The organism is Photobacterium alginatilyticum (genome assembly GCF_009910675.1).
GTDB lineage: Bacteria > Pseudomonadota > Gammaproteobacteria > Enterobacterales > Vibrionaceae > Photobacterium > Photobacterium alginatilyticum.
Genome location: NZ_RSEJ01000025.1, coordinates 56,796 through 105,845 on the forward strand (window position 1 = coordinate 56,796; position 49,050 = coordinate 105,845).

At 51.8% G+C, this 49,050-nt stretch carries 45 protein-coding genes, 1 rRNA gene and 1 riboswitch (1 of these 47 cut by a window edge); of the genes, 31 read left to right on the forward strand and 15 right to left on the reverse strand.

What is annotated here, in order from left to right:
* Together polA and spfP are read left to right on the forward strand one after the other, a co-directional pair.
* A protein-coding gene (gene polA, locus EIZ48_RS20845) for a DNA polymerase I (protein WP_160655753.1) crosses the window boundary here: on the forward strand, nt 1-1,575 show its 3' portion. Its footprint begins 1,197 nt before the window's first position; 1,575 of the gene's 2,772 nt are visible here — the last part of the coding sequence; its start codon lies beyond the left edge, outside the window; the stop codon is at nt 1,573-1,575.
* Between the two features lie 194 nt (nt 1,576-1,769).
* The gene (gene spfP / locus EIZ48_RS30715) at nt 1,770-1,817 is read left to right on the forward strand and encodes a small protein SpfP (protein ID WP_438616993.1); all 48 of its coding nucleotides are present in this window, start codon (nt 1,770-1,772) and stop codon (nt 1,815-1,817) included.
* Between the two features lie 705 nt (nt 1,818-2,522).
* Here the strand turns inward: spfP and yihA are convergent.
* A complete protein-coding gene (gene yihA, locus EIZ48_RS20850) occupies nt 2,523-3,188 on the reverse strand; it encodes a ribosome biogenesis GTP-binding protein YihA/YsxC (RefSeq protein WP_160655756.1) in 666 nt (221 codons plus the stop codon).
* A gap of 158 nt (nt 3,189-3,346) precedes the next feature.
* Here yihA and EIZ48_RS20855 point away from each other — a divergent pair, with 158 nt between their 5' ends.
* The 5 genes from EIZ48_RS20855 (at nt 3,347) to hemN (ending at nt 8,178) form a co-directional block, all read left to right on the forward strand.
* Nucleotides 3,347-3,964 carry a c-type cytochrome gene (locus EIZ48_RS20855; protein WP_160655759.1) on the forward strand — a complete coding sequence of 206 codons (618 nt, stop codon included), beginning with the start codon at nt 3,347-3,349 and terminating at the stop codon, nt 3,962-3,964.
* Between the two features lie 908 nt (nt 3,965-4,872).
* On the forward strand, nt 4,873-5,514 hold the full coding sequence (locus EIZ48_RS20860; protein ID WP_075762169.1) for a class I SAM-dependent methyltransferase: 642 nt from the start codon (nt 4,873-4,875) through the stop codon (nt 5,512-5,514).
* Nucleotides 5,514-6,080, forward strand: a complete 567-nt coding sequence (gene yihI, locus EIZ48_RS20865) for a Der GTPase-activating protein YihI (protein ID WP_160655762.1) — start codon at nt 5,514-5,516, stop codon at nt 6,078-6,080. The genes EIZ48_RS20860 and yihI overlap by 1 nt, the downstream gene beginning before the upstream one ends.
* 49 nt (nt 6,081-6,129) lie before the next feature.
* A complete protein-coding gene (locus tag EIZ48_RS20870) occupies nt 6,130-6,600 on the forward strand; it encodes a DUF2489 domain-containing protein (protein ID WP_192928670.1) in 471 nt (156 codons plus the stop codon).
* 204 nt (nt 6,601-6,804) lie between these two features.
* Nucleotides 6,805-8,178, forward strand: coding sequence for an oxygen-independent coproporphyrinogen III oxidase (gene hemN / locus EIZ48_RS20875; protein ID WP_160655768.1), 1,374 nt, complete (start codon nt 6,805-6,807; stop codon nt 8,176-8,178).
* Nucleotides 8,179-8,284: 106 nt separating this feature from the next.
* On the opposite strand, the gene EIZ48_RS29780 is transcribed toward hemN, so the two are convergent.
* From EIZ48_RS29780 to glnA, 6 genes are all read right to left on the reverse strand, one after another.
* Nucleotides 8,285-8,413: a hypothetical protein gene (locus EIZ48_RS29780; RefSeq protein WP_255724937.1), complete on the reverse strand. Its 129-nt coding sequence runs from the start codon at nt 8,411-8,413 to the stop codon at nt 8,285-8,287.
* Nucleotides 8,414-8,740: 327 nt separating this feature from the next.
* Nucleotides 8,741-11,299, reverse strand: coding sequence for a bifunctional diguanylate cyclase/phosphodiesterase (locus EIZ48_RS20880; protein ID WP_160655771.1), 2,559 nt, complete (start codon nt 11,297-11,299; stop codon nt 8,741-8,743).
* 181 nt (nt 11,300-11,480) lie between these two features.
* On the reverse strand, nt 11,481-12,896 hold the full coding sequence (gene glnG / locus EIZ48_RS20885) for a nitrogen regulation protein NR(I) (protein WP_160655773.1): 1,416 nt from the start codon (nt 12,894-12,896) through the stop codon (nt 11,481-11,483).
* Between the two features lie 48 nt (nt 12,897-12,944).
* On the reverse strand, nt 12,945-14,003 hold the full coding sequence (gene glnL, locus EIZ48_RS20890; RefSeq protein WP_160655775.1) for a nitrogen regulation protein NR(II): 1,059 nt from the start codon (nt 14,001-14,003) through the stop codon (nt 12,945-12,947).
* 113 nt (nt 14,004-14,116) lie between these two features.
* Nucleotides 14,117-14,665 (reverse strand): DUF4124 domain-containing protein, encoded by a 549-nt coding sequence (locus EIZ48_RS20895; protein WP_160655777.1) that lies wholly within the window; start codon nt 14,663-14,665, stop codon nt 14,117-14,119.
* A gap of 132 nt (nt 14,666-14,797) precedes the next feature.
* Nucleotides 14,798-16,207 (reverse strand): glutamate--ammonia ligase, encoded by a 1,410-nt coding sequence (glnA, locus tag EIZ48_RS20900; protein WP_160655778.1) that lies wholly within the window; start codon nt 16,205-16,207, stop codon nt 14,798-14,800.
* Nucleotides 16,208-16,747: 540 nt separating this feature from the next.
* On the opposite strand from glnA, the gene typA reads away from it, so the two are divergent.
* On the forward strand, nt 16,748-18,577 hold the full coding sequence (gene typA, locus EIZ48_RS20905) for a translational GTPase TypA (RefSeq protein WP_160655780.1): 1,830 nt from the start codon (nt 16,748-16,750) through the stop codon (nt 18,575-18,577).
* Between the two features lie 92 nt (nt 18,578-18,669).
* Entirely contained in the window at nt 18,670-19,200 is a 531-nt protein-coding gene (locus EIZ48_RS20910; RefSeq protein WP_160655783.1) for an AAA family ATPase, read from the forward strand.
* Here EIZ48_RS20910 and EIZ48_RS20915 read toward each other — a convergent pair.
* A complete protein-coding gene (locus EIZ48_RS20915; RefSeq protein WP_160655787.1) occupies nt 19,197-19,838 on the reverse strand; it encodes a DUF2959 domain-containing protein in 642 nt (213 codons plus the stop codon). The two genes, EIZ48_RS20910 and EIZ48_RS20915, sit on opposite strands and share 4 nt — an antisense overlap.
* 101 nt (nt 19,839-19,939) lie before the next feature.
* Here EIZ48_RS20915 and EIZ48_RS20920 point away from each other — a divergent pair, with 101 nt between their 5' ends.
* Genes EIZ48_RS20920 through EIZ48_RS20930 form a run of 3 tightly spaced genes read left to right on the forward strand, consistent with a single transcriptional unit; the run spans nt 19,940 to nt 22,284 of the window.
* Nucleotides 19,940-20,881: a virulence factor BrkB family protein gene (locus EIZ48_RS20920; RefSeq protein ID WP_160655790.1), complete on the forward strand. Its 942-nt coding sequence runs from the start codon at nt 19,940-19,942 to the stop codon at nt 20,879-20,881.
* Nucleotides 20,878-21,315 carry a D-aminoacyl-tRNA deacylase gene (gene dtd / locus EIZ48_RS20925; protein ID WP_075762181.1) on the forward strand — a complete coding sequence of 146 codons (438 nt, stop codon included), beginning with the start codon at nt 20,878-20,880 and terminating at the stop codon, nt 21,313-21,315. Before EIZ48_RS20920 ends, dtd begins: the two co-directional genes overlap by 4 nt.
* A 48-nt stretch (nt 21,316-21,363) precedes the next feature.
* Nucleotides 21,364-22,284, forward strand: a complete 921-nt coding sequence (locus EIZ48_RS20930) for a bifunctional GNAT family N-acetyltransferase/hotdog fold thioesterase (RefSeq protein WP_075762182.1) — start codon at nt 21,364-21,366, stop codon at nt 22,282-22,284.
* On the opposite strand, the gene EIZ48_RS20935 is transcribed toward EIZ48_RS20930, so the two are convergent.
* The 4 genes from EIZ48_RS20935 to hslR form a co-directional block, all read right to left on the reverse strand.
* Entirely contained in the window at nt 22,239-24,209 is a 1,971-nt protein-coding gene (locus EIZ48_RS20935) for an AsmA family protein (RefSeq protein WP_160655793.1), read from the reverse strand. The two genes, EIZ48_RS20930 and EIZ48_RS20935, sit on opposite strands and share 46 nt — an antisense overlap.
* A gap of 149 nt (nt 24,210-24,358) precedes the next feature.
* A complete protein-coding gene (gene pckA / locus EIZ48_RS20940) occupies nt 24,359-25,990 on the reverse strand; it encodes a phosphoenolpyruvate carboxykinase (ATP) (RefSeq protein ID WP_160655796.1) in 1,632 nt (543 codons plus the stop codon).
* A 319-nt stretch (nt 25,991-26,309) separates the two neighbouring features.
* Nucleotides 26,310-27,188, reverse strand: coding sequence for an Hsp33 family molecular chaperone HslO (gene hslO / locus EIZ48_RS20945; RefSeq protein ID WP_160655799.1), 879 nt, complete (start codon nt 27,186-27,188; stop codon nt 26,310-26,312).
* A 26-nt stretch (nt 27,189-27,214) separates the two neighbouring features.
* On the reverse strand, nt 27,215-27,622 hold the full coding sequence (gene hslR / locus EIZ48_RS20950) for a ribosome-associated heat shock protein Hsp15 (RefSeq protein WP_160655802.1): 408 nt from the start codon (nt 27,620-27,622) through the stop codon (nt 27,215-27,217).
* Nucleotides 27,623-27,907: 285 nt separating this feature from the next.
* On the opposite strand from hslR, the gene gspC reads away from it, so the two are divergent.
* The 14 genes from gspC (at nt 27,908) to cysQ (ending at nt 40,707) form a co-directional block, all read left to right on the forward strand.
* Nucleotides 27,908-28,792: a type II secretion system protein GspC gene (gene gspC, locus EIZ48_RS20955; RefSeq protein WP_160655805.1), complete on the forward strand. Its 885-nt coding sequence runs from the start codon at nt 27,908-27,910 to the stop codon at nt 28,790-28,792.
* 41 nt (nt 28,793-28,833) lie between these two features.
* Entirely contained in the window at nt 28,834-30,843 is a 2,010-nt protein-coding gene (gspD, locus tag EIZ48_RS20960; RefSeq protein WP_160655808.1) for a type II secretion system secretin GspD, read from the forward strand.
* A complete protein-coding gene (gene gspE / locus EIZ48_RS20965) occupies nt 30,843-32,345 on the forward strand; it encodes a type II secretion system ATPase GspE (RefSeq protein ID WP_160655811.1) in 1,503 nt (500 codons plus the stop codon). Before gspD ends, gspE begins: the two co-directional genes overlap by 1 nt.
* A 3-nt stretch (nt 32,346-32,348) precedes the next feature.
* Entirely contained in the window at nt 32,349-33,569 is a 1,221-nt protein-coding gene (gene gspF / locus EIZ48_RS20970) for a type II secretion system inner membrane protein GspF (protein ID WP_160655814.1), read from the forward strand.
* Nucleotides 33,570-33,593: 24 nt separating this feature from the next.
* Nucleotides 33,594-34,028: a type II secretion system major pseudopilin GspG gene (gene gspG, locus EIZ48_RS20975; RefSeq protein ID WP_075762190.1), complete on the forward strand. Its 435-nt coding sequence runs from the start codon at nt 33,594-33,596 to the stop codon at nt 34,026-34,028.
* A gap of 27 nt (nt 34,029-34,055) precedes the next feature.
* Nucleotides 34,056-34,646, forward strand: a complete 591-nt coding sequence (gene gspH, locus EIZ48_RS20980) for a type II secretion system minor pseudopilin GspH (protein WP_160655817.1) — start codon at nt 34,056-34,058, stop codon at nt 34,644-34,646.
* Nucleotides 34,643-35,005 carry a type II secretion system minor pseudopilin GspI gene (gspI, locus tag EIZ48_RS20985; RefSeq protein ID WP_160655820.1) on the forward strand — a complete coding sequence of 121 codons (363 nt, stop codon included), beginning with the start codon at nt 34,643-34,645 and terminating at the stop codon, nt 35,003-35,005. Before gspH ends, gspI begins: the two co-directional genes overlap by 4 nt.
* Complete coding sequence (gene gspJ, locus EIZ48_RS20990) at nt 34,992-35,663, forward strand: type II secretion system minor pseudopilin GspJ (RefSeq protein WP_160655823.1); 672 nt, start codon at nt 34,992-34,994, stop codon at nt 35,661-35,663. The genes gspI and gspJ overlap by 14 nt, the downstream gene beginning before the upstream one ends.
* Entirely contained in the window at nt 35,663-36,670 is a 1,008-nt protein-coding gene (gene gspK / locus EIZ48_RS20995; protein ID WP_160655826.1) for a type II secretion system minor pseudopilin GspK, read from the forward strand. The genes gspJ and gspK overlap by 1 nt, the downstream gene beginning before the upstream one ends.
* Entirely contained in the window at nt 36,639-37,922 is a 1,284-nt protein-coding gene (gene gspL / locus EIZ48_RS21000; protein WP_338046938.1) for a type II secretion system protein GspL, read from the forward strand. Before gspK ends, gspL begins: the two co-directional genes overlap by 32 nt.
* Complete coding sequence (locus EIZ48_RS21005; RefSeq protein WP_160655832.1) at nt 37,919-38,395, forward strand: type II secretion system protein M; 477 nt, start codon at nt 37,919-37,921, stop codon at nt 38,393-38,395. The genes gspL and EIZ48_RS21005 overlap by 4 nt, the downstream gene beginning before the upstream one ends.
* A gap of 2 nt (nt 38,396-38,397) precedes the next feature.
* On the forward strand, nt 38,398-39,156 hold the full coding sequence (locus EIZ48_RS21010; protein ID WP_160655835.1) for a type II secretion system protein N: 759 nt from the start codon (nt 38,398-38,400) through the stop codon (nt 39,154-39,156).
* 156 nt (nt 39,157-39,312) lie between these two features.
* Complete coding sequence (gene nudE, locus EIZ48_RS21015) at nt 39,313-39,864, forward strand: ADP compounds hydrolase NudE (protein ID WP_160655873.1); 552 nt, start codon at nt 39,313-39,315, stop codon at nt 39,862-39,864.
* Nucleotides 39,865-39,873: 9 nt separating this feature from the next.
* Nucleotides 39,874-40,707 carry a 3'(2'),5'-bisphosphate nucleotidase CysQ gene (gene cysQ, locus EIZ48_RS21020; protein WP_160655838.1) on the forward strand — a complete coding sequence of 278 codons (834 nt, stop codon included), beginning with the start codon at nt 39,874-39,876 and terminating at the stop codon, nt 40,705-40,707.
* 54 nt (nt 40,708-40,761) lie between these two features.
* On the opposite strand, the gene sthA is transcribed toward cysQ, so the two are convergent.
* Nucleotides 40,762-42,177, reverse strand: a complete 1,416-nt coding sequence (gene sthA, locus EIZ48_RS21025) for a Si-specific NAD(P)(+) transhydrogenase (protein ID WP_160655841.1) — start codon at nt 42,175-42,177, stop codon at nt 40,762-40,764.
* Nucleotides 42,178-42,501: 324 nt separating this feature from the next.
* On the opposite strand from sthA, the gene fabR reads away from it, so the two are divergent.
* Nucleotides 42,502-43,134 (forward strand): HTH-type transcriptional repressor FabR, encoded by a 633-nt coding sequence (gene fabR, locus EIZ48_RS21030; RefSeq protein WP_160655843.1) that lies wholly within the window; start codon nt 42,502-42,504, stop codon nt 43,132-43,134.
* 23 nt (nt 43,135-43,157) lie between these two features.
* Nucleotides 43,158-43,526 (forward strand): YijD family membrane protein, encoded by a 369-nt coding sequence (locus tag EIZ48_RS21035; protein ID WP_160655846.1) that lies wholly within the window; start codon nt 43,158-43,160, stop codon nt 43,524-43,526.
* A gap of 87 nt (nt 43,527-43,613) precedes the next feature.
* Here EIZ48_RS21035 and trmA read toward each other — a convergent pair whose 3' ends face one another.
* Nucleotides 43,614-44,720, reverse strand: a complete 1,107-nt coding sequence (gene trmA / locus EIZ48_RS21040; RefSeq protein WP_160655849.1) for a tRNA (uridine(54)-C5)-methyltransferase TrmA — start codon at nt 44,718-44,720, stop codon at nt 43,614-43,616.
* A gap of 148 nt (nt 44,721-44,868) precedes the next feature.
* Nucleotides 44,869-45,093: riboswitch (cobalamin riboswitch) on the forward strand.
* A gap of 40 nt (nt 45,094-45,133) precedes the next feature.
* On the opposite strand from trmA, the gene EIZ48_RS21045 reads away from it, so the two are divergent.
* Complete coding sequence (locus EIZ48_RS21045) at nt 45,134-47,071, forward strand: TonB-dependent receptor (protein ID WP_160655852.1); 1,938 nt, start codon at nt 45,134-45,136, stop codon at nt 47,069-47,071.
* Nucleotides 47,072-47,223: 152 nt separating this feature from the next.
* Nucleotides 47,224-48,018 (forward strand): glutamate racemase, encoded by a 795-nt coding sequence (gene murI / locus EIZ48_RS21050; protein ID WP_160655876.1) that lies wholly within the window; start codon nt 47,224-47,226, stop codon nt 48,016-48,018.
* Here the strand turns inward: murI and EIZ48_RS21055 are convergent.
* Entirely contained in the window at nt 47,987-48,442 is a 456-nt protein-coding gene (locus EIZ48_RS21055; RefSeq protein ID WP_160655855.1) for an RNA recognition motif domain-containing protein, read from the reverse strand. The two genes, murI and EIZ48_RS21055, sit on opposite strands and share 32 nt — an antisense overlap.
* A 472-nt stretch (nt 48,443-48,914) precedes the next feature.
* Between EIZ48_RS21055 and EIZ48_RS21060 the strand changes: the two genes are divergently transcribed.
* Nucleotides 48,915-49,050, forward strand: a 16S ribosomal RNA gene (locus EIZ48_RS21060); the annotation flags it as partial.

Here is a 49,050-nt window from a genome sequence, read left to right on the forward strand (position 1 = left end):
AAACCGTTGCTGGAAGATCCGCAGCAGGCCAAGGTCGGGCAGAACCTTAAGTTTGATGCCAGCATTCTGGCTCGCTATGGCATCGAGATGCAGGGTATTCGCTACGACACTATGCTGGAGTCTTATGTCTACAACAGTGTGGTCGGCCGTCACGATATGGACAGTCTGTCCCTGCGCTACCTCGAACACAAGACCATTAGCTTTGAAGAGATTGCCGGCAAGGGCAAGAAGCAGCTGACGTTCAACCAGATTGATTTGGAACAGGCCGGACCATATGCCGCAGAAGATGCCGACATTACGCTGCGTCTGCACAACCTGCTGATTGAGAAAGTGAACGCCGACGAGAAGCTGAAGTCGGTGTTTGACGATATCGAGATGCCGCTGGTACCTGTATTGTCACGCATGGAGCGTACCGGGGTTTTGATTGACAGCATGCTGCTTAGCGCACAGTCGAGTGAAATTGCCGTTCGCCTTGATGAGCTGGAGAAGAAAGCCTTCGAGATTGCCGATCAGGAATTCAATCTCAGCTCGCCAAAGCAGCTGCAGGCTATCCTGTTTGAGAAGATGGGGCTGCCGGTACTGAAGAAAACACCGTCAGGTGCGCCTTCCACCAATGAAGAGGTGCTGCAGGAGCTGGCACTGGACTATCCGCTGCCGAAACTGATCCTGGAGTATCGCGGCCTGGCCAAGCTGAAGTCGACCTACACGGACAAGCTGCCTAAGATGGTCAACCCGGCGACAGGCCGTGTGCATACCTCTTATCATCAGGCTGTGACTGCGACCGGGCGCCTGTCATCCAGTGATCCGAACTTGCAGAATATTCCGGTTCGTAACGAAGAAGGTCGCCGTATTCGCCAGGCATTTATCGCCCCGACGGGGTATAAAGTGCTGGCTGTCGACTACTCGCAAATCGAGCTTCGGATCATGGCGCACCTCTCTGGTGATCAGGCGCTGCTTGATGCGTTCAGACACGGCAAAGATATCCACGCCGCGACGGCGGCAGAAATTCTGGGCCTGCCAATTGAGTCGGTGACCAGCGAACAGCGTCGCCGTGCCAAGGCCATCAACTTTGGTCTGATCTACGGTATGAGTGCCTTTGGTCTGGCGAAACAGCTCGATATGGGCCGTAATGAAGCGCAGGACTATATGAACCTGTATTTCGAGCGCTACCCGGGTGTGCTGGAATATATGGAAAGTACCCGTACGACAGCAAGCGAGCAGGGATATGTCGAAACCCTGTTCGGCCGTCGTTTGTATCTGCCGGACATCAAGTCCCGCAACGGTATGCGTCGCAAGGCGGCTGAACGCGCTGCGATCAATGCCCCGATGCAGGGAACGGCTGCCGATATTATCAAGCGCGCGATGGTGCTGGTCGATCAGTGGGTCGCAGAACAAGAGACTGGCCGGGTTCGACTTCTGATGCAAGTTCATGACGAACTTGTCTTTGAAGTACAGGAGTCGGAACTGGAAAGCGTGAGTGCGGAAGTCCGCCGCCTGATGGAATCAGCGGCTGAACTGGATGTCCCATTGATTGCTGATGCCGGTACTGGCGATAACTGGGACCAGGCACACTAGACATTAGCCTGACGGTTTTGTGGTTTAGAAATGGATAGCTGGCGGTATGCCAGCTATTTTTTTATGAAAATTAAAGAATGGTAAAATTACTATTAGGTGAAATTAGTTACGAATTTCTGAAAAAAAATTACAAAAATGACTTTTCAAATCTGTGCAATTGATATACAGTTATCGGCGTAGGGTACAGAGGTAAGATGTTCTATCTTTCAGACCTTTTGTTTCACGTTATTGGATTTGGCTGATTCAGCCGCCCTGGTCTTTTGACCAGGGCGTTTTTTATTTTATCGTCCCAAAAATTCCTGCCTGTTGTTTTTTCCTGTTTTGATTTCCTGTTTTGCCGACTCATATCGTTATATTGCTCAATAATTATGCATATCATTGCTTATATGCTTAATATCAACCAACTTCGGCTGAGTGGTCTATTGCCTGTCGGAACTAAAGGTAAGTTTTAAGCGTTTTTGATTTTAGAGTAATTACTTTAATTTTTATCAATAGAGCGGTATAATCATGCACGCTTCTTGTTCATATTTGTTTTTGGTAGCGGGTCGATAAACCGGCTAGCCAACACATCCATGAAAATGCCACCCCCGATTTGGGGTGGCTTTTTTTTCGCCTTCTTATTCATAGAAATGTAATTAACTTCCATATGCAGCGGTGCGCATTTGTGTTTTTGTTGGTATTAATTTGCGACAAAAAACAACTGGATCTATTTTTGCCGCCAAACGGCTAAAAAACGGAGTTTAGGGCGAGGAAACGCGGGCTGGAAGCTGATAGATGTGATTAAAAAGCAGACAAAATCGGGATAAAAAACTTGCGTTGGTGAGGGAATTCATTGATCCTTTTAGGACAAAAATAAAAACCTCCTATTTCTCTCCCGTTGCCCCACCTGGAAGGTGGGGAATTTTTATGGCCCCGTCCATAGAGCCATATTCTCTTGCTTACGTCAGTTACTCGGCATCGTTGCCGGAAGCTGCTTCTTCCTGTTCCAATAATGCTTGCTGACGCGCCAGCTCAGGGGCAAACCAGCTATCTAGCTTGCGGCGCACCTGATCAACACCAATACCCTTCAGGGAAGAGAATACCTCCACCTGCACATCACCGCCGAAGCTGAGGGCAGTGTTACGTACTGTCATGAGCTGCTTCTTGCGGGCACCGCTTTTCAGCTTGTCTGCTTTGGTCAGCAATACCAGGACCGGCAACCGACTTTCGACAGCCCAGCTGATCATTTGCTGATCGAGATCTTTCATCGGATGACGAATATCCATCAATACCACCAGGCCCTGCAGGCACTCGCGCTTTTGCAGGTACTCACCCAGAGATTTCTGCCATTTCAGCTTCATTTCCAGCGGGACCTGGGCAAAGCCGTAGCCTGGCAGATCGATCAGGTTGCAGCCGCCCACAACCTCGAACATGTTAATAAGCTGGGTACGCCCCGGTGTTTTGGAGGTACGTGCCAGACTTTTCTGATCGGTAATACGGTTAAGGGCACTTGACTTACCTGCATTGGAGCGGCCAGCAAATGCGATCTCAACGCCTGTGTCGTTTGGCAAGTGACGAATATCCGGTGCACTTGTGATGAAGCCTGTATTTCTATAGTTGAGAGGTTGATTCACTGTTAACTCCGTCAAGTCTTCATGTAGTCGACTGATTACTTTTATGTGAAATTGTGTAAAATGTACGAAAACCGTGCTTGGTTTGTGGTCGCATTGTATACCATGTAACTGAGCATTACCTGTGGTACTGGAAGCTCTATAATTATAAACGGAATGTCATGAAGAAATTAGCACTGATATTGACTCTTCTTGCCAGTTGCTCAGCCTGGGCCCAAGGAGATGCAGAAGCTGGAAAAGCGAAAGCCGCGACCTGTGCTGCCTGCCATGGTGCAGACGGTAACAGCATAATGGCGCAATACCCGAAAATTGCCGGTCAGCACCCTGGTTATCTTGAAAAACAGCTCAAGGATTTCAAGCTAGCGATGACGACGGGCGGCAAGCAAGGCCGTAACGATCCGGTAATGGGCGGTATGGCGATGCCGCTGACCGAACAGGATATGGCGGATCTGGCAGCATACTACGCCACCCTGCCTATCTCTGACAATACAACACCGGAATCCTCGATTGACGTTGGCCAGCAGCTGTATCGCTTTGGTGATGCCGAGCGAGGTATTGCCGCGTGTACTGCCTGTCACGGTCCTCGTGGTAACGGTACCAGCTTGTCTGGCTTCCCTAAAATTTCTGGCCAGAATGGTGAATACGTCAAACTGCAGTTGGAGAAATTCCGTGCAGGCCAGCGTAGCAATGATTTGAATGCGATGATGCGTTCAGTAGCAGCAAAACTGTCTGATGACGAAATTACCGCCCTGTCACAGTACGTAGGTGGCTTACACTAAACAAACCGCAGTATTCCAGTATTGAGTAACCCAAAGGCAGCCTCGGCTGCCTTTTTTACTTTTTAGAAGAAGCTAAGGCTGCCGGGGGCCAACTAAATGACAGTTAACACTGAAAAAACGCGGATGGCTGAGTAGCTTGTAAGAGATCTGCCATTCCTTGCTGGCGATGATGATGAAAGTTTTTAGAGGGATGGTAACTAAATTCTTATTCATCAATACCTTATTATTGTTGAAATAATGTTCCAAAAAAATAACCGCCAGGGGCAATCTTGTATCGGGGCTGAATCAGCGTAAAGTATGCGTTGTCGGCAGGGAGTACGGCAAGGGACAGGAGAGCGCCAGAGACGGCATAGGCAGGTAGCCTGAAGGATTCACAGGACGTCTGGCCAGGAGGCCGGAAAGTTCGCATGATGCGTAGGGAACGTCAGGGTAGACACTTACGGACAAGGCTTCGTATAGAAGTATCAGGTGTGCGACGGAAAGCATGCCCACAGGGATGGTGAATTGTGTTGTCAGGACGGCAACAAGCTTTACGGATAAGCCGGTCATGGAATGATCGACGTGACAGGGAACAGTAACACGGAAGGTAAGAATTCATCAGGACGATGAAGAACAAGCAACGTTGGCAGGGAAAGCACCAATAACAAAAGGACTATTGTCAGACCGGGATGTTTACATACTGGTTAAGGACAGACTAGACAGGATAAAGCCAGCAATGGCGGCCCATAGAGCGACAGGTGATCACCTGTCGCTTTTTTCTTTTCAGCCAGCCTCACCTTGGTCTCCCCGGCCAGTTTGCTGCGAAAGTGCACATTTCTCGATCGAATCTGCTATTATACCCGGCTTCATTTTAAGCCAGCTTGCCATATGTAGTGTGTTGCATTTTGGCTAATAGGAGACAGTTTTTCATGCAGCCCTGCCCGTTATGCCAAAGCCATTCGGCCGATACTTTCCACCAGGACAAGCGCCGGGTGTACTTTCGCTGTCAGGAGTGTGCGCTGGTATTCGCTGATCCGGAGGCCTTGCTGGCACCGGACGATGAGAAGGCGGTCTACGACAAGCATGAAAACAACCCTGATGATCCAGGTTACCGTCGCTTTCTGGGCCGGCTTGCCGATCCGCTGGTCGAACGGCTGGGGACGTCATCCTGTTCCGGGCTGGATTTTGGCAGTGGCCCGGGGCCGACTCTGTCCGTGATGCTCGCAGAGATGGGGTATAATATGGCTATATATGATCCGTATTTTGCCCATGATCCGGCCGTGCTGGACCGGCAATATGACTTTGTTACTTGTACAGAGGCAATCGAACACTTTTATACGCCTGCAAAGGAATGGGGGCTGCTGACGGCGATGGTAAAACCCGGCGGATGGCTGGGGTTTATGACCAAGTTAGCAACAGATGCCGATGCCTTTGCGCATTGGCATTACAAGAATGACCCAACCCACGTGAGCTTTTTCAGCCGCGAGACTTTCCGTTACCTGGCAAAGCGCGATGGCCTGGAAGTCGAGTTTGTTGGAAATGATGTAATTTTGCTGAGGAAAACCCAGTAATGACCCGTAAGAAAAGAAGCCGTAAGCCAGGATCAGAAGGTCCTGCTGAATTTACAAAAAAATCAACAACTCAGATTGATTTGGAAGCCCGTAAACGCCAGAAAGACAAAAAGCGCAAGGGACTGAAGTCCGGTAGCCGCCACTCGGAAGCGCAGACGACGGATGCCAGAACGCTGGCGAAGCGTAAAGACCCACGTCATGGCAGTAAGAAGCCGGTGCCGTTGATTGTCGAAGCCAAGAAGCCAGCAACCAAGAAAGAGCGCCGCCTGAGTGCCGAGCAAGAACTGGCGATGCTGGAAAAAGATGCCCAGCTAATGGTGTTGCTGGATCGCATTGAAGCGGGTGAAAGCCTGGGTGCAGGCCTGCAGAAGCAAGTTGACCAGAAACTGGATCGTATTGAGCAGCTAATGAACCAGCTAGGTTTGCTGGAAGATGACGAACCACAAACGGCTGATGATTTTGCTCCGGCTGCCAAAGTCTCTTCTGACGATGATTTGCTTGAGCAGTTTGAAAACGCAGACTTCGGTCTGTTCGAGGACTCGGCTGAGAACTCGGACGAGAAGTAAGACAAACACTCTTTCTAGAAACCCGTTCGATAAGGAGTAACCCTTGGATATGACGCTTTGGCTAGGACTGGCCGGCAGTGTGATCGCCGTACTGGCGGCATATGCTGGGTATTTGCTGTATAAACTTTATCGGCAGACGACACGCCACAAGGCTTTTATGGCGCGGGCTGAGCTTCACCAGGCTGAAAAGATCAAAGAGCGCAATACCAATATTATGGATAGCGTGTTTATCATCGCTGAGGCTGGCAAGCAGGATCAGTGTGATATGTCGGAAATCTCCATTCGCCTGTATAAGCTGATGGAAGTGCTGCAAGGCGAGCTGCAGGTTGATTTTGCCAGCCAGTATCCGGCGATGAACGAGCTTTATCAGGTGGTGAAAGATATGCACCGTGGTGATGCCCGTAAAGCGCTGCAAAAGAAAGAGCGTATGAAGCAGGACCTTCTGCGAATGAAGGCTGAAGCCCGACTGGGTGATGACATCAAGCGCGAGCTGGATGTTATTTTGACCCTGAAGGCGTAGATTACCCCTGCCTTTCATAGGATTGAAAGACCTCATCTATACTGAAGCTAACAGATGGATGAGGTTTTTTGCTCGGTGCCAGGGAAGAATCTGAGCTAGTCATCATTTCAGTTAGCTGAAAAAAGTAAAACGTCTACATCTTTACCAAGTTATGGCACACTTGGCATTCGCAATTTACCCCAAGACCTTGAGTGGAAGTAAGTCATGTCACATGAGCAGATTATTTGGGATCAGGCACTGATAGAAAAATATAATTATTCAGGCCCCCGTTATACCTCATACCCGACCGCCCTCGAATTTCATGAGGCCTTTACGCCGGCGGAATTTGATATGGCGTGTGCGCAGTATCCGGACCGTAACCTTTCACTTTATGTCCATATCCCGTTTTGTCACAAGCTTTGCTATTACTGCGGCTGTAATAAGATTATTACCCGCCATCAACACAAGGCCGACCAGTACCTGGATGCCCTGGAGCAGGAAATCCGCCAGCGGGCGGCGTTGCTGGGTGAGCGTAATGTCAGCCAGCTGCACTGGGGCGGGGGTACCCCGACGTTTCTGACCAAGCCTCAGGTAAGCCGCCTGATGGGCCTGCTGCGTGAGCTGTTTAACTTTGCGCCGGATGCCGAAATCAGTATCGAGGTGGATCCGCGCGAAATCGACCTTGATATGCTGGATCACCTGCGAGCCGAAGGGTTTAACCGGTTAAGCATCGGGGTCCAGGACTTCAACAAGGAAGTGCAGAAACTGGTCAATCGCGAGCAGGATGAAGAGTTCATTTTTGCCATGGTTGAGCGGGCCAAAGAGCTGGGATTCCGTTCGACCAACCTGGACCTGATATATGGTCTGCCGAAACAGAACCGCGAGCTGTTTGCCAAAACACTGGAGCAGGTGCTGGCCATGAAGCCGGGACGGTTGTCGATTTTCAACTATGCCCATATGCCGACACTGTTTGCCGCCCAGCGCAAGATTAACGAGGCCGATTTGCCAGCCGCGAAAGAGAAGCTGGCTATTTTGCAAGATACCATCGCGACCCTGACGGGCGTGGGTTACCAGTTTATCGGTATGGACCACTTTGCCCTGCCGGATGACGAACTGGCCGTGGCGCAGCGCAACGGGATCCTGCATCGTAACTTCCAGGGCTATACCACCCAGGGTGACTGTGACCTATTGGGGCTGGGCGTGTCGGCCATCTCGATGATTGGCGACTGCTATGCCCAGAACCAGAAAGAGCTGAAAAAATACTATGCCAGCGTGAACGACAAGCGTGAGGCGCTGTGGAAAGGTGTCTCGCTGGATGCCGACGACTTGCTGCGCCGTGAGGTGATCAAGGCGCTGATATGTAACTTCCAGCTGGACAAGCACGATATCGAGCAGCGTTTCGACCTCGATTTTGATACTTACTTTGCCGAAGATCTGGCGTTGTTGCAGACCTTTATCAACGATGAGTTGGTCACCGTGGACGAGCGCTATATCCAGGTGGAGCTGAAAGGCCGCTTGCTGATCCGCAATATTTGCATGTGTTTTGACAAATATCTTCGTGATCGGGCGCGCCAGCAGCAGTTCTCCCGCGTGATTTAATTTTTACCGGGACTGTTAATAACAAAAGCCCCCGTACTTTGGCTCTTGGCCTGGGTACGGGGGCTTTTGTGTAATACCGCCCCGAGACGGGGGACGATATAACAGCTTAGCTGTTAAACATATTGACGGCAGCTAACAAGGTCAGAATACCCGCAGCAAAATGGCCTGAACCATTGGCTGCAAGTTCACTGACGGCAGGTATAGCCACACTGAATGAGAGAATACTTTCCAGCATGGTGGTTGGTCCCACAGTGTTATTGTTGGTGTTATCGCGGATGGTATAAAGCAGCGTGCTGTTTTATCCCGCTCAAAAGCCATGAGAGAGCGAGAGCCCGAGAGGACTAAGCTGGTGCGGTTTGGCTTTGAAGTGGGCGTATTCTACGCAAAATTGGCCAAAATGGAATTGTTTTTGCTCAAAAAACAAGCGGAAATGTCCGTGTGGCTAATATTTCTTTCTAACTCTCTGATCGGCAGCAGGCTGATCTCGCTCTGAGCGCCTTTTTTCGGACTCTGACAGGAAGGCAAGGCAGTATACGCAAAGAGGAAACTCTAATCAGTATCGTTAGTGTTGATAATTATCGGTGTCGGCAGAAACTGGGTTGCTACTTACCTTGGCGGTTGACCATTCGCTGAGCGGCTGGGGTTTGGCGTAGTAAAATCCCTGGGCATAGCGACAGCCGAGGGCTTTCAGCTGCTGGGTTTGCTCCCGGGTTTCGACGCCCTCGGCAACGATATCGGCATTAAAGTTCTCTGCCAGGGTAATGATCGCGGCGATAACCGGGGTGTAGTTGTTGCTCTCGGTCATCTGGTTGACGAAAGACCGGTCGATTTTCAGGCTGTCAAACGGCAGTTGGGCCAGATAGGACAGCGAGGAATAGCCGGTCCCGAAGTCATCGATGGCAATATGGATGCCGAGCTGACGTAGCTGTTGCAGGGCTTCAGTGGCCTGCTGTGGCTGGCTGATCAGTCTGGACTCGGTGATTTCCAGCGTGAGGTTGGCTGCCAGTAACCCCGATTCTGCCAGGATAGCTTCGACCTGCTCGACAAAGTCGGCCTGCAGCAACTGGCGAACCGACAAGTTGACGTGGAGCATAAAGGATTGCGGCCATTGCTGCCGGGCTATCATCTGGCTGGTTTGCTGACAGGCCAGGCGTAGGATTTGCTGACCCATCTCGATGATCATCCCGTTCTCTTCCGCCAGCGGTATAAACTGATTCGGGGGAACCAGACCCCGGGTCGGGCTGCGCCAGCGAACCAGTGCCTCGGCCCCGCAGGTTGTTTCACTGGCCAAATCAATCAGAGGCTGGAAATGCACTTCAAGCTCGTTGTGCTCAAGAGCCCGGTTGAGCTCGGCCGCCAGCCGGGTTTTTTCCAGCGAGGCTTCAAGCATGTGCGGCTCGAAATAGTGGATCGGTGTATCTTCCTGCATCTTGGCCTTGTTGAGTGCCAGACTGGCATTGCGTAGCCACTCGGCCATGCCGGCTTGCGGCAGTATTCCCTGGACAGCGCCGATGCTCGCCGACACCATGACCTCGACACCATTGACGATGAATGGAAAAGAGAAAGGGCTCAGTAGCTGGTGGGCGATTAGTTCTGCCTTTTCATGGGTATCGAGGCCGGGAATAAATACCGCGAACTCGTCCCGGCCGACTCGGCTCAGCAAGGCTCCCTGAGGCAAATCCCGCTCGAGGCGGCGGGCAATAAGTACCAGAAGCTGGTCGCCATTGAGGTGACCGATACTGTCGTTGATATGGCTAAAGGCTTTCAGGCCGATGATCATCAGGGTGGCCTGCTGGTTGGCATGCGGGCTTGACGTCGCCTCGCTAATGCCTTCCCGGCTCAATAGCCCGGTCAGATTGTCATAGAGAACCTGCTTGCGCAGCGAGTTAAACGAATGCTGAAGGCGGGAGGACATTGCCTGGAAGGCCTGGGCGAGCTGGTCTGTCTCGTGCAGCCTGAATCCCTGCCTGATATCCACACTCCAATTGTCCTCGGTGATTTTCTGTGAGGCCTTGGCAATATCGGTGATCGGCTGGGTTAATCGGTTTAGCACCAGCAGGCCGACCATTAGTCCGAAACCGGCCAGCAGTATGGCCGCCAGCAGGCCCGATTTCTGATGCTGCGGTAGCTGTCCCAGCAGCTCTTCCTCGGGCATGATAACGACAATTTTCCATTTGAGGCTGTATTCGTCCTGGTAAGGGGTTATCCGGCTGAAATAGCGGGTGTTGTCGTGTTCGAACTCAAATTCTGTCCCCTGGCTGGCAAGGGGCAGCTGGGTCTGCGCCATGAAGGCCTGGCTGGCGGCGATGAGAGAGTCGGGCTGTGGCAGGTGGGTGGCGGGCTGCTCGGCCGGTGGCAGCACCGAGCTGGCAATGAGGGTGCCCTCTTCGTTGATGATGTAGGTGCTTCCGGAAAAGTCTTTGCTTTCTCTTTGCAGGAACTTGTTGATGTAGTTGAGGTTTATGTCTGTCACCATCACCCCGAGCAAGGTATGGTGGCTATCGTCAATCACCGGGCTGACGGCGGAAATGGTCAGCGATTGCATTTCGTCCTGGTTGGTATATACCCCGGCCCATCCTGGGCTGAGGCTGCGGGCAAAGGGCTCGTACCAGGGGCGCCGGGTCGGGTCGTACTTGCTGATCTTGTGGGTGGTCGTGCCGAAGTGTGTCGAACCGTTATAGATATGGAGCTCGTTGTCGGTACGCCGGTCCTTCAGGATTAATGAAAGCTGGTGCTGGTTTTTTTTGCGAAAGCCGACGAAATACTTGTCTTCACTGCCGAAGCCGATGGTGGTGATCTGGGGCTGGTGGATATACAGGGTCGAGATGGCGTCTTTCAGGTACGCTTCCAGCCCCGTCAGCCGTGGCGGCTGGTATAGCTGGTGACGCTGGATACTATCGGCAATGGTCAGGTTGGTATTGAAAGGGTCGCCAAGAAATACCCGCAAGTCGTTGCTGATGCTTCGGGTGTAGGAGCCCAGAAGCTTACCGCTGACTTCAGACAGCATACGCTCGTAGCTGTTCTGCTGGGCGATGGCGATCACTCCGACAGTTAACAGCAATAATGAGGTAAACGGCACCATGACCGCTAAGCGCAGTGTTAGCAGGCGAGACTTAAGCATTTTCTGTTTTAGTAGATACGTCGTACTGTAATTCTTATCTTCTGATAGTCAGATAAATTGGCAGAACTTGCAAATGATCTTTTCAGGAATGTTATATCCATGCCGCTAAATTGAGAGATCAGTCGATGAGGGCAGGCCTGCCAGGGCTTGCGCGCCCCCGTGATTGTTATTGAACCGTCATTTAATCCGCCACGACATTGAGCTCTTTTAGTTTTCTGGTCAGGGTATTCCGTCCCCAGCCAAGCAGTCTTGCCGCTTCCTGCTTGTGGCCGTGGGTGTGCTCCAGTGCCGTCTCGAGCAAGATTTTCTCAAACTCCGGCAGGGCCTCTCCCAATAGGTTCTGGTTACCCTGCTGCAGAGTATCTTTGGCCCACTGTTCGAGCGCATGGTGCCAGTGTCCCTGGCCGTTATGGGGTTCGGTGTGGGTATCGTTGGTCAGTAGCTCCGGCGGCAGATCGGTCGGCAGAATTTCGTTGCCGCTGGCCATCACCGTTAGCCAGCGACAGGTGTTTTCCAGCTGGCGAACGTTACCCGGCCAGTTAAGGTCGGTCAGGGTGGCTTCCGTGGTCGGGTGGAGAGTCTTCACCTCGACGCCAAGTTCATCGGAGGCACGCTGGAGAAAATGGCGGGTCAGCTGCGGGATATCCTGGCGGCGGTCTTTCAGCGCCGGCAGATGGACCCTGATGACATTGAGGCGATGAAACAAGTCTTCCCGGAAGTCGCCGTTGGTCACAAGCCGTTCAAGGTCCTGGTGGGTGGCGGCGATGATCCGTACATCGACGTTAACCGGCGAGTGGCCGCCGACCCGATAAAACTGGCCGTCAGCCAGTACCCTTAGCAGGCGGGTCTGGATATCGAGCGGCATATCCCCGATTTCATCGAGAAACAGGGTACCACCGTTGGCTTGTTCGAAGCGCCCCTGGCGGACGCTGTTGGCACCGGTGAACGCCCCTTTTTCGTGCCCGAACAACTCGGACTCAATCAAGTCTTTAGGTATCGCGGCCATATTGAGGGCAATAAACTCCTTGTGGCTCCGCGGGCTATGCCGGTGCAGGGCATGGGCAACCAGTTCTTTGCCTGTCCCGGACTCCCCATTGATCAGCACCGAGATGGAAGAGCGTGACAGGCGGCCGATGGCCCGGAAGACTTCCTGCATTGCCGGTGCCTCACCGATGATTTCAGGGGCATTTTTCTCTTCCGGTTCAGGTTGTTGCTGACGCTTTTGTTCCTGGCTGTGAGTGACGGCACGTTCAACGAGGTTGACGGCCTCATCGATATCAAAGGGTTTGGGCAGGTACTCGAAAGCGCCTTCCTGATAGGCATTGACGGCGGCATCCAGATCGGAGTGTGCCGTCATGATGATCACCGGCAGCGCCGGGTAATCCTGTTGCAGCGACTTGAGCAAGGTCAGCCCATCCATCCCCGGCATCCGGATATCGGAGACCAGTACGTCAGGTACACTGCGCTCCAGTGACTCGATGACACTGTCAGCGTTGGCAAAGGTTTCACACTTTAATCCGGCCGCATTGAGGGTACGTTCCAGCACCCAGCGAATTGAGCTGTCATCATCGACAACCCAAATTAATCCTTTGCTCATATCACGTCCTCTCTCGTTATCGTTCATCGGTGATGTGTCTGCTACCCATCATTTTATCGGTAGATAAATGGTGAACTTGGTATGGCCAGGCCAGCTGACAACTTCTATTTTTCCCTGGTGCTGATCAATCAGGTTCTGGGCGATAGAAAGCCCCAGTCCGGTTCCCCCTTCCCGGCCTGTCACCATGGGGTAGAACAGGGTGTCCTGAATATCGCCGGGGATCCCCGGTCCGTCATCAATGATGTCGACCTTGGCGGCAATACGGTAGCGCTTGCCATGGATCAGGGTCTGGTGGGCGGTCCGGGTTTTCAGGGTAATGTTTCCGCCGCCGTGCTGCTGCAGGGCCTGGGCGGCATTGCTGACTATATTGAGTATGGCTTGTTCCAGCTGCTCCGGATCCATGGTGAAGTCCGGCAGGCTCGGATCGTAGTCACGGTGAAGCCGGATATTGCTGCCGCTGTCGATAGCGACCAGCTGGCGAACCTTTTCCAGTACCACATGAATATTATCGACCTGGCGTGAGCCCGGTCGCTGCGGACCAAGCAGCCGGTCAACCAGGTTACGCAGCCGGTCGGCCTGCTCGATGATCATCTGGGTATATTCGGTGTAGCTGGGATCCGGCAGGGTTTTTTCCAGCAACTGGGCAGCGCCGCGCAACCCGCCGAGCGGATTCTTGATTTCGTGTGCCAACCCGCGTACCAGCTCCTTGGCTGCCTGTTGCTGGGCATGCTGGCTTAGTTCCTGGCTGATCCGGCGCTGCTGATCGATAGGCTTAAGCTCAAGCAGGATCAGCAGCTCCTTTTGCCATGATAGCGGGCTGGCATTGACTTCCAGGGTGTAGTGCCTGCCGTCGATGACAAAGGTGACATCGCTGTCGGCCAGTCCCTGTCCGCTTTGCAGCGTGTCCTGGATCAGGCCGAGATCGAGCGAGGAATGCTGCAGCAGTTCCGGAAAGCAGGCATTGTTGAGGCGACGTTTGCTGAACGACAGCAATTGCTCCGCAGCCGGATTGACATAGCGGATCGTCAACCCTTCGTCGAGCAGCAGTATCGCGGTAACCAAATTGTCCAGGATCAGAGGTGTAAAAGAGGCTGTCACGATTATCATCCTTGTATTGCCCGTTCACTTTGGTGCAGCGTACAGGGTGTGCACCAACTTGGTGCAATCAAGTGTAGCCTGTCTATGCTACATCGTGAACCTAAAATCGCGCTGGCTGGGTGTTACTTGGGTGTTACCGCCGGCGGTTGAGGCTGGAGCCGTGAAGCCCGATGTAGGTAAACAGTGATTACTTCTGATAATGCAATAACCTTGCCGTTATTTGATATTTGGGCCTGTAGGGTATGGCTGCCGCGGTCGATATTGCTCAGGTGCCAGTTGAGCCGGGATTGCGGCGGGCCATAATGTTTGCCGTCGAGCAACAACTGGGCACGGTGGTGCTTATTCAGTGTCTGGCTGGTGGCGGCTGCCACCTTGATGATCCCCTGATTGTCGCGCAATGTCTGCTGATCGTGAGGTGACAGCAGGCGGACGGTGATTGGCTGGCTGGACTGGGTATCCTGCTTGTCCGCATCCGGCGGGCTTGACTGGAGTTCAATGGTAGGCAGGACGTCTAGATCAACAATATTGGCGTTCGGATTGGGCTGGTCGGAAAAGTGTATGACGCCCCGGGCATCCTCCCAGGTATAAATCGGGCTGGCTTGCAGCCATGGTGCCGTGGTAAGTCCGAGCAGCAGGCAGGTAGCCAGTTGTTGAGAGGGGATGTATGTCATCGGTTCGTGAAAAGGCGGCAGATAGTCATAGGGTAACTATGAGTGTTTCAGCTGGTGGCGAGACGGCAAGATCAAAAAGGCCTGCTTGTGAAGCAGGCCTAAATCTTAATCGTTAAGTAATGTATGAATTACTTATACAGAGTAGTAAAGGTCAAACTCAAGTGGGTGAGTTGTCATGTTAACCTTCTCTACGTCCTGAGATTTCAGCTCGATGTAAGAATCGATGAAGTCATCAGAGAACACGCCGCCCGCCGTCAGGAAGTCACGGTCTTCGTTCAGGCTCTGTAGTGCGCCCTGCAGTGACTCGGCAACCGTAGGGATTTCTGCTGCTTCTTCTGCCGGTAGGTCATACAGGTCCTTGTCCATCGCTTCGCCTGGGTGGATCTTGTTCTGGATACCGTCAAGACCAGCCATCAGCATCGCTGCAAACGCCAGGTATGGGTTAGCAGCCGGATCACCGAAGCGAACTTCGATACGGCGTGCTTTCGGGCTTGGTACCACTGGGATACGGATAGAAGCTGAACGGTTACGAGCCGAGTAGGCCAGCATAACAGGTGCTTCGAAGCCAGGTACCAGACGTTTGTACGAGTTTGTTGCCGGGTTGGCAAAGGCGTTGATTGCACGTGCGTGCTTGATGATACCGCCGATGTAGTAAAGTGCCATTTCAGACAGGCCGCCGTACTTGTCACCCGCAAACAGGTTCTGGCCGTCTTTACCCAGAGACATGTGAACGTGCATACCAGAACCGTTATCGCCTACTAGTGGTTTAGGCATGAAGGTTGCTGTTTTGCCAAATGCGTGAGCAACGTTATGAACAACATACTTGTAGATTTGAATTTCATCAGCTTTAGTTGTCAGGGTATTGAATCGGGTTGCGATTTCATTCTGACCAGCAGTCGCTACTTCGTGGTGGTGCGCCTCAACAACCAGGCCCATCTCTTCCATGATCAGACACATGGCTGAACGGATATCTTGTGATGAATCAACTGGTGCAACCGGGAAGTAACCGCCTTTAACGCCCGGACGGTGACCTTTGTTACCGCCTTCGAAATCAGAACCTGTGTTCCAGGCCGCTTCCACATCATCAATCTTGAAGAATGAACCTGACATGTCGGTGCTGAACTTCACGTCATCAAACAGGAAGAACTCAGGCTCAGGACCAACCAGAACGGTGTCTGCGACGCCAGTTGCACGCATGAACTCTTCGGCACGCTTGGCGATTGAGCGCGGGTCACGGTCGTAGCCTTGCATTGTTGCAGGTTCTAGGATGTCACAACGAACGTTCAGGGTTGCATCTTCAGTAAACGGGTCCAATACCGCGCTTGCTGCGTCTGGCATCATAACCATGTCTGATTCGTTGATACCTTTCCAGCCAGCAACCGAAGAACCATCGAACATTTTTCCTTCTTCAAAGAAATCAGCATCGATCTGGTGAGCTGGGATAGAGATGTGCTGCTCTTTACCTTTGGTGTCGGTAAAGCGTAGGTCAACAAACTTAACTTCGTTTTCCTGGATCAGCGCTAGTACGTTTTCTACTGACATCTTGAGTAACCTCCGGTGTTAGGTTGGGCAACTGGCCGCAAAAATAAGTGATGAACAGTTATGTTGTTCAGCTGAAGTTATCTTTGCGAGAACTGTGCCAACTTTTAAAAGCCCCAAAATCGCCCATTTAGCGTAGGTTGGGGCCCAATAATTCCATTAAATTGCACTATTTTGGTGAGTCGTTGCACTTTTATGGTGCATTGGTGCGTCGATTCACAATCTTGGTGCGTCTCTACTATTCGCCTATGGCGGTATATTGTCAAACGAAAGGCTGCATAATTACGCCGAAAAAGTGGGTGAAATGCTAGCCGTCAGGGCTAAGAATATGGCTGCAAAGAGGAAAAAGCGAGCCGGGTGCTGGCGGGAAATCGGTAGGTAATACCTGTGCGGAATCAGCTCTTGCGGGCTTTATTAAAAAAGCTGGTGATATAAATCACATATTTCGTGGGTTTTGGCGTAAAATCTGTTAGATTATGAGCCGTTTTTTTAACCAAGTAGCCGCCATAGGGTCGCTGCATGTTCTGAGTGAATGTGAAATCCATGTCTAATCCACAGATCGATAAACTAAGAAATATCGCAATTATTGCGCACGTTGACCACGGTAAAACCACCCTGGTCGATAAGCTGCTTCAGCAGTCTGGTACGTTAGAGTCTCGCGGTGAAGCTGAAGAGCGCGTAATGGATTCCAACGATATCGAAAAAGAGCGTGGTATCACCATTCTTGCCAAGAACACAGCGATTAACTGGAATGATTACCGCATCAACATCGTTGATACCCCGGGACACGCCGACTTCGGTGGTGAGGTTGAGCGTATCATGTCGATGGTAGACTCTGTACTTCTTATCGTTGATGCTGTTGACGGTCCAATGCCGCAAACTCGTTTTGTTACCCAGAAAGCGTTTGCCCACGGCCTGAAGCCAATCGTTGTAATTAACAAGATTGACCGCCCTGGTGCTCGCCCTGAGTGGGTAATGGATCAGGTGTTCGATCTGTTCGACAACCTGGGTGCAACTGACGAGCAGCTGGATTTCCAGGTTGTTTACGCATCGGCACTAAACGGTTGGGCGACGCAGGAAGAGGGTGTGACCGGCGAAAGCATGGAACCGCTGTTCCAGGCTATCGTTGATAACGTTGAGGCACCGGCTGTTGATGTTGAAGGCGCACTGCAGATGCAGGTTTCTCAGCTAGACTACAGCTCTTACGTGGGTGTTATCGGTGTCGCGCGTGTAACGCGTGGTTCTGTGACCCCTAACCAGCAGGTTACTGTGATTGGTGCCGATGGTAAGAAACGTAACGGTAAAGTCGGTACCGTGCTTGGCTACCTGGGTCTTGAGCGCCATGAAGTTGAAAAAGCAACGGCGGGTGACATCATTGCGATCACCGGTCTTGGCGAGCTGAAAATCTCTGACACTATCTGTGACGTTAACACTGTTGAAGCACTTCCTGCTCTGTCTGTTGATGAGCCAACAGTAACCATGACTTTCCAGGTGAACACGTCGCCGTTTGCAGGTAAAGAAGGCAAGTTCGTGACGTCACGTAACATCCTTGAGCGTCTGCAGAAAGAACTGGTACACAACGTTGCCCTGCGTGTTGAAGAAACGGAAGACCCGGATAAATTCCGCGTTTCAGGCCGTGGTGAACTTCATCTGTCTATCCTGATCGAAAATATGCGTCGTGAAGGCTTCGAGCTGGCCGTATCGCGTCCGGAAGTTATCATCAAAGAAGAAGATGGTCAGCTGATGGAACCGTTTGAAGTCGTGACTATCGACGTGGTGGAAGAGCACCAGGGCGGTATCATGGAAAACATCGGTTTGCGTAAAGGTGAGCTGACTGATATGGCACCAGACGGTAAAGGCCGTGTTCGCATGGACTTCATGATGCCTTCTCGTGGCCTTATCGGTTTCCAGACTGAATTTATGACGCTGACGTCAGGTTCTGGCCTGCTTTACCATACGTTTGATCACTACGGCCCGCACAAAGGCGGTACAATCGGTCAGCGTAACAACGGTGTGCTGATCTCGAACGCAACAGGTAAAGCACTGACATATGCACTGTTCAACCTGCAAGAGCGTGGCCGTCTGTTTGCAGAGCACGCTGATGAAGTTTACGAAGGCCAGATCATCGGTATTCACAACCGTTCTAACGATCTGACTGTTAACTGCCTGAAAGGAAAGCAGCTGACTAACGTTCGTGCTTCTGGTACTGATGAAGCGCAGGTACTTTCTCCTGCAATCAAGTACACGCTAGAGCAAGCGCTGGAGTTCATCGATGACGACGAGCTGGTAGAAGTAACGCCACAAAGCATTCGTATTCGTAAGAAGCTACTTACTGAAAACGATCGTAAACGTGCAAGCCGTACTGCGAAGTAATCGCTAACAGCTTCCGTTAACCAATCCCCCCATCGGTGCTACCATGGGGGGATTGTTGTATCTGAACCCTATAAAATCAAAAGAATAACGATATGCAGCCTATTATTATTACTGGTGGACCAGGGGCGGGGAAAACAACCTTGCTCAATGCGATGGGAAAGAAAGGCTATCTGGTATTTCCGGAAGTCTCGCGAACGCTTATTCAACAGCAGTCGCAACTGGAGCAAGGTGTGCTGCCCTGGACGGATCTGCCGGCGTTTGCACAGCTATGCCTGGATATGATGACAGAGCAACGCTGCCAGGCGGGCAAGGGGACGATACCGGCGATGGTTGACCGGGCTGTCGGCGATATTTGCGCCTATCTGGCAATCGGCGGCGAGCCAGTGGCCGAGCGCTATCTTGAAGCCGCGGTGGGTTATTATCCGACAGTTTTTTTCTGTGCCCCGAATTGCGACATCTATGTGCAGGACGAGGAGCGCCCGCACAGCTTTGCTGAGGCGGAGCACATTCACCAACAATTGATTGAAACTTACCTGGCTTTGGGCTACCGGGTCGAAGAGGTGCCCTGGGGCAGTGTTGAGGAGCGAGCCTGCTGGGTGCAGGCCCGGTTAAAACAGGGCTAGGCTTTTTTAAGCTGAGCGATAAACCGCTCTGATTCGGCAATGGCTGCCTGCATATCGGTAATGGCGCGCTGGATATCGCGCTGAAGCGAGTCGAACTCGCCCTGCAGTGAGCCGATGGCAGCGGCATTGAGGTTATGTTTCAGATACAGGGTATTGTCACGCAGGGTGTTGAGTACCGGGGACATCTTTTGTTCTGCCCGGTGCATGGCACCCAGCATCTGACGGTATGATGCTTGGGTGCTGCGGAGCTTTTTTTCACTCTCGCGCTTGAGGTTGCTGCTGGTATAGAGCGACAGCTCATCCTGCCATTCGTCAAACAGGGCATCAGCCACATCTTCGATAGCGGCAATTCGGCTGCTGACTTTCTCGGCCGCATCAGAGCTGGCTTCGTATTGATCGTTGATGGTGTTGTAGGCCGCTTCCAGCTCGCCGCCATCGAACTGGTTCAGGGTCTTGAGAGCGTCAAGGGCACTGGTGAACTGCTGTTGGGCATCCTGCTGGGCTTCCGTGGCCTCCTCGACTCTGTCGACCATGATCTCGCGCTTATGGACGCCGACGGTTTCCATGGCAGAATAATAGGCGCTCTGGCACCCGGACAGCAGAGTAAGGCTGAGCATTGCAACAAGCAAGTAAGGCATAACAGGCTCCTGAACAGTTGGTAAGGCCAGCGGTCACCGAGTTGCCAGCGCCAACTGAACCAACTATTTTGACTATTAAAAACAGATAAATAAAACAGAATATGGCTGACAAAAAGATAACTGGCAAGTGGAATTGGCGACGGCCTGTGTTTCTCGGTATCGCCTATCTGAAATACCTTAACCGGCGAATTGGCCATGATCGGCTGACGGTGGCGGCAGGGTCGATGGCCTATGTGACCTTGCTGTCGCTGGTACCGCTGCTGACCGTGGTACTGTCTGCGCTCTCGAGCTTTCCGGTGTTTGCCGGCCTGGGCGAGGTACTGCAAAACTTTGTGATCGAAAATTTTGTGCCGGCAGCCGGTGAAGTGGTCAAGCAATACCTCAATGAGTTTGTCGCCAATGCCGGCAAGATGACCGCTGTCGGGGTCGCGGCACTGTTTGTGGTGGCCTTGATGCTGATCTCGTCCATCGACAAGTCGCTCAACTATATCTGGCGGGTACATGAAAAACGCCGGCCGGTGATTTCATTTTCTATTTATTGGATGGTCTTGACCCTGGGGCCGATTCTGGTCGGTACCAGTATTGCGGTGAGCTCCTATCTTGGCTCGCTCAACTTGCTTGACAGCGAGGCCGTTAGCGGGGTCTTTCAGCAGGCGTTGCGCGGATTGCCGGTGATAATGTCCAGCTGCGCGTTTCTGGGGCTGTACCTGCTGGTACCGAATACCAAGGTACGGTTTAACCACGCGCTGATCGGTGCCCTTATTGCCAGTATGCTGTTCGAATTGAGCAAGAAGGGCTTTGCCCTCTATATCACCAATTTCCCGTCCTATCAGGTGATTTACGGGGCGCTGGCAGTGATCCCTATTTTGTTTGTCTGGGTCTACCTGTGCTGGTGTATCGTGTTGCTGGGGGCGGAAATTACCGCCAGTCTGGGAGAACGTGTACACTGGCAGCCGACCGCGAAGAAAGATACGCCACCGCAAGTCCCGGCGGTCTCTCAGTCGAATGACGAAAAAAGTGAACTCAAGGAGCCAAAAGAATGATTGCGCTTATCCAACGTGTAAGTGAAGCCAGTGTGACTGTCGAGGGACAGGCGACCGGTACGATAGGCAAGGGCCTGCTGGTACTGCTGGGTGTAGAGAAAGGAGACGATGAAGCAAAAGCGCAACGTTTACGTGATAAGGTGCTCGGTTACCGTGTTTTTGAAGATGACGCCGGCAAAATGAACCTGAATGTGCAGCAGGCTGGCGGTAGCGTGCTGGTTGTCTCCCAGTTTACCCTGGCGGCTGATACCAAGAGTGGTATGCGTCCGAGCTTTTCTGCCGGGGCGACACCGGCCGATGCGGAACGTCTGTACGATTATTTTGTCGAAAGCTGTAAGGCCAAAGAGATCAAGACCGAAACCGGTATTTTTGCTGCCGACATGAAGGTAGCGCTGCTGAACGATGGCCCGGTGACGTTCTGGCTTCAGGTATAGATGTAGATCACACGAATAACCGCTCAAGGAATGTTGGAGAAGGATTGCATGTTTCGACTGATCACCCCGCAAACAGAGGACGAACTGGCAAAATACTATGATTTTCGCTGGCGGATGCTGCGTGAGCCATGGCACATGCCGGTTGGTTCCGAGCGAGACGCCTATGACGAGCTAGGATGCCACCGGATGATTGTCAGTGACAGCGGCGAGGCTATTGCGATTGGCCGCCTGTATATGACGCCGGACAATGATGGCCAGATCCGTTTTATGGCCGTGCACCCGAAATACCGGCACAAGGGGATGGGGGCATTGGTACTGATGGCGTTGGAGTCGCTGGCGCGCCAGGAAGGGGCCAAGCGATTGGTCTGTAATGCCCGCGAGGATGCCATTCCGTTTTACCTGCGCAATGACTTTGCCAGCCAGGGCGAGCTGAGCGAAGAGCGGGGGCCGGTGAGGCACCAGCAGATGCTGAAGCACCTCAAGCCTCTGAACGAGGTGGTGCGTCACCCTGACTGGTGTCAGGAGCTTCAGGAGCTGTGGCAATACCAGATCCCTATCAGTGAAAAGATGGGCGTCAAAATCAGCCAGTATACCGGTTATCGTTTCGAGGTCAGTGCCCTGATCAACGCCAACCTGAACCCGAGCGAGAGCATGTTTGCCGGCAGTATCTTTACCATGGCAACGCTGTCCGGCTGGGGCTTTGTCTGGATGTTGCTGAAAGAGCGCAAGCTGGCTGCCGATATTGTGCTGGCGGATAGCCATATCCGCTATGTGGCCCCGGTCAAGGAGCGTCCGCGTGCAGTGACCTCGGTCGAGAGCCTGCGTGGTGATCTGGACCGGCTGGCCAGTGGCCGGAAAGGCCGGGTGGTCGTCGAAGTCAACGTATACAGTGGCGAGCAGCTAGCCTCAACCTTTACCGGCACCTATATGCTGTTGCCGTCGCAGGGTGACAGCGACAGCTGTTGCTGATCGCCGCGCCAGTCCCGGCTGAGCACCTTGCACCCCTGCGTTGCCTGGAGTTGGATCAATTGCTTGTCCGGACTGGCCAGATCCCAGTGACCCTGCAAGGTGGCGGCGAAGTCCTCGCCTTTTAGAACCACAGGCTCGACGGTGATCCGCCCCCGGTCGGCAGTGACCGACAGGGAGGAGGCTGTCAGCGGACTGTGTTCTTCTGCCGGGTGTTGGCTTGATGCCGAGACGTTGCGTTGACTCCATTGTTGCCAGAGCTGGGCGGTTGTCTGTTTGTCGAGCTGTAGCTGGCGCAGTTCCCCGTTGAGTTCCCCGTCAAGACTATAGGCCAATCCGGTAGCATGCTGGGCCAGCCCACTGGCGGTCAGGCCAATATCCATAGCTCCACTGACCGGAAGAGGAAGCCTGAGCCATTTCGGCAAGATACTGGCAGGCATGCTGTCGGCAGTCAGTGCAAGTTGCCACGGCTGGCCCTCGCGGTGAAGATCCAGTGTCGCCTCGGCTTCGAGCAATCCGTTACGAAACGGGATCAGCAGTTTTGTCAGCTGCCATTGGCCCGCCTGACTGTTCATTTCGAGAAAGGGCTCGACCATAGTAATGCTGTTGATGCTGGCAAAGCCGGCACTGGCATGCAGCTTGCCCTGCCATAGCCCCGCCTTTCCCCTTCGCTTGAGTACCAGATCGTGGCCGCTGGCATTGATCCCTGATAGCTGGAAGGGAAGCTGAGAGTGGGGAGCGGTAAGCTGGGCATAGCCGATATCAAGGCTTGTCAGGCTGATATTGTCGAAGTTGCGGCTGTGTGCTGCCAAATTAGCAAGCCACTGCTCGGGGAGAAACCACCTGATGCTGTTGATGGTTAGCTGGTTAAGGGCCAGCGTGTCGGGGGTGACGGTCCCGTCGGTCTGGACATAACCGTCGAGGAGCCTGGCCGACATGCCTTCAATGGTAATTTGCTGCGGAGAAAAGGTCAGCTCGGCCAGCGGATCATCGAGAACGGTATCTTTCCAGCGCACAGTGCTGGCACCCAAAGATAGAAAAGCGTCGTGCTGTTGCCACGGGCTGGTAGGCCAATGCCAGTTATGCAGCGATAGGTTGCCATTGTTGATGGTGTAGTCCGCCAGCTCAATACTGCTGTCGAGAATATCGAGCCGTCGAATATCGATGGTGGTAGATGGCAAGATTAACGGTTTAAACTGTGACTTAAGGGCGTCGGTTTGCGCACCATCCTGGATCTGCAAACCGGACACGGTTAGCTGGTGCAGTACCAGGGAGCTGGTATCTGCCTTAGACTGATATTCAGCCTGACCACTAAAGTTGGCCTGATGCCAGTCAAAGGAAAATCCGTGCATTTTCCAGCTCTGATCGCTGCGTGTTCCGTCGAGCAGCACATTTTTCAACACCACTTGTTGCCAGCGAGCCTGCGAGGCCGAAAGCTGGATGTCTCCGCTGAAGGCTCCCCATGACTGGGGCTGGCTGTGCCAGTTATCCAGTTGTAGCTGGCCTTCTTTCAGGATCAGTTCAGGGGTAACGAGCTCGACGTCGGTGAGCGCCAGACGGTTGGTGCGGATGGTCGGCAAGTTGGGTAGCGGTGTTTCCGGCGACAGGCGAAGTCCTGCAACTAAAATTGAATCAAACGCCCAACCGGGAGACAGCAGCTCAGTGGGGGTGAACCACAGATCCAATTGTTCGGCGTGAAAAGGTGGTTCCTGTCCCAGGCTGAAATTGGGTTGCTCTATCGTAAGGCGCCAGGGCTCGGTAATGGTGTAGTGAATGTGGCGCGCGTCGAATGCATAGGGGCTGAGGGTGTTGATGCCGTAGCGGATAATTGCCGTTGTGTACTGAGTGTGCAGCAGGGTGAGCAATACCGTCAGGGCAAGCAGCAACAAGACGATAAAGGTAGCAATAAGTTTCCCGACTAGACGCATTGAACCCTCCTATGGTTACGCTCAGATTGACGGAAAAATGCGCGTACTGCAAGTCGGAGATATCAGTAATTTTCAGGTGGTTATTTTAGTCCAGATAAAAAACAAGCCCCTCGGAAGAGGGGCTTGAGGTGTCGGGTGCTAACCCTGGATTAGTCTAGCTGCGGGCCGGCGGCAACCAATGCTGCGCCTTCGTCATTATCAGTGTACTTGTCGAAGTTATTGATAAAGCGCTCGGCCAGATCCTTCGCCTTGCTTTCCCACTGTAGTGGATCAGTGTAGGTATCGCGAGGGTCAAGGATTGTCGGATCAACACCTGGCAGTGCCGTCGGTACTTCCAGGTTGAAGATTGGCACATGCTTGGTTTCGGCCGTATCGATAGAACCGTCAAGGATAGCATCGATAATACCGCGGGTATCCTGAATCGAGATACGCTTGCCAGTACCGTTCCAGCCAGTGTTGACCAGGTAAGCTTCGGCGCCAGCGGCTTCCATTCGCTTAACCAGTACTTCGGCATACTTGGTTGGATGCAGCGTCAGGAAGGCATTACCGAAACAGGCCGAGAAGGTTGGCGTCGGCTCGGTGATACCACGCTCAGTACCGGCCAGCTTGGCTGTAAAGCCAGACAGGAAGTGGTACTTGGTTTGTTCCGGAGTCAGCTTGGATACCGGAGGCAGTACGCCGAATGCATCCGCAGACAGGAAGATCACCTTGTTGGCATGGCCGCCTTTAGACACCGGCTTGACGATATTTTCAATGTGGTAGATCGGGTAAGAAACGCGGGTATTCTCCGTCTTCGAGTTGTCATCGAAGTCAATCGCACCATCGGCACGAACGGTAACGTTCTCGAGCAGGGCATCACGGCGGATCGCATTATAGATGTCTGGCTCAGCTTCTTTAGACAGGTTGATAGTTTTCGCGTAGCAGCCGCCTTCGAAGTTGAATACGCCGTTGTCATCCCAGCCGTGCTCGTCATCACCGATCAGGGCGCGCTTAGGATCGGTAGACAGGGTTGTTTTACCGGTGCCTGACAGGCCGAAGAAGACAGCAACATCGCCATTTTCACCCATGTTGGCAGAACAGTGCATTGAAGCAATGTCTTTCAGCGGCAGGAAGTAGTTCATCATGGCGAACATACCTTTCTTCATTTCGCCGCCGTACCAGGTACCGCCAATCAGCTGCATTTTCTCGGTCAGGTTGAAAACAGTAAAGTTTTCAGAATTCATTTCGTGCTCTTCCCATTTCTGGTTGGTGCACTTCGCTCCGTTCATGACAACAAAGTCAGGCTCGAAACTTTCCAGCTCTTCCTCGCTTGGGCGGATAAACATGTTTTTCACGAAGTGTGCCTGCCAGGCAACTTCGGTGATAACACGGATGCATAGTCGGGTATCAGGATTGGCACCACAGAAACCGTCAATAACAAACAGGCGTTTGCCAGAAAGCTGACCGGTGACAAGTTCTTTCAGATCGTTCCACGCTTCCAGACCAATGCTCTTATTATCGTTTTTGCCTTGGTCTGCCCACCATAGGGTATCTTTGGTGGTGTCATCTTTGACGATGAATTTATCTTTTGGCGAGCGGCCAGTGAAAATACCTGTGTCAACAGAAACGGCGCCCAGCTCTGTTACGATACCTCTTTCATATCCTTCCAGCTCTGGTTTGGTCTCCTCTTCGAACAGAACTTCGTAAGACGGGTTACGAACTATTTCTGTAACATTTTTGATACCGTATTTAGATAGATCCATATTTTTTGCAACCTTTTTCTCGACGTTCATGACAGTCATAGGTGCTCCTTGGGTAAGATGTTGTTTAACTGTTGACCATGCTAGCAACCCTAAAGGGGTAATTCAGGGAGGTTTATCAAAAATTAACCATTGAAAAGTTACGGCTAAGTAAAAGTTATAGGGAAATTGTAGGTGTGTATTTTACAGTGATGTGAAACGTTTGCGCTAGCTCCCAAAATTAATATTTCTCTTGAAAAAAGCGGGGGTTAGCGTGTTATTGAGTTTCAGCTGGGCGGGAAAAAGTGTGCTTCAGTTAAAAAAAGAGCCGGAATAAATCCGGCTCTTGTAACTAACTTTCAGAGTTAATACGAGATGATTATTAATGCACCTGATTGCTGTTGTTTTCTGGTGCATTTTCGAACAATGCTGCCACGTCAATGCTGTCAAAGTCATAGCTGGTGCCGCAGTAGTCACAGTGCAGTGATACCTTGCCTTCTTCGGCAACAATGCGATCGACTTCGCTACGCTCAATCGAGCAGATAGCTGAGGCGCTGCGCTCGCGAGAACAGCCACAGTGGAACGCCACGTCTTGCGGCTCGAACAACTGGACGGTTTCCTGGTGGTAAAGACGGTAAAGGACGTCCTGGGCCTCGAGTGTGAACAGCTCTTCGTTCTTCACGGTTTCGGTCAATTGCTCCAGATGCTCGAAGTCTTCGTCGCTGCCCTGGCCGTCAGGGAGAACCTGCAACAGCATGCCTGCCGCTTTTGGCTGGCCTTCAACTTCGCCGGTACGCAGCCAGATGCGAGTCTTCAGCTGCTCCGAGCTTTCGAAGTAGCCTTCCAGGCAGTGTGCCAGGCTGTCACCTTCCAGGCCGACAACGCCCTGGTAGCGTTCACCCTTGTTCGGTGTAATGGTAATGACCAGATGGCCCTTGCCCATAAGATCATGGATATTGCCGGTTGCCGGAACGTCGCCATCCCAGCGTGCCACGCCACGCAGCTTCTGATCGTGATCGCCGTTGATCACAGCCAGTTTCACCGGGCCGTCACCCTGCAGCTGAACGGTAATAGAGCCTTCGAACTTCAGCGTTGCGGTTAGCAGGCTGGTGGCGACAAGCAGTTCACCCAGCAGTGTCTGGACCGGAGCCGGGTATTCCTTGCTGGAAATGATTTGCTGATATGTCTCGTTCAGCTGAACAAGTTCACCACGTACAGATACACCGTCAAACAGGTAACGGTACAGACTATCGTTTGTCATCTTTTATATACTCCAGCAGGTAAAATTTAGTTACTGCTCTTAAACTTAATTATATTGCGTCGCTGCTTTTTATCAGGACGCTTGTCAGGGCTCGGGCTGCCGAAGGCATTGAGCTTGCGCATTTGGGCATGCTGTTCACGCTGTTTGATACTGTCAGCGGTTTCCTGGTATAGCGTTTGTGCTTCGGGAGCGCCCCGGCGGTTGTCGGACAGTTTGGCTATGATGATGGTTTTTTCATCGCTGCCCTGTCTCAGGCGAATTTCCGCCCCGACCTCGACCAGCTTGCTTGGCTTGGAGCGCTGGCCGTTATAGTGCACTTTGCCGCCGTCAATCATATTACGGGCGATTGAGCGGGTTTTGTAGAACCGGGCGGCCCATAGCCATTTATCGAGGCGTACCTGGAGAGTGCCGGAATCTGATGATTGCTGTCCCATAACGTGCTCCTTACCCACAATGGGCGCTAAAAATACCACAATGCAATAACAGCGTCAGCTCTACTAAATGGTGATATGAGATCGTATTTTCAACAGCAAATGGAGAATAAATCGCTCATAATAGCTAGTCTATTGAAACTAGATGTATTTTTTCCGTGATTTGTTTTGGTATATTGAACCTTTTTGAGAGCAAATTACTGCCGTTTTCTTCACTAACGGGTATTCTATTGATAGCCGACCGATAATTCATCGGCATTATTAATCCCAAGGATAATGGATTTCAACATGGTTGCAGCAAATTGGTTGGGAACGCTTCAGACTAAGCGCCCGATGTCAGTCACGACACTCACCCGGATATTAACCTGGCTGTTGGTCGTGTTGCTGGCATGGATTTTGGGTCGTCTGGTGTGGTCGGTAATCCAGCCAGCAACGGCTCCCTCCCAGTGGCAGGCGCAAACTGTTTCTGTCTCGTCAGCGAACCGCTCGGGGTTTCAGGTGTCTGATGTATTGGGAATGAATCTGTTTGGCCGTTATCAGCAAAATGCACCGGTAGTCAAAAAAGAGCCGGTAAAACAGGATGCGCCGCAAACACGTCTTAATCTGACTCTGGTTGGAGTAGTGGCAAGCTCTAACCCGCAAACCAGCCTGGCGGTTATTACCCACCGTGGCAAACAGAATACGTACGGGCTGAACGAAGCGATCGAGGGAACCCGGGCGACGTTGCAGGCCGTTTACGCTGATCGGGTGATCATTCGAAACAGTGGCCGGGACGAAACCCTGATGCTTGACGGGATAAAATTTAGCAAAAGCCAGCCGCGCCAGGTTGCGGTGAAACCGGCCCCCAAATCCTCGGCCCCTTCTTCTCAGCTGGGCAGAATCAAGCAGGAGATCCTCGAAAAGCCGCAGACTCTGTTTAGCTATATTCGTCTGTCGCAGGTCAAGCGGGACGGGCAGCTGGCTGGCTACCGGGTCAATCCGGGTAAAGAGCGGGCGCTATTCGATGCGGTAGGGCTGAAGGCCAACGATCTGGCTGTGAGCCTCAACGGTAACGATCTGACCGATCCCGCTGTTATGGCGAAGCTTTGGACGGAGCTATCACAGGCAACTGATTTTACTTTGACAGTAGAACGTGAAGGCCAGTTACACGATATTTATATTGAGTTGCGCTAGTGGCTGACAGGCAATAACGCGACATAAAGCAGGAGTTTTTTGTGAAAAAATGGATGGGTAAACGCGCCCTGTTGCTGGCCGGGAGTTTGTTGTGCAGTTCCGCACTGGCAAATGACTTTAGTGCCAGCTTCAAAGGAACCGATATTCAGGAATTCATTAATATTGTTGGGCGCAATCTGCAGAAAACGATCATTGTTGACCCTGCTGTTCGCGGTCAGGTAAATGTTCGCAGTTATGATTTGCTGAATGACGAGCAGTATTATCAGTTTTTCCTCAATGTACTGGAAGTCTACGGTTTTGCCGTTGTCGAAATGGATAACGGGGTGCTGAAGGTCATTCGTGACAAGGATGCGAAGATTTCAGCCATTCCTGTGGTCGGTAGCAAAGATCAGATCAAGGGCGATCAGGTGGTCACTCGTGTCATTGCCGTTCGTAATGTCTCGGTCCGGGAGCTGTCTCCGCTGCTTCGCCAGCTTAATGACAATGCCGGTGCGGGTAACGTAGTGCATTATGACCCGGCCAATATCATTATGATCACCGGCCGTGCTGCAGTGGTCAATCGCCTGGCCGAAATCATTGAGCGTGTTGACCGTGCCGGTGACAAAGAGATTGACGTGGTTGAGTTAAACAACGCCTCGGCTGCGGAAATGGTGCGTATTGTTGATGCACTCAATAAGTCTGCTGATTCCAAGTCTACCCCACAGTTCCTGCAGCCGAAATTGGTCGCCGACGAGCGAACCAATGCGGTATTGCTATCGGGCGATCCTAAGGTGCGTAATCGCCTCAAACGCCTGATCCGCCAGCTCGACAAGGAAATGGCCACCTCGGGCAATAACCGGGTTGTGTACCTCAAGTATGCCAATGCCGAAGAAATGGTCGATGTGCTGAAAGGGGTATCGGACAACCTGCAGGCCGAGAAGCAAGGCGGCAGCAAGAAAACCTCTGGTAGTAACGCCGAAGTGATGATCTCGGCTCACGTCGATACCAACTCCCTGATCCTGACTGCGCCGCCAGATATCATGCGCGCACTGGAGAATATCATTGCTCAGCTGGACATCCGTCGCGCACAGGTACTGATTGAGGCGATGATCGTCGAATTGGCCGAAGGTGACGGGGTCAACTTCGGTGTTCAGTGGGGCTCATTGGATGGCGGTGTGATTCAGTTTGGTAACTCCGGGATCCCTATTTCTCAGTATGCGATTGGTTTGCAAGAAGCAGAAGATGTCAAAGGAACAACCGTTACAGACTCTAATGGCAATATTACGGTTAACCCTGATCAAAAAGGTGACTTCTCTACCTTGGGCAAAGTGCTGGGCGGCGTAAATGGTGCCGCAATGGGCATTGTGATGGGCGACTGGACGGCGCTGGTGAATGCCGTGGCTTCGGATCGTAACTCAAACATATTGTCTTCGCCGAGTATTACGGTAATGGATAACGGCGAGGCATCCTTTATCGTCGGTGAGGAAGTACCGGTCGTGACCGGCTCGACCTCCAGCTCGAATAACGACAACCCGTTCCAGACCGTTGAGCGTAAGGAAGTCGGGATCAAGCTGAATGTGGTGCCGCAGATCAACGAGGGGGATTCTGTCCAGCTGAAAATCGAGCAGGAAGTCTCCAACGTTCTTGGTGCCGAAGGCGCGGTCGACGTGCGTTTCTCCAAACGTCAGCTAACCACCTCTGTATTGGTGCAGGATGGCCAGATGATTGCACTGGGCGGCCTGATCCAGGAGCAGGTGGACGAAAGCGAGCAGAAAATTCCAATCTTGGGCGACATCCCTATTCTCGGCCACCTGTTTAAGTCGACCAATACCACCAAGTCTAAAACCAACCTGATGGTATTTATTAAGCCGACTATTATTCGCGATGGTGTGACGGCGGACGGCATTACCCAGCGCAAATACAACTATATTCGTGCCGAGCAGCTCTATCGTGCCGATAAAGGGTTGCGGTTGATGCCTGATACCCAGACGCCGGTACTGCCGAAGTACGGTGAAGATATTTCACTGCCGCCGGAAGTGCGTGCCTTTGTTGCCCAGTTGGAGACGCAGTAATGGACGCTGATACTCCGGTAACGGCATTCCAGCCCTTGTTCCGGTTGCCATTTTCCTTTGCCAAGCGCCACCGGGTGGTGCTGGAGGCCGCTGAGCAGGGTTGGGTTCTGTTCTACAGTGGCCAACTGGCGGCACCGGTACTGGCGGAAGTCCGCCGGGTTGCCGGTGGGGCGTTTATCCCGCAGGCGCTTAGCGACAAAGAGTTCGAGCTCAAGCTGACCGAGGTCTATCAGCGGGACTCGTCGGAAGCCCGTCAGCTGATGGAGGATCTGGGCTCTGACAGTGATGACTTCTTCTCGCTGGCTGAAGAGCTGCCGGAAACCGAAGACTTGCTGGAATCTGAAGACGATGCCCCGATCATTAAGTTGATCAATGCAATGCTGGCAGAGGCGATTAAAGAAGCGGCGTCGGATATTCATATCGAGACCTTCGAGAAAGTACTGTCTATCCGTTTTCGGGTTGACGGTGTGTTGCGCGAAGTGCTGCAGCCGAGCCGTAAGCTGGCTCCGTTATTGGTCTCACGGATTAAGGTCATGGCTAGGCTTGATATCGCCGAGAAACGGGTCCCGCAGGATGGCCGTATCTCGCTGCGTATCGGTGGCCGGGCCGTCGATGTACGTGTCTCGACAATGCCGTCGTCACACGGCGAGCGGGTGGTGTTGCGTCTGCTTGACAAGAATGCAACCCGACTTGATCTGCATAGCTTGGGGATGACCCCGGGCAACCATAAAAACTTCCAGCATATTATCCAGCGCCCGCACGGGATCATTTTGGTTACCGGCCCGACAGGTTCGGGTAAGTCGACCACCCTGTATGCCGGTTTGCAGGAGCTTAACGGTCAGGAGCGTAATATCCTGACTGTCGAAGACCCGATTGAATTTGATATTGACGGTATCGGTCAGACCCAGGTTAACGCCAAGGTCGATATGACCTTTGCCCGTGGTCTGAGGGCGATTTTGCGTCAGGATCCGGATGTCGTCATGGTCGGGGAAATCCGAGATCTGGAAACGGCCTCGATTGCCGTGCAGGCCTCGCTGACCGGTCACATGGTGCTGTCTACCCTGCACACCAATACCGCGGTTGGTGCCATCACCCGTTTGCGGGACATGGGCATTGAACCGTTTCTGGTGTCGTCTTCCCTGTTGGGTGTATTGGCCCAGCGTTTGGTGCGAACACTGTGTAAAAGCTGCCGTGAGCCTTATGAAGCGGATGCCGAGCAGAAGAAGCTGTTTGGTTTGTCCGAGTTTGAACCACTGACGCTATACCGTGCCGTTGGCTGTGAAGCCTGTAACAACAAGGGGTACCGGGGACGAACCGGTATTCATGAGCTGTTGATGATCGATGACAACGTGCAGGAGCTGATCCATGCCGAAGTCGGTGAGCTGGCGATTGAAAAAGCCATTCGGGCACATACGCCAAGTATTCGTGATGACGGTCTGGAAAAAGTGAAGGCAGGTGTCACCACCCTTGAAGAAGTGATGCGAGTCACCAGGGAGGGGTAACAGATGGCTGCGTTTGAATATAAGGCGCTCGATAGTAAGGGGCGGCAAAAAAAAGGTGTACTGGAGGGCGATACAGCCCGGCAGATACGCCAGCAACTGCGGGAGCAGGGGCTGATCCCGATTGATGTCGCCCAGACCCATGAGCGGGAAAAAAAGAAAGCCAGTGGTGGCTTCCAGCTACGTCGTGGGATCAGTACTACCGAGTTGTCACTGATCACCCGCCAGTTGGCGACCTTGGTGCAGGCCTCGATGCCGCTGGAAGAGTGTCTCAAGGCCGTTGCCGAACAGAGTGAAAAGCCGCGGCTGAAGAACATGCTGCTGGCGGTCCGTTCGCGGGTTGTCGAGGGCTATACCCTGTCAGATAGCATGGCTGAATATCCGCATATCTTTGATCAGCTGTTTCGCGCCATGGTGGCTGCCGGTGAGAAATCAGGCCACCTTGATACGGTATTGAACCGCCTGGCGGACTATACCGAAAACCGCCAGCAGATGCGGAGCAAACTGCAGCAGGCAATGATTTACCCGACCATGCTCACTTTGGTTGCCGTATCCGTCGTTGCCTTTTTGCTGGCAACTGTGGTGCCCAAGATCGTGGATCAGTTTGTCCAGATGGGTCAGCAGTTGCCGACGATCACCGAGGTGTTGCTGGCGGCCAGTAATTTCGTTCAGAACTGGGGGCTGGTCGTCCTGATCGCGATTGTCAGCCTGATAATGCTGCTCAAGGCGGCGCTGAGGAAACCGGATTTTCGCCTGCGCTGGGACCGCTGGGTTATGGGGTTGCCCGTGATTGGTAAGGTTGCCCGCGGCCTGAATACCTCGCGTTTTGCCCGTACCCTGTCTATTTGTACATCCAGTGCGATCCCGCTGCTTGACGGCATGAAGGTCGCCTCGGATGTGATGACCAATACCTGGGTCAACAAGCAGGTGCTTGAAGCGGCCGACAAGGTCCGCGAAGGTGCAAGCCTGCGTGTTTCCCTCGAACAAACCAAGCTCTTTCCGCCAATGATGCTGCACATGATTGCCAGTGGCGAGCGCAGTGGTGAGCTAGAGCAGATGTTAACCCGGGCTGCCGACAACCAGGACCGTGACTTTGAGTCTCTGGTGAATATGGCGCTGGGGATTTTTGAACCCTTACTAATCGTCGCCATGGCCGGCATCGTGATGTTTATCGTGATTGCTACCCTGATGCCGATTATTGCTTTGAACAACATGGTTGGTATGTAGTTTTTTCTTTTGGAGGTCTTTTCAATGCAACGCAAACAACGCGGCTTTACGCTGCTGGAAGTGATGGTAGTTATTGTTATCTTGGGGGTACTGGCCAGCTTGGTTGTTCCGAATCTGTTAGGTAACAAAGAGAAAGCCGATCAGCAGAAAGTGGTTACTGATATCAGTGCGCTGGAGCAGGCGCTGGATATGTACAAGCTGGACAACAGTGTGTACCCGAATACCGATCAGGGGCTGGATGCGCTGGTGACCAAGCCGTCGTCAAGCCCGGAACCTCGTAACTACCGTGACGGTGGTTATATCAAACGTCTGCCGAAAGATCCGTGGGGCAATGAGTACAACTACGTGATGCCGGGCGAAAATGGTGCTGTGGATATCTTCAGCCTGGGTGCTGACGGTCAGGACGGTGGTGAAGGCGTGAATACCGATATCGGTAACTGGAACATGCTGGACTTCTAAGCGCTGATTGACTCAGAGACGAATTGAATGAAGAAACGTGCAGCAGGTTTTACCTTAATTGAAATTCTACTGGTGCTGGTATTGCTTGCAACCAGTGCGGTGGCGGTGATCGTTACATTGCCGGAGAGTCAGGAAGACAAGGTAAAAGAAGAGGCTGCACGTTTTCATCATCTGGTTCAGCTATTGGGCGAGGACGCCCTGCTTAACGGCATCGACTATGGCGTCCGGATCGAGCGAAATCGTTATCAGTTTCTTCAGCTAACCAGTCAGGACTGGCAACCGATACAGGAGTCTCGTTTTTTCACTGAGGTTGAAATGGACGAGGACATAAAGCTGATAGTCGAAATCGGCGGCTATTCCTGGCAGGACAAGGATCGCTTGTTCAAACCGGGTTCGCTGTTCGACGAAGACTTGTTTGCTGAGCAAACTGACAAGAAGAAAATTAAGCCGCCGCAAGTGGTTGTGATGGCCAGCGGCGAATACACCCCTTTTAGCCTTGAGTTCGAGGTTGACGGGGAAAATCAGTTCTGGCGGGTTCAGGCTGACGAGCTGGGGCAGCTGTTTTTGCTGGCACCCGGTGAAACAGTCGAAAGCCAGACAAAAAGGACGACGCGATGAAAAAGGGAAGTCGCGGCATGACCTTGCTTGAAGTACTGGTCGCACTGGCCGTGTTTGCCACAGCGGCACTCAGCGTGATGAAAGCCGTCAGTCAGCACCTCAACACATTGGGCTACCTGGAAGAGAAAACCTTTGCCGCCATGGTTGCCGATAACGAGCTGACGAAAATGCGTCTGTCCGGCCAGATCCCGAGTACACAGAAAAAGGGAAAATCCGAGCTGGCCGGTCGCGAGTGGTACTGGTCAATTAAAAGTACCAAGACGGCCGATGGCTTTCTGCGGGCATTGGATGTAACGGTTGCCACCGATAAGGCAAGAAAACAGTCGGTCGTGACACTGAGAACTTATGTTGAAAATTAACCGACAGAACACCTTCGGGATACCGAAAAAGGTGCGGCAGCAAGGCTTCACATTGCTGGAGGTACTGGTCGCCATTGCCGTCTTTGCGATGCTGAGTTTATCGGCCTATCAGGTCATGAGCGGGGTTCAGACCAGTGATCAGCAGTCCCGGGAACACAATGCCCGGTTGCAGGAAATTCAGCGTGCCATGGTTATGATGGATAATGATTTTCGTCAGGTTGTTGCCAGAAAAACGCGAAACCAGGGGGAAAAGGTCAGCGACAAGCTGCTGCTTACTGGCGAGTACCTGCTTGACTCGTCGAGTCACGGCATCATGTTCACCCGCACGGGCTGGCAAAACCCTCAGCAGATGTTTCCCCGGGGAGAGAATGTCCGGGTTGGATACCGCATTATCGAAGATACTCTAGAGCGGGTATGGTTTCGCTATCCGGATACCGTGGTCGGCAGCGAGCCGCTGACTCGTCAGGTACTGGCGGGCGTGACCAAGCTGTCTTTTCGCTTCTTCAGTAATAAAAAGTGGCAGGAGGCATGGAGCGAGGGCGGTGCTCTGCCTGAAGGCATTATGGTGCAGATGACCCTGGAAGACTTTGGTGAGATTGAACGGGTCTATATGCTGCCGATCTCTGCACTGAGTGCCGACGATAAGGAGAGCAGTTGATGAAACAGCAAAAAGGGGTTGCTCTGATTGTTGTACTGATGCTGCTGGCCCTGATGACCCTGCTGGCAGCCCAGATGAGCGAACGGTTGCAGCTTAATTTCTATCGGGTAGAAAACCAGGTCCAGAACCAGCAGGCCTATTGGTATGCGCTGGGCATGGAAGAGCTTGGCAAGGTGGCGATTCAGCAGGGTATTGATGACAGCGATACGGTGAACCTCAGTCAGGCCTGGGCCACGCAGGGCCAGCGCTACCCGCTAGACGGCGGAGAGGCGATTGGTGATATCGTCGACAGACAGGCTTGTTTTAATCTTAATGCCTTGTCCGGTCTACCGCTGGAGGCGGATCGCACCAAAAAGCCATTCCTGGTTCGTGTCCTGCAGTCTGTCTTGGAAGAGGCGGGTGTCGAAAACTATGACGCCGAAGTGATTGCAGATTCGAGCTGGGAGTTTGTCGATCCGGCCGAGGCGATTAACTCGGCGTTTGGAGCCGGTGACAGTACCTATGAAGGCTTTCAGCCACCGTACTTGCCGCCTAGCGATTTTATGGCCGACGTCAGCGAGTTCCGGGCTGTTAACGGTGTGAGCGCACAGGTATACCGTAAGGTGAAGCCGCTGCTTTGTGCTATCCCGACGACTGATATGCTGCTTAACGTCAATACGCTCTACGAGCATCAGGCAGCCTTGCTGGTTGGCCTGTTTGCGCCGGAGCTCTCCTTGTCGGATGCCCAGAAACTGATCGCCGACCGACCATATGATGGCTGGCAGAACGTTGATGATTTTATGGCCGAGGCCGCGATTGCCCGCCTGGGTGGCGAGGTGAAAAAACAGGCCAAAACGCATTTGGCTGTGAGTAGCGATTACTTTCAATTGGATACAGAAATTCTGGTCGATAGATCCAGGGTTAGATTAGTGGCCTTGCTTAAACGTGACGGTCAAGAAAAGGTGACTGTGATACGTCGCCGTTATGGAGGAATCAGTGAGCGAATTTCTGACGATAAGGCTAAGTAGCCGGCCTGAACAGCCGGTGCAATGGCTGGTCTGGTCGCCACAGCAGAAAGAAGTGATTGCATCCGGTCAGCTGGCTGATCTCGGGCAGTTAAACGAACTGACTGAATATGCTGCCCAGCGCCAGGTCTTTGTACTGATCCCGGCTGGAGAAGTGCTGTTGACCGAAGTGGCAATTCCTACCGGAAGTGGGCGGCAGCTAGCCTCTGTACTGCCATACCTGCTGGAAGAAGAGTTGGCCCAGGATGTCGACGCACTGCATGTTCACCTGCTGAAACGCGAAGGTGATACTGCCCATGTTGCGGTGGTTGAGCACCGTAAGGTTCAGGCGTGGCTAAGCGCCTTGGGTGACGCTGGCATAGAAGTGAAAAAGCTGCTGCCGGATTGCTTGTGCTTGCCGCTATTTAGTGACAGCTACAGTGCAGCCGAGGTGGAAGGCCAGTGGTTGATCCGCCAGTCGGAAACCTTGGGAGTATGCGCCGAGGCCTCGTGGCTCGATGCTTGGCTGCTTGCCCAGAAAATGCCGATTGCAGCGACTGACTCGCGTGGTGATGATAGTGAGTCCCCAACCGCTGAAGGCGCTGTTGCCGGACAGGAAGCAGACACAGTGCAGCCATTGCTTATTCGTCACTATACACCGGCACCGGCAAGGGTGTCGGGCAAGTGGCAGGCAGAAACGCCAGAGCTGGTGATGCAGTTGTTGGCACTGGGCGCAGAAGCGAGCAAGGTTAATTTGCTTTCAGGCGCATACAAACAGCAACCTGCGTGGCGGAAGTCTCTCAAGCCATGGCGTAAAGTCGCGATGGCTGCAGGTTTGGTCTTGGTGGCCCTTGTTGGCGAACATATCGTTTCGGTCCAGAGGATGGAAGCTCAGGCTGCGGTCTACAAGGCCGAGAGTGAGCGTATCTTCCGCCAGGTATTGCCGCAGTACAAACGTATACCGTCTCAGAGTTACCTCAAGCGGCAGATGAACAGTGAACTGGCTCGTCTGGGAGGAGCCGGCAGTGAAGAAGGACTGCTGCGTTGGTTGGCTCAGCTCAAGCCGGCACTCAGCAAAATCCCTCAGTTGAGTGTGCAAAATTTGAAATATGATCAGAATCGTGCCGAATTGCGCTTTCAGGCAAGTTCCGCTGAGTTCCAGCATTTTGAGCAGCTGCGTACGCTACTGGCTGAAAAATTCGAGGTGCAACAAGGACAGCTTAACAAAGAAGGCAATCAGGTGACCGGCGCGGTGGTACTAAGGAGAAAATCATGAATGCATGGTGGAAGGCCTTAAGTGCCCGAGAACAACGTTTGGTCTTAGGGGGCGGGGGCGCGCTAATCATCGCCGTGCTCTACTGGGGGCTGTGGCAGCCATTGGCCAACCGGGCCGAGATGGCAGAGCGGCGGCTACAGACCGAACGTCAGCTGCTGAGCTGGGTGACGGCGAAAGCCGATGAGATCACAACACTTCGTGGCCAGTCGGGTTCTACGGGGGCGATCAGCAATAAAGGGCTTAATCAGGTCGTGAATGAAACCACGCGTCGATTTCGAATTGAGCTAATTCGCATGCAGCCCCGAAGCGAAGCCGTCCAGGTGTGGGTCAAGCCGTTGCCATTCAATACATTGGTGAACTGGCTGGCCTTTCTTAGGGAAGAACATGGGATTGATGCCCAGTTCCTGGATGTATCAAAAGCCGATAGTGCCGGTATGGTAGAAGTAGGTCGTTTACAGCTGGGCCGAGGATAGCAGTGAAGTATAAGTTAGGGTTAGGTGTCACCTTTGGCACCGTATTATTGACGAGCCTGGTTGCTCATGTACCTGCCAGTTGGGTCTGGCAGCAAGTCCCGCCGGTGAGAGGACTGAATATCTCTGGTCTGAGTGGCACACCATGGAAGGGAATGGCAGCACAGGTTCAGTGGCAGGGAAAAAGTTATGGACGTCTGCAGTGGGATATGGCTCCGCTGTCGTTGCTGTCCGGAAAAGCGGTATTCAATGTCCGCTTTGGTCAGGGAAGTGACATGAATATTAATGGCCGTGGTATTGTCGGCTATAGTACCAGCGGACCATTTGCCGAAAACTTGTTGGTATCCATGCCTGCCCAGCAGGTCATGACATTTGCCCGGGTCTCTCTTCCTGTCACCGTGGCTGGCAACCTGGAGCTGACGCTGCGCGATTACCAGTATCAGGCACCCTATTGTTCGGAGCTGAAAGGCTCGCTTGCGTGGACGGCGGGTAATGTTAGTTCACCGATGGGGGGGGTGAATCCCGGCCCGGTGATTGCCGACCTGAATTGCGAGCAAGGCAAGATTGCAGCTGAGGCAGCGCAGTCATCGGCCGATGTGTCAAGTGAATGGCAGGCTGTGCTGGCAACCGATCAGCGTTATACGTTGAATGGCTGGTTTAAGCCCGGGGCAGAATTTCCGGCTCAGTTGGGTAAGCAGCTTAAATGGTTGGGTAACCCGGATCCTAAGGGTCGCTACAAAATTAGCTATAATGGACGCCTTTAATAGTTGAGTAATTCACTCAACTTAACGCTTTCCCCAAAATTTACTTTATTTCGCCTGGCTATTGCCCTTAAATAGCTAATACCCCGTGGCAGACGATCCGCTTGTACAAGCTTGGTATAAGTTGCTGGGGCTAAGATGATGATACAGGACAACGGCATGGCTGCGGACAAGAACAAACCTGAAATACTGGCAACGAAAGTGGTTGCCCAATCCCGACTCTTCAAAGTTGAATCGCTTGATTTGCGTTTTTCTAATGGCGTCGAGCGTACCTATGAGCGAATGAAGCCCAGCGGGCGGCATGCCGTTCTGGTCGTTCCTGTGACCGCCGAAGGTGATTTACTGTTGATCAGGGAGTATTCAGCAGGGACTGAGCAATATGAGCTAGGCTTCCCCAAGGGGCTTATTGACCCGGGTGAAGAGGCGGCAGAGGCAGCGAACCGCGAGCTGAAAGAAGAAATCGGCTTTGGGGCCCGCCAGTTGGTTCCGCTGAAAGAGGTGGTACTGGCTCCGTCCTATTTTTCCAGTCGGATGACGCTGTTTCTGGCTCAGGACCTTTACCCTGAGCAGTTAGAAGGTGACGAGCCGGAGCCGTTGGAAATTGTTCGCTGGCCTGTGAGCCAGGCTGAAGAGCTACTGCATCATCTCGATTTTGCTGAAGCCCGCAGTATTACTGCGCTTTTTCTCGCATTAAACCATTTATCCCAGTAGGAACGAGTTATGGATTTATCGAACCTATTACCTTCAGTGATCGAGATTGCCCGAGCTTCCGGGCAGGTGATCCTCGATATTTATCAGCGTGGCCAGTTTGAAAAGCAGATTAAAACGGATAATACCCCGGTAACCAGTGCGGATCTGGCGGCACATAAGCTGGTGGTCGAAAAGCTGGCGGAGCTGACGCCGGATATTCCTGTCCTTTCTGAGGAAGATGCGGAAATCCCGCTGGTTGAGCGAAGCCAATGGCAGCGTTATTGGCTGGTGGATCCGCTGGACGGCACCCAGGAGTTCATTGCGGGCAGTGGTGATTTTGCGACTATCATTGCCCTGGTTGAAAATAATACCCCGGTGATGGGGGTTGTCTATGCGCCGGTATCTGGCGTGGCGTATTATGCCTATCACGGCAAGGGAGCATGGAAGGTGACGCCTGAAGGTGAAACGGTCCGTATTTCTACCCATAAACATGAGCTGCCTGCTCAGTCTATCGCCGTGGCAATCAGTCGTCGCCAGGATATCAGTGCCATCACCAATCGTCTCGATCCCTCCCTGAACTATGACTTGGTCCCATTGGGCTCAGCGGCGCTGAAGTCATGTCTGGTGGCCGAAGGCGCGGTCGATTGTTACTTACGCCTGGGTCCGACCGGGGAGTGGGATACCGCCGCGACGCAATGTATTGTCGAAGAAGCGGGTGGTCGTATTTTTAATACCCATTTGACCCCGCTGTCCTACAACGAGCGAGACACGTTGGAGAACCCGAACTTTATCACCCTGGGGGATGAAACGCTGCCGTGGTCGACTATCCTGACGCCGGATAATCGGTTGATGGACAGCCAGTAAAGTGCTTGCAGAAATGAAAAAACGGAGCCTCGGCTCCGTTTTTGTGTTTAGGGATTAAAATAACCGGTTTAGTCCGTTGAGGGCTGCCACACGGTAGGCTTCGGCCATGGTCGGATAGTTGAAGGTTGTGTTGACGAAATAGTCGATGGTGTTGCCTTCTCCTTTCTGCTCCATGATTGCTTGTCCGATATGAATGATTTCGGCTGCACGCTCGCCGAAACAGTGGATCCCAAGGATCTCTTTGGTTTCGCGGTGAAACAGGATTTTCAGGCTGCCGACTTCGGTACCGGCAATCTGTGCCCGGGCCAGGTGTTTGAACTGCGAGCGTCCGACTTCGTAAGGCACTTTTTCTGCCGTCAGCTCTTGTTCGGTTTTACCGACAGAGCTGATTTCCGGAATGGTGTAAATACCCGTTGGAATATGATCGATCAGCTGACCTTGCGCTTCTCCGTTGGAGATTGCCTGCGCAACGAAGCGCCCCTGATCATAGGCTGCACTGGCTAGGCTCGGGTAGCCAATCACATCGCCGACGGCATACACATGCTCAACGTCGGTACGGTAGTTCTGGTTTACCTTGAGCTGGCCGCGAGAATCCGGCGTGAGTCCGACTTTGCCCAAGGTGAGGCGGTCGGTATTGCCGGTCCGGCCATTGGCATACAATAGGCAGTCGGCCCGCATTTTCTTGCCGGATTGCAGATGAAGGATCACCCCGTCTTCGGTGCCTTCTATGCGCTCATAGGTTTCGCCGTTGCGGATCATCGCCCCGCTGTTCCATAAGTGATAGGACAGCGAGTCGGAGATTTCATTGTCGAGAAACTCCAGCAACCGGTCACGGGTATTGATCAAGTCGACTTTGACGCCGAGTCCCCTGAAGATTGAGGCATACTCGCTACCGATGACACCGGCACCATAGATGATGATATGGCGGGGGTCGTGCTTGAGCTGCAAAATGGAGTCACTGTCGTAGACCCGGGAATGGCTGAAGTCGACATCTGCGGGTTGATAGGGGCGAGAGCCTGTTGCAATCACGAACTTATCGGCACTGTAAAAATCATAGCTGCCGTCCGCCGTTTTGACTTTTACTGTGTGGGTATCTGTAAAGCTCGCCTCGCCAAAAATAATGGAGCATTGGTTACGGTCATAAAACCCCTGGCGCATTCGGGTCTGCTTGTTGACGACATCTTGGGCGTGGCCGAGGATCTGGCTGAAGGTGCTGTGCAGGGTGGAGTTGTTTTTGCAGTAGAGCGGGTTCTGATTATATTCGATGATCCGGCTGACGGCATGACGTAAGGCTTTTGAAGGTATGGTACCCCAGTGCGTACAGCCGCCGCCAACGCTATCTTCCCGTTCAATGATAGCCACATTGAAGCCTGCCTTGGTGAGCCCCATGGCTGCCCCTTCACCGCCGGGGCCACTGCCAATGATAATGGCGTCAAAGTGCTGGGCATTCTTTTTTTTTGATTGGGTCATTGTTCAGGCCTTTCTTATCATCCGTGCAACATTGCTGTCGCCATAGTTTAACTTTTTCCGGAAGTAGGTAGAATAAACGGGTGGTGATAGATAGGTAATGATCACGTTGTAGGGGCATAAACGCGGTGAAAACGAGACGTAGCCGGTCGGTGAAGTAAGCCTGCGACTTTGTGAGCCAGTAGTGAAAAGTAACAATTACTGCTTTGATTCAGCTCTTATCAGGAATTACTATGTTCTGATTGCTGCGAAAAAGCGATTCTCGCTGAAGTAGCTATCAAAAAAGCGTATAGTTGCAGAAAAAGCTTAAAGAGAAACAACAGGTTCATGGGTATCAGAGCTCAGCAAAAAGAAAAAACCCGGCGTTCACTTATTGATGCTGCATTTAATCAGCTAAGTGCAGAACGAAGCTTTTCGAATCTTAGCTTGCGCGAAGTGGCGCGAGAGGCTGGTATTGCCCCCACTTCTTTTTATCGCCATTTTAAAGATATGGATGAGCTTGGCTTGACTATGGTTGACGAGGGCGGTTTGATCCTTCGTCAGTTGATGCGTCAGGCTCGTCAGCGCATTGCCGAAGAAGGCAGTGTAATCCGGACCTCTGTAGAAACTTTCATGGAATTTATTGAAAGTAGCCCGAACGTATTTAGGTTACTTTTGCGCGAGCGTTCAGGAACTTCCCCCGCGTTTCGTGCGGCTGTTGCTCGGGAGATACAGCACTTCGTGGCTGAGTTGACCGAGTATCTCGAGGCCAAAACCGGTGTGACTCATGACGAGGCTTTTACTCAGGCTGAGGCATCAGTAACGCTGGTATTCAGCTCCGGTGCGGAAGCGTTGGATCTGGATAACCATGCTCGAGCCGAGCATGCTGAAAGACTGATCATGCAGTTAAGAATGATTGCAAAGGGTGCCTATTGGTATCGTAAAGAGCGTGAGCGTCGTGAGCTCAGGCAGAAACTCTAACTTTATTATGTTGGTGAAAGGATATGAACAAGGAACAAGTAAAAGCTGAACGTAAAACATTGCTTCTATCTTTGTTAGCAGGTCTGTGTGGTAATGCTACGTTAGCAGTACTTACGTCAGGCGCGGTGTCGTTTTCAGTTTTCCCTGTTATTGCATTCGGTCTGGCAGTGTACTGCCTGTATCAGGAATACCTGAGCAAGCCGATGTCTGAAGGTACACCGTCGGTTGCCTTTGCCTGCTTCCTGGCGGGTGCTTTTGGTTATTCTGGTTTCCTACGTTCATTCGTACCAGATATGGGGTCTAGCTACCTACCCCTGATTATCACTCTGGGCCTGTTGTTCTGGGTGGTTTACAAGCTGGGTGTGATGTCACCAAGACCGAAAGCGGCATAAACCTAAGGGTTTTGCTTACGAAAAAAGGCGCCAAGGCGCCTTTTTTAATGTCTGTAATCTGTCCTACAAGTCAGTGACGCTGGGAGGCTATTTGCGCTCAAGCAAGACACCTGCTTCCATATGGTGGGTATATGGGAATTGGTCGAACAGGGCAAACCGGGTAATTCGATGCGTTTCGGACAGAATGTTCAGGTTGTCTTTCAGCGTATCCGGGTTGCAGGAAATGTACATGATGCGGTCATAGCCCTGTACCATGCGGCAGGTGCCTTCATCCATTCCCGAGCGCGGTGGATCAACAAAGATAGTGTTGCAGTTATAGCTCTGCAAATCGATGTCCTGATCTTTCAGGCGGCGAAACTCTCGCTTGCCTTCCATTGCATCGGTAAAGTCTTCGGCAGACATACGGATGATCTGTACGTTATCGATGTTGTTAACCGCAATATTGTATTGGGCAGAGTCTACCGATGGCTTGGCGAGCTCCGTGGCCAACACGCGCTCGAAGTTTTGTGCCAGTGCCAACGAGAAGTTACCATTGCCGCAATACAGCTCCAGCAGATCACCTTCACTGTCCTGGGTACAGTCAACGGCCCATTCCAGCATCTTTTGCGCCACTTCACCGTTAGGCTGGGTAAAGCTATTTTCGACTTGCTTGTAGGTCAGGGTGCGCTCGTTAACCTTCAGCTTTTCAATCACGAAGTCCTGATCCAGTACGATTTTTTGCTTGCGGGCCCGGCCAATGAAGTTGAGGTTGAAGCCTTCGTCATTCAGGCGCTGCTTTAATGCCTTGGCTTCGGTTTCCCACTGATCGTCTAGCTGACGGTGATATAGCATAGAAACTAGAACTTCGCCGCTAAGAGTTGAGAGGAAGTCAACCTGGAATAGTTTATGGCGCAGTGCCTTGACAGGCTTAAGGGCATCAACCAGCAATGGCATTAAATCATTGATCAGGCGGCTGGCAGCAGGAAACTGATCGACGCGGTATTTTTCGCGAGTTTCCTGGTTGAACATGATGTAAAACAGGTCTTCGCCTTCGTGCCAAACACGGAACTCGGCACGCATACGGTAATGTTCTGCAGGAGAGGCGAACACCTCAAGCTCAGGGGTTTCAAAATCTGCAAAGATATTTTGAATACGCTCTGCTTTTTCATCTAGCTGGGGTTGATACTCAGCCGGATTGATTGCGGTGGATGCCATCTTGTGTGCCTCAAACTGCTCAAATTAAGAGCGCAGATTTTATTGCATTGCTGACCGATGTCCAGTGTTGTTGCTGATAAAAGTGTCGTGGGAAACGATTCGTCATATGCCATAACAAACAAAACTAGACTTTCTTCAAAATGATAACTAGCATTCGTTTTGCGCTGGTTTGCCTGAACACAGGCCGGGAACACGGTGGGAATCCGTGACTGACGCGCAGCGGTGATAGAGAACGAAAGCACATGGACGTAAAGTTCCGAACACTGCTTCTGCATGCTGTGCAATACAGTTAATGAAGTGGGAAGTTGTTGCCCTAGGTGGTTGTCCAACCAAGCTCTTAAGTCCGAAGACCAACCAGTGTACTAAGCAGACTATCTGCTTCGTAATAAACGCGACTTAAGGTATCCATAAAAATGAAAAAAACGCTTTTAGCAGTGGCGTTGGCCCCGCTGTGTCTTCAAAGTCAGGCTTTTGCTTCTGATACAACTTATCAGGAAGATGAGATTGTAGTGATTAGTCGAAGTGTCAAAGAGCCGTTACATATTGCTGCAAACGTCAATGTCATTGATAGCTATGATATTGAAAAAAGTGGGGCAACTAATTTGACTGAACTGTTGCGTGGGCGCAGTGGTATTCAGGTCTCAGACAGTAATTCCGGTTCTGTGTTTGCTATGCGTGGGTTTAGTGGCAGCCAAGCAGCAAACAATACCCTGATTTTAGTTGATGGACGCCGTCTTAATAACATTGATATTGCAGCTCCGAGCATTAGCGCTATTCCATTAAATCAAATTGAGCGTATAGAGGTTCTTTCTGGAAGTGCTGGCGTGCTTTATGGCGATCAAGCTGTCGGTGGTGTGATTAATATTGTTACTAAGGCACCGGATAGTGCTGGTGGTAACATTAGAGTATCCGGAGGCAGCTTCAATACTTATGAAGGTCAAGGTGATATTTCTGGCTCTCTAGCTGATGACTGGCGTTACTATTTGGTCGGTAGTTATAACCAAGGTGATAATTATCGAGACCATAATGCAAATGAAACTGGGTCTATTTTAGGGCGAATTCAGTACCAGACAGAGAAGGATCTGTTCTTTGTTGAAACGAGTTACTACGATAACCGTCGAGAGCTTGCTGGTTCGTTGACTTTGGAGCAAATTAACGAAGACCCACGTCAGGCTAATCCATCAAACATTAAAGATTTCAACCACGAGAAGACCACAGCAGCCCGCGTCGGTTATCAGCACCAACTGACCAAAGACTGGTCTTTGGGAGCAGATCTTAACTATTCAGATACTGATGTTGAGACGTTCTCATGGGGATCACCGGGTAAGAATGAGCGTTCTTTACTGGAGTTTACTCCAAAGGCTGTTGCTAATATCACGACAGAACAGGGCGATCTGGATATTGTTACTGGCGTTGACTTGAGCCGTGGTGAATCAGAGTTTAGTTCAGGCCGTAGTAACGAACAGAATGTTAGCAGTGTCTATGTGCAGGCAAATATCCCTCAAAATCACCAATTGAGCTATGTGATTGGTGGCCGTTATGCCAGCGCGAAAGATGACCTTACCGATAAATCTGTGTATCCAAATGGTGTTAAGTTAGATCAGGATGCACATGCACTTGAACTTGGCCTAAATTACCGTCCATCGCTCGAGCATAGAATCTATCTTCGTGCTGACGATAACTTCCGTTTTGCGAAAGTCGACGAGCAAGCTTATACCTCTCCGGGTGTTATAGGCTTGAAGCCGCAAACTGGACGTTCCTATGAAGCCGGCTGGGATTGGAATCCAGATTCTCATACTGTGCGTTTGAGTTTATATCGTTTAGACCTTGAAGATGAAATTGTGTTTGATCCAAGTGCTGAAAAGCCGGTAGGTGGTGCATTTAATGGCGCGAATGTTAATGCCGATGCATCACGTCGATATGGGGCTAATTTAGTTTGGGACTGGATTTTAAATGATATGTTCCAGTTTGGAGTGGAATACAGCTATGTCGATGCTGAGTTTACTGAGGGTACAAATAGCGGGAAATCACTATCTTGGGTTGCTGAACACTCAGGACGCAGTTATCTAAGTGTGGACATAACCCATAATTGGCAGCTGTTTACAGAGGCGGTTTATACTGGTGAGCGATTCCTTGAAGGGGATAACGCAAACGCAGATCCAAAGTTAGATGATTACACATTAGGTAACTTGGCTTTGAATTATACCCGTGATGCTTGGTTGGCAAGTTTACGTGTCGATAACTTGTTTGATGAACAGTATGTTAGCTCAGGGTTCTATAGTGACTTCGGGAATGGTTATTATTCCGGAACAGGACGAGCGGTGCGCCTGACTGCGAGTTATAGTTTTTAACTTGAAGAGTTATAACGGAAAACAAACGCTAGGCTATATGCCTAGCGTTTTAGTTATGAGTACTGTTTGTATCATTACACAAGGCATCAGTATTTCGATTTTTGCAAGTTGGCAGTATGATTAGCCTCTGGTTGATATATCGAAAGCGGTGAATAGTGAAACGGGTGCTTATTTTTGATTCTGGTGTGGGTGGATTGTCGGTTTACCAGGAGATCTATGCCCAGCTACCCGGCTTTCAGTATATTTATGCTTTCGATGACGCCGCGTTTCCATATGGTGAGCTACTTGAGAATGTATTAATCGAGCGCACTCAGCATATAGTGTCCCTTTTGGTTGAGCGTCATTCGATTGATTTAGTCGTCATTGCCTGCAATACCGCAAGTACAGTTGTACTGCCATCACTCCGCAAGAACTTAACGATTCCGGTTGTCGGGGTTGTTCCTGCTATTAAACCCGCTGCGCTTATCAGTAAGCAGAAAGCAATTGGTCTGCTCGCAACACCAGCTACCATAAAGCGCGACTATACCAATAAGCTGGTGGAACAGTTTGCCAGTGATTGCGAGGTTTTTCGTATTGGGTCAACCAGGCTTGTCGAAATGGCGGAAGAGAAGTTGCGAGGTAAGGCTGTATCAATCTCGGAGTTGGCAGAGATCCTTTACCCTTGGCAGAATAAGGTAGACAGCATCGTACTTGGTTGCACTCATTTTCCGCTAATCAAGCAAGAAATTGCCGTCGCTTTTGGTTCGCCAGTGCATATCATTGATTCCGGCCTTGCGATTGCAAATCGAGTGAAGGCATTGCTAGGTGAGCAGGTGAAGGCCTCATCGGCTTCAGTTTTGAATCTTACATACAACAGTGCCGCGAACAATCATGTCGCGGCACTGAATCGTAGTTTACAAGAAATGCAGTTGGAGGCTATTCAGTCTCTGTGCTATCCGAAGATTTAGGTTCGTTGGCTTCTCGTACCTTCAGAGTACGCTGTCCATACTCTTTGTTGTTGAGTTGATCAATGGCAGTATCGGCATCATTACTGTTCATCACAACAAAACCAAACCCGCGACGTTTACCTGTACGTTTATCTTTCATAAGGCGTACAGCAAATACTTCACCATGTTCGGCAAATAGTTTTTTCACTTCATTCTCATTGGCACGATAGGGCAGGTTGCCGACATAGAGGGTTTTACTGCTTTGAGAAGCATCTGAATTACTGATTGATGGTTGAGTGTTTTCTAGATGATTAATGGCTACAACAGCCGTAATGACACCTAAAGCAAAGGAGATACCGGGAGAAAAAGGAAGAAAGCTAAAAACTAAAGCCCCGATAATGGCGATAGCGCCTATTGCTATCATGGTTTGTTTGGAAAATTTCATATTCAAAGCTACATCGTCATAAATATTATAAGAGAAGGCGTTATTGGTTATTTTAACAACAGAGTCACATCGATATTACTTTCATTGACTTGGAATTGCTAGTTAGTGAATGTGACGATCCTCTAATGTTGAAATTAGAGGCTTTTACAACACATTAGTTGAAATATTCGTCAGGCGGTGTTTTTTTTGCAAAAAACACTTGTCAGAGCGATCGAAGTCTCTATAATGCCGCCTCACCGACACGGAGCACGGCGACTTAAGCCAGCAACGTATCGGATTTGTTCTTTAACAATTTGACCATGCAATCTGTGTGGGCACTCGTGAAATGATTAGTCAAAAGATTTATCAGTGAACTGAGTGACCAATACAAATAACTTCAGTTATTTGGCACAGTCAATTCGTTCTAACTTGGTTAGAACAATCAGTATTCATTGAGCCGGTCGCCTTTTTACAAGAGCGGCCAACAAAACTTTAATTGAAGAGTTTGATCATGGCTCAGATTGAACGCTGGCGGCAGGCCTAACACATGCAAGTCGAGCGGCAGCGACAACATTGACCCTTCGGGTGATTTGTTGGGCGGCGAGCGGCGGACGGGTGAGTAATGCCTG

Coding starts and splice junctions, on each gene's coding strand:
- hslO (WP_160655799.1), bottom strand. CDS start 27,188: ATGACAAACGATAGTCTGTACCGTTACCTGTTTGACGGTGTATCTGTA.
- sthA (WP_160655841.1), bottom strand. CDS start 42,177: ATGACCCAATCAAAAAAAAAGAATGCCCAGCACTTTGACGCCATTATC.
- yihI (WP_160655762.1), top strand. CDS start 5,514: ATGACCCGTAAGAAAAGAAGCCGTAAGCCAGGATCAGAAGGTCCTGCT.
- typA (WP_160655780.1), top strand. CDS start 16,748: ATGTCTAATCCACAGATCGATAAACTAAGAAATATCGCAATTATTGCG.
- gspG (WP_075762190.1), top strand. CDS start 33,594: ATGCAACGCAAACAACGCGGCTTTACGCTGCTGGAAGTGATGGTAGTT.
- glnA (WP_160655778.1), bottom strand. CDS start 16,207: ATGTCAGTAGAAAACGTACTAGCGCTGATCCAGGAAAACGAAGTTAAG.
- EIZ48_RS20910 (WP_160655783.1), top strand. CDS start 18,670: ATGCAGCCTATTATTATTACTGGTGGACCAGGGGCGGGGAAAACAACC.
- EIZ48_RS21055 (WP_160655855.1), bottom strand. CDS start 48,442: ATGAAATTTTCCAAACAAACCATGATAGCAATAGGCGCTATCGCCATT.
- glnL (WP_160655775.1), bottom strand. CDS start 14,003: ATGATAATCGTGACAGCCTCTTTTACACCTCTGATCCTGGACAATTTG.
- EIZ48_RS20935 (WP_160655793.1), bottom strand. CDS start 24,209: ATGCGTCTAGTCGGGAAACTTATTGCTACCTTTATCGTCTTGTTGCTG.
- hslR (WP_160655802.1), bottom strand. CDS start 27,622: ATGGGACAGCAATCATCAGATTCCGGCACTCTCCAGGTACGCCTCGAT.
- EIZ48_RS21045 (WP_160655852.1), top strand. CDS start 45,134: ATGAAAAAAACGCTTTTAGCAGTGGCGTTGGCCCCGCTGTGTCTTCAA.
- EIZ48_RS20855 (WP_160655759.1), top strand. CDS start 3,347: ATGAAGAAATTAGCACTGATATTGACTCTTCTTGCCAGTTGCTCAGCC.
- EIZ48_RS20930 (WP_075762182.1), top strand. CDS start 21,364: ATGTTTCGACTGATCACCCCGCAAACAGAGGACGAACTGGCAAAATAC.
- EIZ48_RS21005 (WP_160655832.1), top strand. CDS start 37,919: ATGAATGCATGGTGGAAGGCCTTAAGTGCCCGAGAACAACGTTTGGTC.
- EIZ48_RS20915 (WP_160655787.1), bottom strand. CDS start 19,838: ATGCCTTACTTGCTTGTTGCAATGCTCAGCCTTACTCTGCTGTCCGGG.
- EIZ48_RS20895 (WP_160655777.1), bottom strand. CDS start 14,665: ATGACATACATCCCCTCTCAACAACTGGCTACCTGCCTGCTGCTCGGA.
- EIZ48_RS20860 (WP_075762169.1), top strand. CDS start 4,873: ATGCAGCCCTGCCCGTTATGCCAAAGCCATTCGGCCGATACTTTCCAC.
- EIZ48_RS20880 (WP_160655771.1), bottom strand. CDS start 11,299: ATGCTTAAGTCTCGCCTGCTAACACTGCGCTTAGCGGTCATGGTGCCG.
- fabR (WP_160655843.1), top strand. CDS start 42,502: ATGGGTATCAGAGCTCAGCAAAAAGAAAAAACCCGGCGTTCACTTATT.
- gspE (WP_160655811.1), top strand. CDS start 30,843: ATGGACGCTGATACTCCGGTAACGGCATTCCAGCCCTTGTTCCGGTTG.
- EIZ48_RS29780 (WP_255724937.1), bottom strand. CDS start 8,413: ATGCTGGAAAGTATTCTCTCATTCAGTGTGGCTATACCTGCCGTCAGT.
- pckA (WP_160655796.1), bottom strand. CDS start 25,990: ATGACTGTCATGAACGTCGAGAAAAAGGTTGCAAAAAATATGGATCTA.
- gspJ (WP_160655823.1), top strand. CDS start 34,992: ATGTTGAAAATTAACCGACAGAACACCTTCGGGATACCGAAAAAGGTG.
- trmA (WP_160655849.1), bottom strand. CDS start 44,720: ATGGCATCCACCGCAATCAATCCGGCTGAGTATCAACCCCAGCTAGAT.
- nudE (WP_160655873.1), top strand. CDS start 39,313: ATGGCTGCGGACAAGAACAAACCTGAAATACTGGCAACGAAAGTGGTT.
- gspI (WP_160655820.1), top strand. CDS start 34,643: ATGAAAAAGGGAAGTCGCGGCATGACCTTGCTTGAAGTACTGGTCGCA.
- EIZ48_RS21035 (WP_160655846.1), top strand. CDS start 43,158: ATGAACAAGGAACAAGTAAAAGCTGAACGTAAAACATTGCTTCTATCT.
- hemN (WP_160655768.1), top strand. CDS start 6,805: ATGTCACATGAGCAGATTATTTGGGATCAGGCACTGATAGAAAAATAT.
- glnG (WP_160655773.1), bottom strand. CDS start 12,896: ATGAGCAAAGGATTAATTTGGGTTGTCGATGATGACAGCTCAATTCGC.
- gspF (WP_160655814.1), top strand. CDS start 32,349: ATGGCTGCGTTTGAATATAAGGCGCTCGATAGTAAGGGGCGGCAAAAA.
- EIZ48_RS20920 (WP_160655790.1), top strand. CDS start 19,940: ATGGCTGACAAAAAGATAACTGGCAAGTGGAATTGGCGACGGCCTGTG.
- gspC (WP_160655805.1), top strand. CDS start 27,908: ATGGTTGCAGCAAATTGGTTGGGAACGCTTCAGACTAAGCGCCCGATG.
- EIZ48_RS20870 (WP_192928670.1), top strand. CDS start 6,130: ATGACGCTTTGGCTAGGACTGGCCGGCAGTGTGATCGCCGTACTGGCG.
- gspH (WP_160655817.1), top strand. CDS start 34,056: ATGAAGAAACGTGCAGCAGGTTTTACCTTAATTGAAATTCTACTGGTG.
- cysQ (WP_160655838.1), top strand. CDS start 39,874: ATGGATTTATCGAACCTATTACCTTCAGTGATCGAGATTGCCCGAGCT.
- dtd (WP_075762181.1), top strand. CDS start 20,878: ATGATTGCGCTTATCCAACGTGTAAGTGAAGCCAGTGTGACTGTCGAG.
- gspK (WP_160655826.1), top strand. CDS start 35,663: ATGAAACAGCAAAAAGGGGTTGCTCTGATTGTTGTACTGATGCTGCTG.